General features: G+C 45.2%; 46 protein-coding genes and 4 pseudogenes (2 of these 50 cut by a window edge). 25 read left to right on the top strand and 25 right to left on the bottom strand.

The features are described from left to right. The 6 genes from IPJ71_16320 to IPJ71_16345 all read right to left on the bottom strand — a co-directional run. On the bottom strand, positions 1 to 67 hold the start of the coding sequence (locus IPJ71_16320) for a 23S rRNA (pseudouridine(1915)-N(3))-methyltransferase RlmH (GenBank protein ID MBK7845222.1). It extends 407 nt beyond the left edge of the window; 67 of the gene's 474 nt are visible here — the first part of the coding sequence; its start codon is at positions 65 to 67; the stop codon falls past the left edge of the window. Next, a complete protein-coding gene (nadD, locus tag IPJ71_16325) occupies positions 64 to 1,122 on the bottom strand; it encodes a nicotinate (nicotinamide) nucleotide adenylyltransferase (GenBank protein ID MBK7845223.1) in 1,059 nt (352 codons plus the stop codon). The genes IPJ71_16320 and nadD overlap by 4 nt, the downstream gene beginning before the upstream one ends. Beyond that, entirely contained in the window at positions 1,112 to 2,146 is a 1,035-nt protein-coding gene (gene obgE / locus IPJ71_16330; protein MBK7845224.1) for a GTPase ObgE, read from the bottom strand. Before obgE ends, nadD begins: the two co-directional genes overlap by 11 nt. A 116-nt stretch (positions 2,147 to 2,262) precedes the next feature. Further along, positions 2,263 to 2,523, bottom strand: a complete 261-nt coding sequence (rpmA, locus tag IPJ71_16335) for a 50S ribosomal protein L27 (GenBank protein MBK7845225.1) — start codon at positions 2,521 to 2,523, stop codon at positions 2,263 to 2,265. 71 nt (positions 2,524 to 2,594) lie between these two features. After that, positions 2,595 to 3,209, bottom strand: coding sequence for a 50S ribosomal protein L21 (gene rplU, locus IPJ71_16340; protein ID MBK7845226.1), 615 nt, complete (start codon positions 3,207 to 3,209; stop codon positions 2,595 to 2,597). Between the two features lie 153 nt (positions 3,210 to 3,362). Further along, positions 3,363 to 4,886, bottom strand: a complete 1,524-nt coding sequence (locus tag IPJ71_16345; protein MBK7845227.1) for an Rne/Rng family ribonuclease — start codon at positions 4,884 to 4,886, stop codon at positions 3,363 to 3,365. 224 nt (positions 4,887 to 5,110) lie between these two features. Between IPJ71_16345 and IPJ71_16350 the strand changes: the two genes are divergently transcribed. Further along, the gene (locus tag IPJ71_16350; GenBank protein ID MBK7845228.1) at positions 5,111 to 6,514 is read left to right on the top strand and encodes a type IV pilus twitching motility protein PilT; all 1,404 of its coding nucleotides are present in this window, start codon (positions 5,111 to 5,113) and stop codon (positions 6,512 to 6,514) included. Here IPJ71_16350 and IPJ71_16355 read toward each other — a convergent pair. Then, the gene (locus IPJ71_16355) at positions 6,511 to 6,927 is read right to left on the bottom strand and encodes a hypothetical protein (GenBank protein ID MBK7845229.1); all 417 of its coding nucleotides are present in this window, start codon (positions 6,925 to 6,927) and stop codon (positions 6,511 to 6,513) included. The genes IPJ71_16350 and IPJ71_16355 overlap by 4 nt on opposite strands. After that, positions 6,912 to 7,214 carry an acylphosphatase gene (locus IPJ71_16360; protein ID MBK7845230.1) on the bottom strand — a complete coding sequence of 101 codons (303 nt, stop codon included), beginning with the start codon at positions 7,212 to 7,214 and terminating at the stop codon, positions 6,912 to 6,914. The genes IPJ71_16355 and IPJ71_16360 overlap by 16 nt, the downstream gene beginning before the upstream one ends. A 92-nt stretch (positions 7,215 to 7,306) precedes the next feature. Between IPJ71_16360 and deoC the strand changes: the two genes are divergently transcribed. The 5 genes and pseudogenes from deoC to IPJ71_16385 all read left to right on the top strand — a co-directional run bounded on the left by deoC (position 7,307) and on the right by IPJ71_16385 (position 12,857). Continuing rightward, positions 7,307 to 7,984, top strand: coding sequence for a deoxyribose-phosphate aldolase (gene deoC / locus IPJ71_16365; GenBank protein MBK7845231.1), 678 nt, complete (start codon positions 7,307 to 7,309; stop codon positions 7,982 to 7,984). Further along, positions 7,985 to 9,291: pseudogene (locus tag IPJ71_16370) on the top strand (thymidine phosphorylase). An 11-nt stretch (positions 9,292 to 9,302) separates the two neighbouring features. After that, positions 9,303 to 10,127: a purine-nucleoside phosphorylase gene (locus IPJ71_16375; protein MBK7845232.1), complete on the top strand. Its 825-nt coding sequence runs from the start codon at positions 9,303 to 9,305 to the stop codon at positions 10,125 to 10,127. Beyond that, entirely contained in the window at positions 10,127 to 11,452 is a 1,326-nt protein-coding gene (locus tag IPJ71_16380) for an amidohydrolase family protein (GenBank protein MBK7845233.1), read from the top strand. Before IPJ71_16375 ends, IPJ71_16380 begins: the two co-directional genes overlap by 1 nt. Positions 11,453 to 11,606: 154 nt before the next feature. Next, on the top strand, positions 11,607 to 12,857 hold the full coding sequence (locus IPJ71_16385) for a S8 family serine peptidase (protein MBK7845234.1): 1,251 nt from the start codon (positions 11,607 to 11,609) through the stop codon (positions 12,855 to 12,857). A 129-nt stretch (positions 12,858 to 12,986) separates the two neighbouring features. Here IPJ71_16385 and IPJ71_16390 read toward each other — a convergent pair whose 3' ends face one another. After that, positions 12,987 to 13,799: a TIGR02147 family protein gene (locus IPJ71_16390; GenBank protein ID MBK7845235.1), complete on the bottom strand. Its 813-nt coding sequence runs from the start codon at positions 13,797 to 13,799 to the stop codon at positions 12,987 to 12,989. Positions 13,800 to 13,925: 126 nt separating this feature from the next. Here IPJ71_16390 and IPJ71_16395 point away from each other — a divergent pair, with 126 nt between their 5' ends. The 7 genes and pseudogenes from IPJ71_16395 to IPJ71_16425 all read left to right on the top strand — a co-directional run bounded on the left by IPJ71_16395 (position 13,926) and on the right by IPJ71_16425 (position 22,637). Beyond that, positions 13,926 to 14,321, top strand: a complete 396-nt coding sequence (locus IPJ71_16395; protein ID MBK7845236.1) for a hypothetical protein — start codon at positions 13,926 to 13,928, stop codon at positions 14,319 to 14,321. A 34-nt stretch (positions 14,322 to 14,355) separates the two neighbouring features. Continuing rightward, entirely contained in the window at positions 14,356 to 15,741 is a 1,386-nt protein-coding gene (locus IPJ71_16400; protein MBK7845237.1) for a hypothetical protein, read from the top strand. Between the two features lie 364 nt (positions 15,742 to 16,105). Beyond that, on the top strand, positions 16,106 to 17,395 hold the full coding sequence (gene asnS / locus IPJ71_16405; protein MBK7845238.1) for an asparagine--tRNA ligase: 1,290 nt from the start codon (positions 16,106 to 16,108) through the stop codon (positions 17,393 to 17,395). A 9-nt stretch (positions 17,396 to 17,404) separates the two neighbouring features. Further along, positions 17,405 to 18,979 carry a methylmalonyl-CoA carboxyltransferase gene (locus IPJ71_16410; GenBank protein ID MBK7845239.1) on the top strand — a complete coding sequence of 525 codons (1,575 nt, stop codon included), beginning with the start codon at positions 17,405 to 17,407 and terminating at the stop codon, positions 18,977 to 18,979. Between the two features lie 11 nt (positions 18,980 to 18,990). After that, positions 18,991 to 20,494: pseudogene (accC, locus tag IPJ71_16415) on the top strand (acetyl-CoA carboxylase biotin carboxylase subunit). Positions 20,495 to 20,496: 2 nt separating this feature from the next. Beyond that, on the top strand, positions 20,497 to 21,021 hold the full coding sequence (locus IPJ71_16420; protein MBK7845240.1) for an acetyl-CoA carboxylase biotin carboxyl carrier protein subunit: 525 nt from the start codon (positions 20,497 to 20,499) through the stop codon (positions 21,019 to 21,021). Beyond that, positions 21,018 to 22,637, top strand: a complete 1,620-nt coding sequence (locus IPJ71_16425; protein ID MBK7845241.1) for a methylmalonyl-CoA mutase — start codon at positions 21,018 to 21,020, stop codon at positions 22,635 to 22,637. The genes IPJ71_16420 and IPJ71_16425 overlap by 4 nt, the downstream gene beginning before the upstream one ends. Before the next feature lie 9 nt (positions 22,638 to 22,646). Here the strand turns inward: IPJ71_16425 and tatC are convergent, their stop codons facing one another. The 4 genes from tatC to IPJ71_16445 all read right to left on the bottom strand — a co-directional run bounded on the left by tatC (position 22,647) and on the right by IPJ71_16445 (position 27,252). Then, a complete protein-coding gene (gene tatC, locus IPJ71_16430) occupies positions 22,647 to 23,405 on the bottom strand; it encodes a twin-arginine translocase subunit TatC (protein ID MBK7845242.1) in 759 nt (252 codons plus the stop codon). Beyond that, positions 23,398 to 23,748 carry a twin-arginine translocase TatA/TatE family subunit gene (locus IPJ71_16435; protein MBK7845243.1) on the bottom strand — a complete coding sequence of 117 codons (351 nt, stop codon included), beginning with the start codon at positions 23,746 to 23,748 and terminating at the stop codon, positions 23,398 to 23,400. The genes tatC and IPJ71_16435 overlap by 8 nt, the downstream gene beginning before the upstream one ends. A gap of 44 nt (positions 23,749 to 23,792) precedes the next feature. After that, entirely contained in the window at positions 23,793 to 24,422 is a 630-nt protein-coding gene (locus tag IPJ71_16440) for a hypothetical protein (GenBank protein MBK7845244.1), read from the bottom strand. A gap of 229 nt (positions 24,423 to 24,651) precedes the next feature. Further along, positions 24,652 to 27,252 carry an insulinase family protein gene (locus tag IPJ71_16445; protein ID MBK7845245.1) on the bottom strand — a complete coding sequence of 867 codons (2,601 nt, stop codon included), beginning with the start codon at positions 27,250 to 27,252 and terminating at the stop codon, positions 24,652 to 24,654. Positions 27,253 to 27,268: 16 nt separating this feature from the next. Between IPJ71_16445 and hemW the strand changes: the two genes are divergently transcribed. The 8 genes and pseudogenes from hemW to IPJ71_16485 all read left to right on the top strand — a co-directional run bounded on the left by hemW (position 27,269) and on the right by IPJ71_16485 (position 39,425). After that, complete coding sequence (gene hemW / locus IPJ71_16450; GenBank protein MBK7845246.1) at positions 27,269 to 28,450, top strand: radical SAM family heme chaperone HemW; 1,182 nt, start codon at positions 27,269 to 27,271, stop codon at positions 28,448 to 28,450. A gap of 81 nt (positions 28,451 to 28,531) precedes the next feature. Next, positions 28,532 to 29,107: a nucleotide exchange factor GrpE gene (locus tag IPJ71_16455; protein MBK7845247.1), complete on the top strand. Its 576-nt coding sequence runs from the start codon at positions 28,532 to 28,534 to the stop codon at positions 29,105 to 29,107. A gap of 22 nt (positions 29,108 to 29,129) precedes the next feature. After that, the gene (locus tag IPJ71_16460; GenBank protein ID MBK7845248.1) at positions 29,130 to 30,146 is read left to right on the top strand and encodes a DnaJ domain-containing protein; all 1,017 of its coding nucleotides are present in this window, start codon (positions 29,130 to 29,132) and stop codon (positions 30,144 to 30,146) included. Beyond that, on the top strand, positions 30,143 to 32,143 hold the full coding sequence (locus IPJ71_16465) for a penicillin-binding protein activator (protein ID MBK7845249.1): 2,001 nt from the start codon (positions 30,143 to 30,145) through the stop codon (positions 32,141 to 32,143). The genes IPJ71_16460 and IPJ71_16465 overlap by 4 nt, the downstream gene beginning before the upstream one ends. A 297-nt stretch (positions 32,144 to 32,440) precedes the next feature. Next, on the top strand, positions 32,441 to 34,852 hold the full coding sequence (lon, locus tag IPJ71_16470) for an endopeptidase La (GenBank protein MBK7845250.1): 2,412 nt from the start codon (positions 32,441 to 32,443) through the stop codon (positions 34,850 to 34,852). A gap of 235 nt (positions 34,853 to 35,087) precedes the next feature. Beyond that, positions 35,088 to 36,585: pseudogene (locus IPJ71_16475) on the top strand (MBOAT family protein). Between the two features lie 25 nt (positions 36,586 to 36,610). Then, positions 36,611 to 37,717 (top strand): hypothetical protein, encoded by a 1,107-nt coding sequence (locus tag IPJ71_16480; GenBank protein MBK7845251.1) that lies wholly within the window; start codon positions 36,611 to 36,613, stop codon positions 37,715 to 37,717. A gap of 211 nt (positions 37,718 to 37,928) precedes the next feature. Then, entirely contained in the window at positions 37,929 to 39,425 is a 1,497-nt protein-coding gene (locus tag IPJ71_16485) for a hypothetical protein (protein MBK7845252.1), read from the top strand. A gap of 24 nt (positions 39,426 to 39,449) precedes the next feature. Here the strand turns inward: IPJ71_16485 and IPJ71_16490 are convergent, their stop codons facing one another. Further along, positions 39,450 to 39,851, bottom strand: a complete 402-nt coding sequence (locus IPJ71_16490) for a hypothetical protein (GenBank protein MBK7845253.1) — start codon at positions 39,849 to 39,851, stop codon at positions 39,450 to 39,452. A gap of 461 nt (positions 39,852 to 40,312) precedes the next feature. Between IPJ71_16490 and IPJ71_16495 the strand changes: the two genes are divergently transcribed. Beyond that, positions 40,313 to 41,530: a patatin-like phospholipase family protein gene (locus tag IPJ71_16495; GenBank protein ID MBK7845254.1), complete on the top strand. Its 1,218-nt coding sequence runs from the start codon at positions 40,313 to 40,315 to the stop codon at positions 41,528 to 41,530. A gap of 249 nt (positions 41,531 to 41,779) precedes the next feature. On the opposite strand, the gene IPJ71_16500 is transcribed toward IPJ71_16495, so the two are convergent. The 7 genes and pseudogenes from IPJ71_16500 to IPJ71_16530 all read right to left on the bottom strand — a co-directional run bounded on the left by IPJ71_16500 (position 41,780) and on the right by IPJ71_16530 (position 49,176). Then, positions 41,780 to 43,255: an NADH-quinone oxidoreductase subunit N gene (locus tag IPJ71_16500; GenBank protein MBK7845255.1), complete on the bottom strand. Its 1,476-nt coding sequence runs from the start codon at positions 43,253 to 43,255 to the stop codon at positions 41,780 to 41,782. A 16-nt stretch (positions 43,256 to 43,271) separates the two neighbouring features. Next, positions 43,272 to 44,840 (bottom strand): NADH-quinone oxidoreductase subunit M, encoded by a 1,569-nt coding sequence (locus tag IPJ71_16505; GenBank protein ID MBK7845256.1) that lies wholly within the window; start codon positions 44,838 to 44,840, stop codon positions 43,272 to 43,274. A gap of 8 nt (positions 44,841 to 44,848) precedes the next feature. Then, positions 44,849 to 46,780 carry an NADH-quinone oxidoreductase subunit L gene (gene nuoL / locus IPJ71_16510; GenBank protein ID MBK7845257.1) on the bottom strand — a complete coding sequence of 644 codons (1,932 nt, stop codon included), beginning with the start codon at positions 46,778 to 46,780 and terminating at the stop codon, positions 44,849 to 44,851. Positions 46,781 to 46,790: 10 nt separating this feature from the next. After that, positions 46,791 to 47,117 carry an NADH-quinone oxidoreductase subunit NuoK gene (gene nuoK / locus IPJ71_16515; GenBank protein ID MBK7845258.1) on the bottom strand — a complete coding sequence of 109 codons (327 nt, stop codon included), beginning with the start codon at positions 47,115 to 47,117 and terminating at the stop codon, positions 46,791 to 46,793. After that, a pseudogene (locus IPJ71_16520) lies at positions 47,104 to 47,639 on the bottom strand (NADH-quinone oxidoreductase subunit J). Before IPJ71_16520 ends, nuoK begins: the two are co-directional and overlap by 14 nt. Before the next feature lie 2 nt (positions 47,640 to 47,641). Continuing rightward, a complete protein-coding gene (locus IPJ71_16525) occupies positions 47,642 to 48,808 on the bottom strand; it encodes an NADH-quinone oxidoreductase subunit H (GenBank protein ID MBK7845259.1) in 1,167 nt (388 codons plus the stop codon). Beyond that, positions 48,805 to 49,176 (bottom strand): NADH-quinone oxidoreductase subunit A, encoded by a 372-nt coding sequence (locus tag IPJ71_16530; GenBank protein MBK7845260.1) that lies wholly within the window; start codon positions 49,174 to 49,176, stop codon positions 48,805 to 48,807. Before IPJ71_16530 ends, IPJ71_16525 begins: the two co-directional genes overlap by 4 nt. A gap of 205 nt (positions 49,177 to 49,381) precedes the next feature. Between IPJ71_16530 and IPJ71_16535 the strand changes: the two genes are divergently transcribed. Continuing rightward, positions 49,382 to 50,977, top strand: coding sequence for a hypothetical protein (locus IPJ71_16535; protein MBK7845261.1), 1,596 nt, complete (start codon positions 49,382 to 49,384; stop codon positions 50,975 to 50,977). Further along, positions 50,893 to 52,977, top strand: a complete 2,085-nt coding sequence (mfd, locus tag IPJ71_16540; protein ID MBK7845262.1) for a transcription-repair coupling factor — start codon at positions 50,893 to 50,895, stop codon at positions 52,975 to 52,977. The genes IPJ71_16535 and mfd overlap by 85 nt, the downstream gene beginning before the upstream one ends. A 14-nt stretch (positions 52,978 to 52,991) precedes the next feature. On the opposite strand, the gene IPJ71_16545 is transcribed toward mfd, so the two are convergent. Next, positions 52,992 to 53,852, bottom strand: coding sequence for a hypothetical protein (locus IPJ71_16545; GenBank protein ID MBK7845263.1), 861 nt, complete (start codon positions 53,850 to 53,852; stop codon positions 52,992 to 52,994). A gap of 49 nt (positions 53,853 to 53,901) precedes the next feature. On the opposite strand from IPJ71_16545, the gene nagZ reads away from it, so the two are divergent. Then, on the top strand, positions 53,902 to 55,611 hold the full coding sequence (nagZ, locus tag IPJ71_16550) for a beta-N-acetylhexosaminidase (protein MBK7845264.1): 1,710 nt from the start codon (positions 53,902 to 53,904) through the stop codon (positions 55,609 to 55,611). Positions 55,612 to 55,618: 7 nt separating this feature from the next. Here the strand turns inward: nagZ and atpC are convergent, their stop codons facing one another. The 3 genes in view from atpC to atpG are tightly spaced (at most 39 nt apart) and all read right to left on the bottom strand, a layout consistent with a single transcriptional unit that may run on beyond the window. Further along, complete coding sequence (gene atpC, locus IPJ71_16555; protein MBK7845265.1) at positions 55,619 to 56,023, bottom strand: ATP synthase F1 subunit epsilon; 405 nt, start codon at positions 56,021 to 56,023, stop codon at positions 55,619 to 55,621. Between the two features lie 39 nt (positions 56,024 to 56,062). Then, entirely contained in the window at positions 56,063 to 57,463 is a 1,401-nt protein-coding gene (gene atpD, locus IPJ71_16560; protein MBK7845266.1) for a F0F1 ATP synthase subunit beta, read from the bottom strand. Between the two features lie 14 nt (positions 57,464 to 57,477). Continuing rightward, positions 57,478 to 57,671, bottom strand: partial view of an ATP synthase F1 subunit gamma gene (atpG, locus tag IPJ71_16565; GenBank protein ID MBK7845267.1) — the final stretch only. The gene runs 688 nt beyond the window's last position; 194 of the gene's 882 nt are visible here — the last part of the coding sequence; its start codon lies beyond the right edge, outside the window — the gene reads right to left on this strand; it ends in the stop codon at positions 57,478 to 57,480.

The following is a 57,671-nucleotide window of genomic DNA, read 5'->3' on the forward strand; positions in this document are numbered from 1 at the left end:
AGAGGTCCAAAGCCTCATCAAACCAGAGGTCACGACTTGTTTGAACATGGAGAAATAGACCCTTCATGCCGAAGGAGTATCTCCTTTCGCCTTGCGAAATTTAATATGAGGATCTAAAAAATCTAAGGACTTTTTATCTCGCCAAAGGTCCTCAATACGATATTCGCCTCTAACAAAATCATAAAAGATATGAACGATGAGAGCACCATAATCCAAAATCACCCATCGCCCCTCAGATCTTCCCTCAATATTCTGTGGCCAAATGCCAAATTTCTCGCGAACCTTTTTAGACAAATAATCCGCTATGGCCACTGTTTGACGGGTGTTGCTGCCTGAGGCGACAACCACAAAATCAGCTAAGTGATGGTGGGAACCAAGATCAAATCCCACAACGTTGACAGCATTTTTCTCATTTAAAATCCTACCGACTTCTAAAGTAAAACTTCGATAGTCGCTGATACGGCTATGAAGATCCTTGTACCAACCTCTATCGATAATAAGATTCTCTACTTGCTCAGGTACCAATCCCACCAAAGGTTCTTTTGCTCGGAGACGCCGACGAATCTCGCTTCCCGAAACATCAACGTCCTTAATTTCATGAAACTCAATACTCCGACCAGAGGTTAAGGTGGCTATCTTGCCATCGAAGCTCTTTACTTTGCTGCGTAAACCGGGCGGAAAATCCTCTCTCAACTTTGGGAATTCATACCCCGGACGATTCGCCACGACCACATTCACCTGTTCCAAAATTTCTTCAAAATTACGCCAATGATCAAATTTCTCAAATTGATCAGAACCAATGATCAAAAAAAGATTTGTTCCGGGATTCTCTGACAAAATATCTTGAATTGTATCCACTGTATAACTGAGGCCGCCGCGACGAATCTCGCGATCATCTAATACCAAGAATGGAGAGTACGGCTTGATGGCCAAACCAACCATTTCCAATCGATCCTCAGCATTAGGCCCCTCAATTGGGTTTCGATCAGGACTCTGATAAGAAGGAATGATACGTATTTCATCCAGGCCCAGTTCTTCAACAAGGGTCACAGCACAATTAAGATGTCCCATATGAAATGGATTAAACGTTCCTCCAAAAACTCCAACGGATTTACTGTTCATGTGATCTCTCCTTAAAAACCCAGCTACCGGCCGCATAAACCAACTCTTTTAAGTTGTGTCGAGTCGCTGCTGAAATGACCATCGGATTAACCCCGAGGCCTTTAAATCTAACCTGAAGCTCATTCAATTGCTCCTGGGTGACGACGTCCGATTTATTCAAGGCTAAAATCTGAGGTCGTGAAGAGAGCGGAATGAATCCATCTTCTTTCTCATGAAGTTTGTCATATTCTCTCAGTTCATTATTGATATCTAAAAAATCTTGGATCGGATCGCGCTGACTCATTTCACTTATATCAACAAGATGAATGAACACCTGCGTGCGCTGAATGTGTCGCAAGAACTGAGTTCCCAGACCATGCCCAAGGTGGGCCCCTACGACCAATCCAGGAATATCGGCCGCGACATAACTTCTGTCTTCCCCATATCTGACAACCCCTAGGTTCGGAGAAAGAGTCGTGAATGGGTATTCAGCAATCTTTGGCTTCGCTGCAGAAATAGCAGAGATCAGTGTTGATTTACCAGCATTTGGGAATCCGATAATTCCAACATCTGCAAGAAGCTTTAGTTCTAGTTTAATCAGTTTCTGAGCACCTGGAAGTCCCTTTTGTGCAACTGAAGGGGCCTGATTGACGGAGCTCTTATAGAAAGTGTTGCCCTTTCCACCTAACCCGCCCTCTAGGATAACAAACTCATCAAGAGTGCCAAGATCAGCCAATATCTTGCCCTCTTCGTCCTTTACAATAGTCCCTTTTGGAACGTTGACGATCAGATCTGTACCGCGTTTTCCACTCATATTTTGACGGAGACCCGGCTCACCGTTGGCCGCTTGCAAAAGTTTACGATGATGAAGGTCAAGGAGGCTATTCAAGTGCTGATTGACTCGAATAATGACATTTCCGCCATCTCCCCCATCTCCGCCGTCTGGGCCTCCTCTGGGAATCATGGATTCCTTACGAAAGCTCACACAACCGGGCCCTCCTTTGCCAGAGGCCACGACGATCAATACTTCATCTATAAATTTCATAAAAGCCTATCGGCAAAAAAGGACCCGAACCCCACAACCTATTCTGGAGCTAGTGAAGGAGTTCTCTTAGGAATTAAGGTTACTTATTCGATCCAGACTGACTCCAAAACGGCTAGCTATGCCGCTTTGGGGTACACACTCACTTTACTGCGGGTCTTGGAAAGACGTTCAAATTTCACCAAGCCCTCAATCAAAGCAAAAATTGTAAAATCACGACCCATTTTAACATTGTTGCCAAGAAAAAACTGAGTTCCACGCTGGCGCAATATAATCGTACCTGGACGAACAAATTCACCGCCAAATCGTTTCACTCCCAATCTCTTACTGTGCGATTCTCGACCGTTTCTAGTACTACCCGCCGCCTTCTTCGATGCCATTGAGCAAACCTCGGTTAAAATATAATCAACATAATCAAAAAAACTCTCTCTTCAACTGGACAAAGTCCCCTCTAGGACTTTTTCTTCACCTGCTTCTTTTTCGCACCCACTTTCGTGGCCGCTTTTTTTGCGACTTTGCCCTTTTTTACGATCTTTTTCGCCTTGCCAGCTGCCTTTTTGCGAACCTTCTTTTTCGTCACGGCAGCAGACGACGCCAACTCCACCTTCTTCGTTGCAGCCTTAGCCTGTTTTCCCTTTGGACCGCTTTCTTTTCTAGCCTGACGCAATTCCTGAGATTTAGCCAATTGCGCAGCTTTTTTTGCGGGATCATGGACCTGAGCTGATTTATCACCTACCACACCATCTGTTTGACCTTCGGGCGTTGTAATAGATTTGACAAAAAGCTCAGTGTACAGCTGACGATGCCCACGCATACGGCGATAGCCCTGGCGGCGCTTCTTTTTGAAGACAATTACCTTTGGTGCCTTTTCTTGACGGGTGACTACTACTGTCACAAATGCGCCCTTAACTATGGGCTCGCCAACATAGGTCTTCTCCCCACCGACAACCAAAACCTCACTCAGATCAAATTCAGAACCTAATTCTCTCTCAAGTTTTTCAACACGAAGCGTGTCTCCTGCTTGAACTTTATACTGCTTGCCGCCCGTGCGAATAATCGCGTACATGATAAAATACCTCCGAAGCCAAAGTCATGAGTCTGGAGTATCTGCCACGCTGCAAAAGATCTGTCAATTAATTCAATTATTAAACCGCAGTTAGACCCGCTCATTAAGCCCTGGGTCAATCATCTCGACAAGTCCACCGGGGCAAGCCAGATTCTAGTATGAAGAAATTTCGAACTGTTCAATATGGTAACTTGGCTCGACCTTAAAAACAACGGAGTGCCCAAGTCTTTTCTCCATAAATTCAAGTGTTTCCTGATCCTCACCGTAGGCCCAGTCCGCAATTTCGCCATGACAGTGAACCACGGTTGCTGTTCGCGAACCTCCACGTAGCGACTCACGTTCCAATGCCGTGAATATCTCGTTAGTTACTGTATCCCTCTTCTTAATGTACCCGTTGCCTTCACAATAAGGGCAAGATTGGCAGAGCGTGGATACCAAGGAAGGTCTAATCCGCTTCCGAGTCATCTCGACAAGGCCTAGCTCTGACATAGATGAAATCGTCGTTCGGGCGCGATCTTTCTTCAGCTCCCCTTCAAAAAACTGCACCAGTTTTTCTCGATGAGCCATTCTCTCCATATCAATAAAATCAACAATGATAATTCCCCCACAATTACGAATCCGAAGTTGATGAGCAATTTCCTTTGCAGCCTCCATGTTGGTCTTTAAGATCGTGTCTTCCAAGTCCTTTTTCCCGACATAGCGACCTGTATTGACGTCGATTACAACCAGGGCTTCCGCCTCATCTATAACAATGTAGCCGCCAGATTTGAGCCAAATTTTTCTTCCTAAAGAACGGGAAATCTCCAAATCGATTTCATAAAAATCGAAAAGGGGCTCCTTGGTTTGATAATGGACGATCTTGTCCTTGTAGTTTGGCATGAATTGGCTAACGAAGGCCTCAACTCTTTTGTAGGCCTGAATATCATCGACAATAACTTTACTGACTTTCTCATTGAGCATGTCGCGAAGAGCTCGCAGTTCAACGTCCATTTCCGAATGGATAAGCCCCGGTAATTTCGCGCCCTGATAGGACTTCTCGATCCCCTTCCAGATTCGGTCGAGGTATTCTATGTCCGCCAGCAAACTCTGCTCGCTAGCCCCCTCTCCCGCAGTCCTTATAATTACCCCCCCTTGAGGACTGATTCCCTCCACCAAACGTCGCAGTCGCTCCCTCTCACCGGGGTCCTCAATTCGACGAGAAATACCTAAGTGAATGATGGTTGGCATGTACACCAAGTGGCGTCCTGGAAGCGAAATATGAGTGGTAATCCTGGCGCCTTTGGTGCCAAGTGGATCTTTTGCGACCTGCACTAATATTGATTCTCCTTCCTTTAGAAGATCCCCAATATTGACGCTATGTCTTTTTTCCTCAGTATCAGAATCTGCCAGGTCTCTCGATGCCTTTTCAGGCCCCTCTTGAACAGTGGAGTCTTCAAATAAAGCTGCCTGATCAATCTGAACGTCTCCAACATAGAGAAATGCGGCCCTATCAAGACCAATATCTACGAACGCCGCCTGCATTCCCGGCAGAACTCTCATCACTCGACCTAAATAGATAGATCCTACTAAGGTTGGCGATGTTCGCCGTTCTACATATAAATCGACGAGCTCACGATTTTCGACGTAGGCCACTCGAGTTTGGTTTGGCCTCACGTTGATCAAAATCTCCGCACTCACAACAAATCACCTTCCACGGCCAGGATTCTCAAATCGAGAATGACTCCATACTTGCAAACGCTCAAGGGCTAGACTCTCATCGTTCTGATTCAGTGCTCTGGCAAGCCCCATAAATCAAATTTATGCAGTGAGTAATCAGAAAGATCCCAATTCCCTTAAAATATCTTAGGTTTCTTCCGATTTGTACATCGAGAGAATGCAACAGCTAAAGACAAAAGGATGTCATGGCCGCACAGATAGACAAGCTTTTTCAGGTAATGGTCGCACAAAATGCATCCGACATGCATCTTTCCTCAGGAGCCCCTCCCATTCTCCGTATTCACGGAGAAATGGTCCGCCTCGAACACCCCAGTTTAACAAACGAAAATGTGCAATCTCTCATCTTCGAAATTCTCAATGACAAACAAAAGCGGTTGTTTGTAGAGAACTGGGAACTGGATTGCAGTTACCAAATCGCCGGACTTGGACGATTTCGGGTCAATGTTTTTATGCAACGAAAAGGAATGGGAGGCGTCTTCCGCGTTATTCCAGAGGAGATCAAAACTGTCCATGAACTTGGACTTCCGCCAGATTTATTAAACCTCGTCGAGGTCCCTCGCGGACTGGTGCTAGTAACTGGCCCGACAGGATCAGGCAAGTCGACGACCTTGGCCGCCCTGCTTCATACAATCAACTGCGAACGGAAAGAGCATATAATAACCATTGAAGACCCTATCGAGTTTGTACATGAAAACCGGATGTGCCTCATCAACCAACGTGAAGTATCAAGTCATACCAAATCATTTGCTAACGCATTGAAGGCCTCCCTGCGCGAAGATCCAGACATTATTCTCGTGGGTGAGATGCGGGATCTGGAGACGATCCACTTGGCTATGACTGCCGCTGAGACGGGTCACTTGGTGTTTGGCACCCTGCACACAAATAATGCCGCAAAGACAGTTGATCGCATCATCGATGTGTTTCCTGAAGCCCAACAAGCACAAGTCAGGGTCATGTTGGCAGAGAGTTTGCGAGGAGTCATCGCCCAAACGCTCTTTCCTCGCGCTGATAAGCCTGGCCGAGTGGCAGCAATTGAAATATTGGTTAACACACATGCCGTGGCCAATCTTATTCGTGAGGGCAAAACTTTCCAAATTCCCTCTGCAATGCAGACGGGAGCTACGCATGGGATGCTCACATTCGAATCCTCTATACGAGCGCTCATCCGCGATGGCAAGGTGGCAAAGGATGAGGGGGAAAGCTTCCTTGGGGTCTCGAAACATCGCAAAGAGGAAGAAGCTGAATCTTCAACAGGACACCCCCCTGCAAAAGGAGGCAGCCCAGCCAGACCATCTGCAGCTCCTCCCCCTCAGAAAAATCCGGCGCAAGCGCAAAAGTCACCTGCCTCCTCAATGGGAGGAGCCGCGCAGAGACCTTCGAACCAGCAGACGGGGGTTGTTACTCCAGGCCCGCGACCTATTGCAACGAACGCTCCCTCTGGTGCGGGAAACCTGAGATCGCCGAATCAGTCTCCTCCGATGGGAGGAGGAATAAAAATCACAAGTACCAGCGACAACATCGCGTCTGTATCTTCAGGGACGGCCAAGCTTCTTGAAAGCTTTGGTATTAATAAAAAGAAAATTGGCTAGAACTCCCACTCAAATTGCAGTTGAAAGGCGGGTCGATCAACTTTCATCGCGAGAGTAGAACCTCTTATCCGCTCCTCTTCAATGGAGGGAACTAGACCCTCAAAGTAGGTCTTTGGCCTGGTTGCGGCCAGATATGTTGTGTAGATGGTTCCGCTGATAATCCCGACCGCCAAACCCATACCAATATTTGGCAGCTTATCTTGAGGTCGACCATAAAAGCTCAAAGTACTCAATCCTAAAATAGCCCCAGCTAAACCCGCAAAAATGATTGTTGCCATTTGCTTCCGAGGTCCGAGTGATGGCTGCTGACTTTGAGTCCCGCCCGAACCTCCGTATTGTGCATTGGCACTAGCTGGGTAAAAAGTAAGAGATAAAATCACTGCGGTAATTGTCGCAACTAATCGAATTGGCACGGAACATCCCCATCAAGTTCAATTGTGAAATCACTCAATTTGCCCTGAAAACTCACCTCTTCGAAAGTGAGGTTTTCTACTCGCGAAGTCAAAGGTCCCTTTCGCAATTTTGCTGTGAGTGCTTCTATTGCATTTTCAGACCCTCGCACAAGCGCCTCCACTCGTCCGTCAAGCAAATTCCTCACCCATCCATCAAGCTTTAATTCTTTTGCCTCGCGTAGCACAAAAAATCTAAATCCGACTCCCTGGACAAGTCCTTCAATTAAAAAGTGTCTGCAAACCGACATCAATATAGACTAAGATCGCAAATGACATTTGCAAAGGTTTTTTAAAATTACATGTCTACCGAGGGGATTTTGTGGTGGGTTTTCCTGAAGGCTTGACGCCAAGCAGCTCTCTGGCTTCATCTATCGATCACACTTTGTTGCGCGCTGATGCAACAGAAGATGAGATCAAAAAACTTTGCGAAGAAGCGATTGAAAACAAATTTTTCTCTGTTTGCATCAATCCTTACTGGATCTCGCTATGCAAAGAGATTCTGTCTCCTTCACCCGTCATTGTCTGCTCAGTTGTTGGCTTTCCGCTCGGGGCCACAGCTACACTTGTCAAAAAGACCGAGGCCGATTGGTGCGTTAAACAGGGCGCCAGTGAAATCGATATGGTGATGGCCATTGGTGCACTGAAATCCAAACGGTTTCAGGAGGTTGAGAGCGATATTCGGGAAGTCGTTAAGGTCGCTGCTCCCGCTCGCGTAAAAGTTATTTTGGAAACAGCTCTGCTCAATCATGATGAGAAGCGCCTTGCCTGTCAAATTGCAGTTCAAGCAGGGGCTCACTTCGTGAAAACATCGACCGGATTTGCGAAGGCTGGAGCAAACCCAGCTGATATTGTTCTTATGCGCGAATGTGTGGGAGATTTATTGGGAGTTAAGGCAAGCGGGGGAATTCGCACCCGGCTTGATGCGGAGGCTCTTCTCAGGGCGGGTGCCTCCCGCCTGGGAACCAGCGCAGGCCCGGCAATCATAGGCGGACAGATTCAGGCCTCAGAGGTTTATTGAGTGGAAAACTACATCCCTGCAGAACTCATTAAGAAGAAGCGGCGCGAATTAAATCACAGCCGTGAAGAACTGGCTTACATCGTAAATGAATTTACCGCTCAACGCCTCCCTGACTACCAAATGTCGGCCTGGCTGATGGCTGTTTGTTTTCAGGGGATGAGCGAGAAGGAGACATCCGACTTTACAGCTCTTATGCGTGACTCAGGACAGGTTCTGAATTTCAAAAACACTCATCCACTCGTCATTGATAAACACAGCACGGGTGGAGTCGGTGACAAGACTTCTTTGATCGTCGGCCCCATCGCCGCAGCTGCGGGTGTACCAGTAGCCATGGTGGCCGGAAGAGGGCTCGGTCACACTGGCGGCACGCTCGACAAGCTGGAAAGCATCCCAGGCCTTTCGGTCCAAATGTCGTTAGGTGATTTTCAGCGCAATGTTGTTGAGAACGGGATTGCGATTATTGGGCAAACTGATGAACTGTGCCCAGCTGACAAATTTATCTATGCCTTGCGTGACGTCACAGGAACGGTGGACTCCTTGCCTCTCATTTGCAGCAGCATTATGTCAAAAAACTCGCGGAAGGTCTAGGCGGCCTTGTTCTCGACGTGAAGTTTGGCAGCGGCGCTTTTATGAAGACCTTTGAGCAGGCCCTTGTTCTGGCTAAATCCTTACAGAGTATTGGAAAAAACAATGGACTGCCAGTCACCGCTCTTCTCACCAACATGGATCAGCCTTTGGGTCAGTTCGTCGGCAATGCAATAGAGGTCGGGGAATGCCTCCAAATCCTCAAGGGCGAATCATCACCTTCCTTTGCTGATACTCGCGAGCTTTCAATAGACCTCGCGTCTCACATGATTTGTTTGGGTAAGAAAACCTCTTCGGTCGCGGAGGGACGAGCACTTGCAACAAAACTCTTACAAACAGGTCAGGCTTACGAGGTTTTCTCCGCGCTCTGCAAACGCCAGGGCGCCAGTGGCCTAGATAATTTGCCACGAGCAAAGAAAATTCTTGATTTGCATAGCGAAGCTGAAGGCTACATTGTCGGCTTCGACACAGAAATGATTGGAGTCGCGTCAATCATTTTGGGAGCGGGCCGAATATCAGCAAAAGACCAAATCGATCCCGCCTGTGGCATTGAATGCCTTGTCAAAATTGGTTCTCGGGTGAGCAAGGGTGACCTTCAATTTAGAATACACGGAAACGACTCTCATAGGATAAATGAAGCCATGAATAGAATTCGGACAGCGATTCGATATTCTTCAGCTCCTCCAGCCCCAACTCCACTTGTAGCAAAAATTTTATTTTAAGGAGTTCATTGATGACATCAGGAGAACTAGACAGAATAAAAGAAGCGGCCTCCTTTATTCGCTCTAAAACGGACTTTTTGCCAAAAATTGGGATCACACTTGGGTCTGGTCTCTCTTCTTTTGCTGAGCAAGTAAACGAAAAGGTCGAATTTTCGTTCAGTGAAATTCCCCACTTTCTCCCCCCGACCGTAGATGGTCACCCGGGCAAGCTTGTTCTTGGTAGGATCGGCATGAGTACTGTCGCCGTATTTCAAGGTCGTATTCACTTTTACGAAGGTCATTCTCCATCTGAAGTCGTCTTCCCAACTCGAGTCTTGAAAGCAATTGGAGTGGAGACCCTGATACTGACCAATGCCGCCGGTGGTCTCAATCCAAAAATGAGTCCAGGGGATTTTATGGTGATAACTGACCACATCAATCTCATGGGATATAATCCTTTACTTGGTCCCAATCTCAATTCTCTAGGCCCGCGATTTCCTGACATGACAAATGTCTATCATCCCGACTTGAGAAAACGTCTTTGCAAACTTTTGAAAGAAGAAAATATTCCTTATCACGAGGGAGTGTATATCGGGCTCAGTGGTCCCAGCTACGAAACTCCCGCCGAGATTCGCTTTTTGTCTGGTATTGGCGGCAGTGCAGTCGGCATGAGTACCGTGCCCGAAGCCATTGCCGCCAGGCACATGGGCATGAAAATCTTGGGAATCAGCTGCATCACCAATTTGGGATCAGGAATTTCATCTACTCCTCTCTCCCACAAAGAAGTCACTGAAACGGGCAAAAGAGTCGAAAAGATTTTTGGCCGATTTCTTAAAAAATTCGTGGAGAATTTTTAATGCAGAAAGAGAACTCTCAGCTTATTCAAGGTGGACTCCTCGTTACGATGAACAAAAAGAGAGAGGTCTTAGCGGGAGACCTCAGAATAAACAAAGGCCGAATCAAAGAGATAGCTCCCCATCTCTCTCCCCTGCCTGGCGAAGTCATCACCGCCGCACGAGGTAATTTTGTCATTCCGGGACTCATTCAAACTCACACTCATGCCTGTCAAGCGCTGTTCCGAGGTCTTGCTGACGACCTCTCCTTGCTCGACTGGTTGAAAAAGAAAATCTGGCCCCTTGAATCTGCCCATAACCATTCCTCCATGACTGCCTCAGCACAAATTGCAATGCTTGAAATGCAGCGACTCGGGACTTCATCAATTCTCGATATGGGTTCGAGCCGTCACACCTCCGCAATTTTTGAAGTCGCTGATCAAATAAAAATGCGATACTGGGGCGGAAACTGTTGGGCCGACCTAAAATCTAGTTCTGGTCCGATTTACTTAGATACAAAGAGTTGCAAACAGGAATCTCTTCACTTAATTGAAGACTGGCACCATCGTTCTCCTTTACTAGAATACGTGATTAGCCCACGCTTTGGTCTTTCGTGTTCAGAAAGAATCCTCGATTGGGCCGCTGAAATGCAACGGCAAGGAAATTTTCTCATCCATACGCATGCCTGTGAAAATCGTAAAGAAGTTGAACTCATCAAGGAGCGCACTGGCTACTCAAATGTGGAATATCTCTTCAAGCTTGGACTTCTCAATGATCGATCCATTCTCGTACATGGGGTCCACCTAACAAGCGGAGAGGTCCGCAGAATGGTGAAGACAAAAACAAAACTCGTTCATTGCCCTAGCTCTAACCTCAAATTGGCTAGTGGGATCGCTCCTATCGAAGATTACCGCTCGAAAGGACTTGTTGTTGGGCTCGGGTCGGATGGAGCTCCATGCAACAACCTCATGGATCCCTTTATGGAGATGCGTCTTGCGGCTCTCCTACAAAAACCTCATTTTGGGCCTACGGCATTGCCCGCCCAAGCAGTTCTGGAAATGGCAACTCTTGCGGGAGCACAAATTCTCGGTCGGGAAAATGAGCTTGGATCACTTGAGATCGGAAAACTCGCTGATGTTGTTATTGTCGATCGGAATCATCCGAGCACCTGCACTGTTGATAATCCCTACTCGGCACTGGTTTATTCCTGTTCGGGAAGAGACGTTCAGCATCTCTGGATAAATGGAAACCAGATGGTTAAAGATTTTCAATCCACAATTCTCGATCAAGAAGAAGTGACTAAGAAAGCCAAACTAGAACTCAAAGCGCTTCTTCGACGAATTGACTGATCCCTCCTTCAATTTCGCTCAACCTAAGTCCAATTTGGTAGAAAATCTCAATTCTGGCGGATTCCCAGTCTCCCAGACTAACGAAATCAACGGGATCGATCCATAATTCAAATGAAGCCTGGTCATAATTTCCAAGGAAGGAAAACCAAGCATCATGAATGTCATCCTAGTGAATCTCACATTCGCCATGCTCTTTTTCCTTCTCATTTCCTGTGACAAGCCTCGATCCGAGGAAACTGTGTTTCCTAAACCAGCTGAGGAATGCAAACCTTCAGCAATAAAAGATCAGTACTTGGTCAGGTGGTCAAATGGTCAAATCACCAAAGAGGGGGGAGCAAGCCGAGATTCATTTATTCAAACTTTTCTCCTACCCAACATGAATAGAATTGATTTTGTAGAAAACGATCAGAGAATCCATTTGGATGACACTTTAGATAGTCTGGCGAGGCCCCTTGACGAAAATTCTGATTACCCGGACAACTGGGGAATTGAACGAATTGGTGCAGCACAATCCTGGGCAGCGGGTATTCGTGGCCAGGGAATTACCGTCGCCGTTATAGACTCAGGAGTTGACGTTGAACATCCAAGTCTCAAAAATCAAATCTATGCTAACCCCGGAGAATCGGGCCTTGATAGTTTAGGACGTGACAAAAGCAACAATGGCCTTGATGACGACGCCAACGGCCTCGTCGATGATATCAATGGCTATGATTTCGCTTTCAATTCAGAAATACTAAGCGATCATTCTTTTCATGGAACTCACGTTGCTGGCATTATTGCCGCTGAACACAACGATGTCTCTTATCAAAAGGGACACGTCCAGGGGGTTGCTCCGAGCGCTAAAATTCTCCCACTCGCCTTCATCGACTCTTCCGGCGGAGGCTCACTCAGTGACGCCATTCGAGCCATCGACTACGCCGTTCTGATGGGTGCAAAAATAATCAACGCCAGTTGGGGTGGAGCACCTTGTTCAAAGATCCTCGGCGCAAAAATATCGTCCTTGAACGAGCTTAACGTCCTCTTTTTATCCGCAGCCGGAAATCGGGGAGTCAACATCGATGAACAACCCGAATATCCAGCCTCGTATAATCTCCCATCTCAAATTACGGTGGGAGCAGTTGGCCCTCTAAATCTGATGGCCGATTTCTCGAACTATGGAGACAGAAATGTTCACCTCTTTGCCCCCGGCCTTAGAATTGTGAGCACCGTCCCCGGTGGCGGCTGGCGATCGGCCACTGGAACTAGTATGGCCACTCCCTTTGCCTCCGGCGTTGCCGCCCTTCTCTGGAGCTCAAGACCAGAAGCCACTGCGAGCGAGATCCGCGCGGCCCTGCTGGAATCAGTTGATAGGGACTCCTCTTACAGAAATTCCTCCCAAGGACGACTCTTCCTAAAGCAGAGATAATGGGGATGATCTGAATTTCTTATTTATACTTAAAAAGAGATTCTGGGATCGACTTGTCCCAAGTAAGCACCGGGAATGCCTTCCGTCGTCGAAAATTTTCAATGCCTATAATCCAAAAATGCCGTAAACCTAATATTCAAACCAGTCGATGTTCAAGCACCGGACCACTTCTGAAGGCGATTCGACTACAATTTTATTTGTCGCCTGTATGAAGTCGAGAATCAATTGCCTCAACCGGTCAGCGTCTGCGGCTGACAGCGACATTGGCCCCGTGTAGTACAAATGTTGTGGATCGCGAGCATCCATCTTCTGCATGCTGCGAAGACGCCAATTCTGATGATGTTTGATGACCAGAGGATGATCGGCACCGAGATGAGTGGCTTTGGCAAGCACCTCGTAACGTCCTTCCTTCAGTTTTATGAGACCTCGATCGGTCAAGAACTGGAGACTCAAACGCACTTGATTTATCGGAATCTGTAGCTGCATGGCGATGCTTTCTGCAGACTGAAAGGATGCCGTCGCGACCAAATTGCGAACGCCAGTATAAAGCCAGGTCGAATAATAGGTGGCCTTGTCTTCGGCACTGAGCTCTTTATCCCGCGCCACACGTTCGATCACTTTTTGAGCTTCGTTTTTCAACTCTTTCGCCTGGACTAGCAACTTATCCTGGAGTCGCTTCGAGCCAGCACGTTCCAGTTCGACTAACAGAAAAAAATAGCGTTCTTCTTTGTGACTGAAACCAAAGAAGGATGAAAGGTCTGCAGCCATTTCTAGACTGATATGCTTCTCCCCGCTAAACACTTGGCTGACCATGGTAGTGCTAACGTTCAGATGCTCAGCCATGCGCCGGAAGATTCCATAGCCTTTCTTCGGCTGGGTACCTACCCATCCGCGGACGAATTTCTTATATGATAAATAATTGTAAATAATCACTATTTTCATATTATAAACCATTTGGCTAATAAAATCGAAAACAATTAACTAAACACATCTATCGTCTACATGCGCAATGCATTAAATTACTGCAAGTGATGCGAATAAACGCATCCGAACTAAGGAGAATACGTTATGACAAAGCAAATTTTGGCCCTGGCACTTTTGATGGTCGGAAGCATCGCCCAGGCCGATAGTCTGGTGGACGATCTCAACGCCCAGTATGGCGAAGAGAACATCGCTGTGCTGGAACTTGGAGGGAGGGCTGTGGTGTGCGGTTATTCCGACGTTAACTCAGACGTCAATCAAGCACATTATGCCGACAATGTTTGCCGTTACTTTGGCTACGCTGAAGCAGTTGGACATAGATGCGGATGGGAAGCCGGTCGCGACACAAATTTCCCCCCGATAATATTAAGCGTCGATCCTGTATTTGGACGACCGATCGCCATTCCTTTTCGAGAAGAACCTGGCCGAAACTTGGGCTTCTACAGCACAGTTATTTGCTTACTTAAACCGCTGAAGCGCTAAATTGGCATAAGTGATGCAGAGCTCAAGGATCGGCATGAAATCAATAACCGCGGCGAAAATTTTCTTGTGGCTTGAGCTCATTTTGGCGATGGCACTTTCTACAGCAGGATGTGGACAAAATTCGGCATCTGGCCGTAAGTTTGACACTCCTGCTTCAGGCACAAAAAGTCCGGAAGCCGAAGCGCAAGCCCAAGGCACGGTCGATGGCGGCGGCGGAGCTGGCTTCAAGGGCAAACCCCTGGAGTCGTACCGCCGCAGCATCGAAGACCTGAGTCTATTCCCCGAATTCAAAGTCGTGGATGAAGTGCTGAAGTCTATCGAACGCGTGAATCCGGACCACGCCAAGATCTTTCGGCATATTGTCAGAGATAGAATGTGGCTGTTCTTGAACGAACCTGTTCCTAAGATCTCCGAATCCCGACAGGGCACACCCTACACCATTGACCAGTGGGCTGTGCAGAACAGTAAGGAAATCTGGATTTCCGATCAGTATCGCGGTGAGGATGCGGCAAAAGCGAAGATTCTGCTACATGAAATTCTGGTGGGACTCAAGATCATGCGTTTCCTTTCCTACAATGAATACTGTTATCAGTGGACGAGTGATCGTGCACTCTGCGATGCCGGCGGAAATAAAGTTTTAATACCTGACTACAAACTGACGGATTTGGACCACGCCGATGTACGTAACATGGACGAGTGGCTATGGCAGCATCACGCCACAATGAGTGCGGATGATTTCGGATATCAAATGCATGTCAAACAGTTTCAAGGGCCGAATTACAGTTGGAAGCCATTGTCTTCGTTTCTGTTAGAAGATCGTGTATTAAATCCAGTGATCGACCGTCTAAACGAAAGAACCCACGAACTGTTTACCGACTGGGGAGCAGATTTCGTGGCTAGAAAAAAATGCGTAATTCAATTCGCTCCCGATTTTCCGAATCGTCGGATGCACGTGAGCGTTGAAGTGAGGGAGCTGAAGTCGGGCAAAGTCACTGGCATCGTCAAATACGACCTGGAGTATGATCGACAGAAAGAACAGCACGCCTCACTGCGCGCGGGCGATCACGGACGCTCCCTGGGATGGTTCGCGACTGACGGCCATAAAATGAAGCGTGTGGGCGATAAAGTAACCAAGGTTTCAATCGAGTTGGTCAACGAGTCTGTCGTCGAATTCTATGGCGGGGAATCGCAGGTCGTAGAGGTTAAAGATGGAGTGCCCTCATCAGTCGGAGACAACCGAGGACCCAAAGGTACCTTCTGCGATGAAAGTCCGATTCAACTCCCTACCCAAATGTGGATATGGCTCGAGATGCGCGACAGCGATCGCGAACTGCTTGAACGTCGCCGATACAACGGAAAAACCTTGAGGGAGCTAGAGGACACTATCAGCCAGAGTCCCGAGTACAGATTGAACCCGTAAACTATGAACCAGTGACTCCCTTGAGCGATAGGCTAACCTTCCGCCCACTTGCATTTGCCAGGTGCTCTAGCCGCGCTGAAGAGGACTATAAAACTTCCTTTGTTTCTGTTGTTTCTGCCGTACCTCTAGATACCGACTTAAATTGTGACCCAACTTGGAATGAAAAGAAGGACACATTGAACTTGATCCAAAACAGCCTGATGTTACAGAATCAAAACCTATGCCCCCTTAAGGCCACATAACGCATCGCATTTAATGCGAAGCAAGGTGAAGCTCAGATTTTTGAGTGAACTTCTCAGAATGGGCATGATAGGAATCAAGCTTTGTTAATAAAACCCATTATTTATATGAGCAAATTTACACTATGAAGGTCTACATTTCTGATCTGAAAGATCACCTTGGTAAAGAGGTTGAGCTGAGAGGCTGGGTTTTCAATTCTCGCTCGTCTGGAAAAATAAAATTTTTGCTCCTTCGTGATGGCACAGGACTTTGCCAATGTGTTTACTTCAAAGGAGAGTGCGAAGAGGCCGCCTTTGAAAAGTTCTCGCAGCTGACTCAAGAATCCTGTGTCAGCATCAAGGGCATTGTTCGAGAAGAAAAGCGCAGTCCGGGAGGATTTGAGCTCGGGGCAAAAGATCTCACCATTATTTCTTTGGCGGCAGAATATCCCATCTCTCCAAAAGAACATGGTGTTGATTTTCTCATGGGCAATCGCCATCTTTGGCTTCGCTCTAGAAAGCAACATGCGGCTTTGCGCGTTCGCGCAGAGATCATCAGTGCTATCCGCGATTTCTTTGACGGTCGTGGATTTACCTTAACCGACGCTCCTATCTTTACCCCAAGCGCATGCGAGGGAACCTCAACTTTGTTTGAGACTCAATATTTTGACGAAAAGGCCTACTTGTCACAAAGCGGACAGCTCTACATGGAAGCAACCGCTGCTGCCTTTGGCAAAGTTTATTGTTTTGGTCCTACCTTTAGAGCTGAGAAATCCAAAACGCGTCGTCATTTGATCGAATTTTGGATGGTGGAGCCAGAGGTTGCCTTTAATGATCTTTATGACAACATGGAACTGGCTGAACAGTTTGTGGAATATATCGTACAAAGAACATTAAAGAACAAAAGTGAAGAGTTGGCCGTACTTGAAAGAGACACGACAGGTCTTCAGAAGATTCAGCTGCCATTTCCAAGACTTCATTATAAAGAAGCGGCCGAGATAATTTTGAAGGAAAATCCTGAGTTCGTTTTAGGCAATGACTTTGGAGGAACTGACGAGACCATTATCAGTTCGAAATTTAGCAAACCGGTCTTCGTTCACCATTACCCTTCGGCTATCAAGGCCTTTTACATGAAGGAGGATCCTGAAGAAAAGGGATCTAGCATGAGTTGCGATCTTTTGGCGACCGATGGCTACGGAGAAATTATTGGTGGAGGTCAGAGAGAAGAAAACATTGATATTCTCTTTGCCAAAATCAAGGAGCATCAACTCAACGAGAAAAACTTTGAATGGTACTTGGATTTAAGGCGATACGGAAGTTTCCCACACTCTGGATTTGGATTGGGAGTAGAAAGAACGGTTGCCTGGATCTGCGGCCTTAATCATGTGCGTGAGACAATTCCTTTTCCGAGGATGTATGGACGGTTTTATCCGTAGGGAGAATAAATGGAGCAATTGAATACCGAGTCACCATCGGCCACTTATCGTTTGAAACAGCTTGAAACTCGCAACGAAGAGGCTTTGCAAGGCGGAGGCGACGATCGTGTCGTTAAACATAAGGAGGGTGGTCGCCTCACTGCCCGTGAACGTCTGGACATTTTGCTAGATCCTGGAAGTTTTGTCGAAATTGACCGTTTTGTAACTCATCGTTGTATCAATTTTGGTATGAGCACAAAGAAGGCTCCAGGCGATGGGGTGATCACTGGCTACGGAAGAATCAACGGAAAAATTGTCTATGTCTACAGCCAGGATTTTACCGTTTTTGGTGGGAGCATGTCTCGGACTCAAGCCAACAAGATTTGTAAAATTATGGACCTTGCTCTAAAAAATGGATCTCCCATGATTGGTCTGAACGATTCCGGTGGGGCAAGGATTCAAGAGGGAGTTGAAGCTCTAGCTGGCTACGCTGATATCTTCCTTCGCAACGTCACCACCTCGGGCGTAGTCCCGCAGATCAGTGCAATCATGGGACCTTGCGCGGGCGGAGCCGTTTACAGTCCGAGCCTGACTGACTTCATTTTTATGGTAAAGAATTCAAGTTACATGTTCGTAACTGGCCCGGAGGTAATTAAAGCTGTCACCCACGAGGACGTGACCAAAGAAGCTCTGGGCGGAGCCGTCACTCATAGCCAAAAATCCGGAGTCGCTCATTTCGCAACTGAAGACGACAAGAATTGTCTTTTGATGATTCGGGAATTGCTGAACTTCCTTCCATCCAACAATTTGGACGACACACCCATTTTGCCTACGAAGGATCGGCCCGATCGCATCGAAGAGTCCCTTAATTCTCTTATCCCGGACAGCTCCCGAAAACCCTACGATATGTTATTGCTTATTCACAAGGTCGTCGACGAGAGCTATTTCTTAGAGGTTCAACAACATTACGCACAAAATGTTATTATCGGTTTTGGACGTTTTAACGGCCGCTCAGTTGGCATTGTTGCAAACCAACCTAAAATTTTAGCTGGCTGTTTGAATATTCAGGCGAGCATTAAGGCTGCTCGCTTTGTGCGTTTTTGCGATGCCTTTAATATTCCTATCTTGACCTTCGTTGACGTGCCGGGATTCTTGCCGGGAACAGATCAGGAATGGAATGGAATCATCACCCATGGAGCTAAGCTGCTCTATGCCTATGCCGAAGCCACAGTGCCAAAAATTACAATTATCACGCGCAAAGCCTATGGCGGAGCATACGACGTGATGTCTTCCAAACATCTTCGTGGCGATGTGAATTTCGCCTACCCAACCGCTGAGATTGCGGTCATGGGCGCTGATGGAGCTGTTAACATTATCTTCCGCCAAGCTATCAAAGAAGCCAGTGATCCCGAAAAAGAGCGTCGTCGCTTAACCGAAGAATATGAAACTGCTTTTGCAAACCCCTATGTTGCAGCGGAATTAGGATATATTGATGAAGTGATTGAGCCTGCCATGACTCGAAAGCGAATTATCGATTCTCTTGAAATGTTGAAGAACAAGCGAGACACAAATCCCCCTAAAAAGCATGGCAATATCCCTCTATGAGGAAACCAACTATGTTATTTAAAAGAGTACTTATTGCAAATAGAGGCGAAATTGCTATCAGAATTATTAGGTGCTGTCGAGAGCTTGGAATTGATACTCTCGCCGTGTACAGCGAGGCAGATCGAAACAGCGCCCACGTATTGCTCGCGGACCGCGCTATTTTAATTGGTCCGGGCCCTAGCAAGGACTCGTACCTCCGAAGTGACAAAATCATAGCTGTCGCAAAGGAGTTTGGGGCGGATGCCATTCATCCCGGCTATGGATTCCTTAGTGAGAATGCCGAGTTTGCTCGTCTCGTTGAAAAGGCGGGAATTACGTTTATCGGGCCAACCCCTGAAAATATCGAAGCCATGGGAGACAAGCTTGCCTCTCGGGAACTGATGAAGGCAGCTGGGGTCCCAACTGTCCCCGGATCAGCTGGCGCGATTGACAACGAAAAGCAAGCTCTCTTGGAAGCCGAAAAAATAGGCTATCCCGTCATGATAAAAGCTTCGGCCGGAGGCGGTGGGAAGGGAATCCGAGTGGCCCACCATCCAGATGAGTTGCCCGCGGCCTTTCGCACCTGTCAGTCCGAAGGAAAAAATTATTTCAAAGATGATCGAGTCTTCATCGAGCGCTTCATTCAAAATCCAAAGCACATTGAAATTCAGGTCTTCGGAGATAAATTCGGGAACGCCGTCCACATGTTCGAACGAGAGTGTTCCGTACAAAGACGAAACCAAAAAATTATCGAGGAGAGTCCCAGCATCGCCGTGCCTCATGAAATTCGAGAAAAAATGGGTGCGGTGGCTGTTCGAGCAGCCAAGTCGATTAACTACGTCGGGGCCGGTACAATAGAATTCATTTTTGACAATAACACCAAAGAATTTTTTTTCATGGAGATGAACACGCGCTTGCAAGTTGAACATCCCATTACAGAAATGGTAACTGGAATTGATTTGGTCCAGGAACAGCTTCTGGTTGCTGCCGGCCAAAAATTGTCCTTCCGTCAGGAAGAAATCAAACAGAACGGACATTCGATTGAACTCCGGATATGCGCTGAGGATCCAATTTCTTTTGCCCCTTGCCCGGGAACGATTCGTAAGTGTCGAATTCCTCAGGGGCCCTTTGTTCGAGTAGATGGTTATGCCTACCCAGGGTATGAGATTCCCATTTACTACGATTCCATGATCGCAAAGTTGGTTGTTTGGGGACCCAATAGACAAACTTGCATTCGCCGCTTAAAACGAGCCCTTGCAGAATTCATGTTAACTGGCGTGAAAACAAACATTGTCCTTCACAAGAATATTCTCGAGCACCCCACATTCTTAGATGGGAGTTACACAACTCAGTTCCTGGATAACCAAATGAAGGGTCGCGAACAAAAGCAGCTATTTATGTTTGTTGATGAGCATGTTTTTTTTGATTTCGGCAGCTATCACTGCTTATATCGATAGCAAATCGCGCAATATCGGTGAATTTAATTTAGCCAGCCGCTGGAAAGAACTGGGACGTTCCAAAAGCATGAGGATTTAGATATGTACTTCGAAGCAGAAAGCAATGGAATAAAATACGAGGTCACCGTCACCGAAAGTCGTCATTGCTGGCAAGTTTCTGTCCGTGAAGGAACCTCTGACTGGATAAATCACAAAATCCCCAAAGTGGACTACCAATTTGCGGAGGACACTATCAGTTTATTGTTTAACAACAGTTCCTATCTCGTGGATTGCATCGGTCAAGACACTGATTATACAGTGTTCACGCGCGGGACCTTTCGAAATATTAAAATTTACAACGAAGAAAAGCTGCTTCATGAAAGCCTCAAGGCAGGAGGATCTTTTGGTGGGGGGGTTACTCTCGACTCAGGAATGCCAGGAAAAATTGTCAAAATTTTGGTAGCGGAAGGATCCATTGTTCCGGCGGGTACTCCCCTGCTGATCATGGAAGCAATGAAAATGGAAAATGAAATGCGAGCTCCTCGTGAAGTTCAAATCAAGTCCATTGAGGTAAAGGAAGGCGAAAACGTCGACAACGGAACCGTACTGATTCGTTTTGAGTCATGAGCGAACTCAATAAAGCTGATAAGGGCAAATCGACATTTTTCAATTCCAGTCGAATAGAACTGAAGCCCTGTTACAATCAGAGCGACCTCGCACCGCTAGATAAGAATGAATCTGATTGTTCTCTTCCAGGCGAATATCCCTTTCCTCGCGGAATTCAACCTAGCATGTATCGAGGCCGCCTCTGGACCATGCGCCAGTACGCAGGCTTCGGTTCTGCCCAAGAAAGTAATCGACTTTACAAGTCTCTGCTCGCTAAAGGAACTACCGGACTCAGCATTGCCTTCGATCTCCCAACACAAATGGGTTACGATTCAAATCATCCCATGGCAAGCGGCGAAGTTGGAAAAGTAGGCGTGGCCATTTCGACCATTGAGGACATGAATATACTTCTTGAAGGAATTCCCCTCGAAGAAATCTCATCTTCTATGACTATCAATTCAACTGCCGGAATTCTACTTGCTTTCTACATTGCGATAGCCAAACAAAGAGGCTTTTCTTTAAACAAACTCCGTGGCACGATACAGAACGACATACTCAAAGAGTACATAGCACGTGGTACCTACATCTATCCTCCTCAGCCATCCATGCGAATTATTACAGATATATTTGATTATTGTGGGCGGGAAGTTCCGGAATGGAACACAATAAGCATATCGGGATACCATATTCGCGAGGCCGGGGCCACAGCGGCCCAAGAGATTGCGTTCACTCTTGCCAATGGAATTACCTACGTTCAGGCAGCCTTGTCTCAGGGGCTCTCTGTAGATGATTTTGCTGGACGACTGAGTTTTTTCTTTAATGTGCAAAATAACTTTTTTGAGGAAATTGCGAAATTTCGGGCGGCTCGGAGATTGTGGGCAAAGATCATGAAAGAGCGATTTGGAGCTAAAGATCCACGTTCGATGAAGCTCCGATTTCACAGCCAAACAGCAGGAGTCACTTTGACTGCCCAGCAGCCAGAGAACAATATAGTTCGAGTTACACTCCAGGCTCTGGCGGCTGTTTTGGGTGGAACTCAAAGCCTACACACAAACAGCATGGATGAGGCATTGGGTCTGCCCACTGAAAGCGCAGTCACTATTGCCCTTCGTACCCAACAAATTATCGCACATGAATCCGGAGTCACTGATGTAGCGGATCCCGTGGGTGGATCCTTTTACATTGAATCACTCACCAATCAATTGGAAACCTTGGCAATGGGATATATCGATCGCATCGAAGCATTGGGAGGTGTGATAGCCTGCATAGAGTCCGGTTGGATTCAAAATGAAATTCAAAATGCTGCCTACAAGTTCCAACTCGATGTTGAGAGTGGAAATCAAAAAATTGTGGGAGTTAACTGCTTTGAGACGTCGGAGCAATCAAAAATTGAAACTCTGAGAATTTCAGATGAGATCTCCAAGGACCAGATCTCCAGGCTCAATATTTTTCTTAAAAAAAGAAATGCCTCACTTGTGAAGACATCGCTGGAGAGAATTCAACTTGCGGCTCAAGACAGTCGCCAGAACCTCATGCCCCTATTTGTGGAGGCAGTTGAAAACAAAGTAACTCTGGGAGAAATTTCTGACACCCTCAGAAAAGTATTCGGCCAATACAAGGAGACTTTGACCCTATAGATTCTGAACTCATGATTTTGTAATCGGATCGCTGTATGGAACTTTTTCAAATATCTTTACCAAAAATATAGACATCTCATAAAGAAGGATAAGAGGCACAAGCATCATTATCATACTTAAGGCATCTGGAGGGGTAAATACTGCCGAGGCGACAGCCAATATCACATAAGAATATCTCCTGTACTTATTTAAAAATGAAGAAGAAACAAGGCCCATAATTCCCAATATTGTCAATATGAGCGGCATTTCGAAAGCAAGACCAAAAACCAAAGTCGTCGTCACAAAAAAAGAAAGGTACTCTCCAATAGTTATCATGGGAGTGTCCGTATTGCCCCCAAAGGTCATCAGAAATTTAAACGCCATCGGAAGAACAATGAAATACACAAAACACATCCCGAGCATAAATAAACCCGTACCAAAGCAAACAAAGGCGATAGCGTATTTCTTTTCCTTTTCATAGAGCCCGGGAGCCACAAATTTCCACACATGGTAAAGCCAGAACGGCGAAGATACCAAAGTTCCCGCCAAAACAGCCACCTTCAAATGAGCCAAAAATTTGTCCATTGGGGCCGTGAAAACCAAACCGCCAGCTGTGCTTTTTAAATAAGGAGAAATTGGCCCTCTTGCGATATCAAATAAAAAATCACTAAAGCCCCAACACACAAGAAATCCGAGAAAAATCCCTAAGATTGACCACATCAACCTTATTCGCAATTCCGACAGATGCTCCACAAGAGTTTGATTCGGCTCGCCGCTAAAATTATTCATATTTCGGTTTGTTCGCTTCAATTGGTTTGGAATCTTCTGAACTGGTCTCTGGCTCAACCTTCAAGCTGTCAAAACTGCCGTCACCTCCAGGAGGTGCCATATCCTCCTTATCTAATTTATCTATTGATAGCTGCTGGCGTACCTGGTCCTCAGTTTTATGCACAAAACGATCCGCCTGATGCTTGATATCAGTGAAAGAGGAGGTTAATTCTCCCGTCGCCCTCTTAAATTCATTGAGCAAACGGCCAACAACCCGAGCTAACTCGGGCAGCTGCTTGGGGCCAATAAATATGAGTGCTAGAACAGAGAGTAGAACCATCTCTGAAAAACCTAAATTGAACATACAGGATGCTACCATAGAGAAATTTGAAGGTCCATTGACGATTTCTACTGCTTAACTACTTTTTTTGCGTACGTCGTTGGCGTGAAAAGCCCTCGATCCAACAGCTGATCCTCGGCTTGTCTTGAGCCAGTCAGAACATAACGATCATAAAGACGGAGTAGATCCTCTTGATTCACAAAAAAAGCCTTTTGGCTTACACAGGTCAGCACGTCCACAAAATCCAAAAACCTCAGAGAAAAATCATTGAAAACTCCCGCCTTCAATGTCCGACCTGAAAGGGAGGCCAAGTGTCTGTATGCAGATCCACCAATTCCGGCATAATAATCAACGTCCACAATCTTTCGCTTTAGCGAATCCCCAAAAAAACCACTTATGTACAGGCTCGAATCAGCAAGCCTTTTAAACATTTCAAAGCTGACTGGAGGCTGTGCGCCGATGGCTTTCAAATATAGTTCCGCCAAGGTCTCTTGGCTTTTCTTGCCATCCTCTTTAGACAAATAAAAGAGATTTCCCGTATGTAAATAGAATTCGAGTAAATCGATGATATAGGTTTTTACATCTGCGGAAGCTTCCAATTTGCATTCACGAAATGCATCAATTACCGACTCAGAAAAATACTCCCTAGAACTTGCGACTAGATCTGGACTTGCTTGCTTTTTCTTAGTCTGATCCATCCTTCTTTCCTTAATGAAAGAGACTCCATCAACAACCGATATTCACCTATAGAATATCGGAACAAAGACTCCTTGATTTTATCAAAAAATGGGCTGATTTTTGCCAGAACCTGGACACATTTGAGGAACGGACGGTTCGAGCGACTCAAAATGGATCATTTTTTCAAATATCGATAAGTATCCATTATAGACTTCATAACTGCCGAATATTGGTCTGGCTGGCCTTGGCCTACCAGGGTCGGTCTCTCCCAATTGCTGTGATGACTGAAGGCTGTGAAAAGAGGGATTGGGCAAGGTCTTGAATATCCTTCCCAGTGACAACCTCAAGCTTCTCTGCGTAGCGAAATGCTTCACGATAATCAAGACCATAGACCTCGTCAAAAAGAATCGCCGCTGTAATGGCCGAATTTTTCTGAAGATCAATATCATGGCGACCGATCAAATAGCTTCGCGCGCGAATAATTTCTGCCTCAGGAACCAATTGATCGCACAGTTTATCAAATTCTGTTTGCATCATCTGAATCGCCTTTGCGCCCTTTTCTGGAGAGCACCCAATATATGCGCCGAAATAGCCGGCATCTATTCCTTCCATTCGCAAAGGAGCCACCGAATAAGCAAGGGACGCCTTGTCTCTCAGTTCAAGAAATAAACGCCCACCCTGACCAGCTAAAATTGACTGCAAAACTTGCAGTGTGTAACGCCTCTTGTCCGTAAAGGTAATTCCAGGATACCCAACAACGATGTGGGTTTGTTCTTTATCGCTTGGAAGGTAAGATCTGATGGGAACGCTTGGCCTTTTGAACTCAAACATTTCCCGCTTGATTTCTCCCTCTGGCAATTTTTCTAAGAAATCCGTTAGGCTCACTCTGAGTTTTCCTTCGTCCAAATGCCCCGATGCCACCGCCGTAAAATTTTTTCTTGATACCATCATTTTATAATGTGAAATCAAATCCTCTCGAGTGATAGATTTGATGCTAGATTCTTCACCTAGGGGATCACGACCATAAGGATGTTTGCCAAACATATTAGCCATGAAATCGTGGATGGCCACCTGTGCCGGATTGTCATTTCGATTCTTCAGCTGCTCCAGAACAACAATTTTCTCTCGCTCTATTATTTCTTCGCTAAACAAGGGTTCCAATAGGACTTTCCCAAAAATGTCCAAGCTCTTTGACCAAAAAGCCGACATGGCAGTGAGATTAATCCCAGCTGTGTTGCGTCCTCCAAACGAAGACAGCCCGGCGGCCATGCTTTCCATGGTTTTATACATTTCAGATTCCGATAGACTTTCTGTGGTCGTCGCCCAAGTCCGCGCCAACAGTTCCGTAAGACCGCACTTATTGGGACTTTCGAGACGCAGTCCTCCTCGAAAAGCACATCTCAAATTTACAACAGGGGTCTCATGAGAGGTTCGAACAATAAAAACTCCTCCCTTAAGAAGATGTCTCTTTGGAAGATTCTCACTCGAAGCCTTATTGCCGGCCATTTTCCATTTTAGTTTGGGATCATTTTTTTGTGCCTTTTTTGACCTAGCTTTCCTTTTTGCAGGTACGGAAAAGGATTTTGCCCAATTTTTTAGTATCTCCTCAGCCGTCTTTTCTCCGCGGGAGGTCGTCAATATCATGCTGAGGGTTTTGGGATGAATATATTTTCTTGCTACTCGAAGAATGTCCTCTGAAGTCAAAGAATAGACCGATTTAATAAATTCACTAAAATACCGGTAGTCTCCAAAAAGATGTTCATAGGAGCCAAATTTCCTTGCCATTCCATCAACCGTTTCTAAGGCATAAAACTCCTCACTCGCTAAATTGACAACGGCCTTCTTTATTTCTTCCTCTTCAGGTGCTTGAGAAAGAATGGCGTCAAGTTCATCACGAATTCCGTTCAAGGCCACTTCCAAATTCTCCCGTGTCGTGGAGAGTGAAACAGCAAAAAATCCAGGATCAATAGGAGAGAAGTTACTCGCGCCAATATAGTTTACAATTGGACGATCAAGCCTGAGTCGCTTTGTTAATCTGGAGCTGTCTCCTTGACCAAGTATGAGGGCTAGCACCTCAAGAGCTGGTGTATCCTTATGACGAATGGGAGGTGTCTTCCAGGCTAAAGTTAAAAGCGTTTCTTCAAAAGACACCTTTTCCATCTTAATTCTTGGCGATTTCTGGACGAATTCCTTGGCACGCTTCACTTTTCTCAGTTTAAAAGGCCGCAAGGCTCCGAACAGTCTCTCCACCTTCTTCTTCATCTCATTATGTTGGAAATCACCCACAACCAATAAGGTCATATTTTTAGGAACATAACGACTCTGGTAGTACTCAATGATTTTTTTTCTTGAAATGGATCGTATCACCTTTTCAAAGCCAATAACTGGGATTCCATAGGGATGCTTCTTATAACATGTTGAAAACAAAAGTTGACTGGAGCGGCGATGAGGATCGTCCTGGCCACGCTTGATTTCCTCAATTACAACTTCTCGTTCATTGTTAATTTCCTGCTCATCAAAGAGAGGAAATCCCATCATTTCGACGATGGCATCTAAAGCCGTGTCGGAAAAATGTTTAGAAATCGTTATATAAAATACTGTTTGATCAAAAGAAGTATACGCGTTGAGCTCGCCACCGGCCCCTTCAACGGTCGAAGCAATTTGCCCAACCCCATATTTCCTGGTTCCTTTAAAAAGGAGATGTTCAATGAAATGACTGATTCCCTCTTCTCCTTTGCGTTCGTCTGCGCTCCCCGTTTTCACCCACATCTGAACTGAGATGACAGGTGATTTGTTGCTCTCTACGAAGAGAACTTTCAAACCGTTTTTTAATTGAAATTTCTTAGACATCGTTTAATACCTGCCTATGGACTTTGGTGTTTATGTCCACATTCCTTATTGTTTACAGCGTTGTCGTTACTGCGACTTCACCACTTTTGAATTCAGTGAGATCATGCCTCCCGAAAAATACCTGCAAATTCTTCTCCGTGAAATTCAGCAACGATCCTCCCTGTTTGAACCGACTAAATTGGCAAGCCTTTACTTTGGAGGAGGAACTCCAAGCCTTATCCCCGCTTCTTCCATTCTATCCATTATTAGTGAGCTTGCCAATTGCGGCTTTGAGATTGATTCGGATTCAGAAGTGACTATTGAAATCAACCCCGCCACAATTAACGAGGAAAAGCTAGACTTCTATATCAAATCTGGCATCAATCGGTTCAGCGTTGGTGCTCAAACCTTTAATGATGAACTTCTCAAACTTTGCGGAAGACGCCATCTCGCTGAAGACACTCGTCACACGCTAAGACTATTGAGGGAGAGAGGCCTCAATTATTCCTTTGACCTTCTGTTTGCCCTACCCAGCCAAACCTTGGACCAGCTCGAGCTAGATTTAGATGAAGTCGAACTGTTTGACCCACCGCATTTGAGCGCCTATTGTTTGACAGTTCCAAGTGGCCATCCCATGGAAAAAAACCGGCCGCCGGAGGGAACTCAAATTGACATGTTTGAAGCTATCGAGGTCCGACTCAGAACCATGGGGATAAGCAAATATGAAATTTCAAATTTTTCAAAGCCAAAAATGGAGTCTCGCCACAACCTACTCTACTGGAAGAACGGAACCTATTGGGGTTTAGGCCTCAGCGCCCATTCCTATGATCCTCGAATGCAGCAGGGAGTGCGATTTTGGAACTCAAGTAGTCTAAATACTTACGAAAGCCAAATAAATGGGCTTCAAGGAGACGAGAGGCATCTTGGATTTCCCTCAAGCCAGATTGAGTATTTGAAGGTCCATGAAGCTTTGACCGATTTCTGTCATACTTCGCTTCGAATAAGGGAAGGACTCTCCCTTATTCGTCTCTTCTCTGAATTTGGCCCGTCCGTAGCAGAAATTGTTGTCCCTAAATTGATAAATCTTGAGCAAACAGGCCTCCTTGCTAGAAATGAACGGGCTTGGACCTTAACCTCCAAAGGAGAGCGACTGAGCAATCGAATATTTCTGGAGCTGACTTTTGAAAGGCAAGATTTCGCCACAGAAAGTACCAACTAACTCGATTTGACGCATTGACAAACGGTGTTTTGCCTCCATACTTTGGCCTATAATAACGATACTATTTCTTTGGAGGATCTCTTGTCGGGTGATGGTAGAAATCGGAGCAATGGAGACAGACCAGACCACAACGAAATTATAAGCGAACAGGGGGAGATCTCAATTGAAAATTCTCAAGATTATTCCTCCACTCAGCTCAGCGAGGAATTGGAAAAATGCAAAAGCGATTTCCTTTACTTAAAGGCAGAGTTCGATAACTATAAAAAGCATATGATTCGTGAGAGATCTGATTTGGTTAAGTACGGATCAGAAAGGCTTATTCTGTCTTTGCTGGATGTGTTGGACGTGCTGGACAGAGCGCTTGAGATGAACGTCAGTCCTGATACGATCGAGGCCTTTGTGAACGGAGTCCGACTGACAGCAGAGGAGTTGCGAGGAGTTTTGGCTCGTTTTGGAGTTCTGGGGACAGACCCGATAGGTGAGCAATTTGACCCTTCATTGCATGAGGCATTGAGCAGTGAGGAAACAAATCAGACCCCTGCCGGGCATATCAGCAGAGTATTTAGACGAGCTTATAAACTTCATGACCGCGTGATTCGACCCGCCCAGGTTGTGGTGGCCAGAGAACCTCAATCTGGAAACAGTGATCGGCAATGATACAGCAGTAGAGAGGTTGATTTTGTCCAAACGTGATTACTACTCAGCGCTAGGAATTTCTCGCTCAGCCACGGTGGAAGACATTAAGAAATCCTACCGCAAATTGGCATTAAAGTATCATCCGGACAAGAATCCTGGCAATCATCAGGCAGAAGAGCGCTTCAAGGAAATCAGCGAAGCCTATGAAGTTCTCAGGGACCCAAAAAAGCGACAGATGTACGACCAATTTGGCCAAGCGGGAGCACAGGCTGGAGGTTTTGGCGGCGGTAGGAATCCCTTTGGAGGAGGGACTGCTGGCGGACCTGGCTTTGGCGATTTTGGAGGATTTGGAGGCGGTGACGTCGGCTCGGCCAATGACATATTTAATGAATTTTTCGGCGAGGTCTTTGGTGGTGGGCGGCGCGGTCGAGGGGGCCCAAGACCAGACGCCCAGGGATTTGATCGTCAACAAGGTGCTGACCTTCGATATACGCTGTCAATTAGTTTTGAAGAGGCTGCCAAGGGTTGCGAAAAAATGATCTCTTTCGTTCGGAGAAGAGGCAATAAGGAGGAAACCGCGAAACTTTCTATCACGGTCCCCTCTGGGGTTCGTAACGGACAACGCCTAAAGTTACGTGGAGAAGGTGATTCAACACAAAAGGGCGGAGCTCCGGGAGACCTTTTTGTCATAGTGACTTTGCAAGACCATCCGCTTTTCAAGAGGGATGGAAACGACGTGACCTTGGACCTGCCCATTTCTTTTGTAGACGCTATTTTGGGCACGGAGATTGAAATCCCAACTCTATTGGGAAAGGCCAGCCTAAAGATTCCATCTGGAACTCATACCGGTCAGGTCTTCAGACTTAAAAATAAGGGTTTTCCTGCAATTGGCGAACATGCGGCTGGGGATATGCTCATCCGCATTGTTATCGATATTCCTCAGGAGATAAGCGAATCAGAAAGAGCGGCTATTTCTAAATTATCACATCTTACTCAGAAATCTCCGATGGTGGCAGAATTTATGACCAACGCTCAACAAGTTATAAAAAGCCGAAAATGAAATCAAAAGTTTTTTGTTTCTTTTCAAATTCTCTCGTTTGTCTGATTCTTCTGAGTTTGGGTTCTTGTGTCAGTACGCCAAAAAAAAAGGAGCCTACTGCGGCGGCTCGGCCGGTTCTGGATATACTAAACAAAGTACAAATTGATATGGCCGCGGGTTCTTATGAGAGAGCCTTAACCAAACTCAAGGGAATCGTTCAAAAGCACCCCGAATCTGACCTCGCTGACGACGCCTATATTCTTATGGGTCAGATTTACATGGATCGTCGTGACTATCGAAGCGCCTATGAATCCTACATCTCCGTCGTGAATAGCACAGTATTTAGCCCGCGGGAAACAGATGCTCTGTTGGGAGCCGCTCGTGCCTTAGCAAAACTTGGCAGTTATGATGAGGTCCTTAGCCTCACCAATAAATGTCTTGCCATGCAGGGACTCTCGGATTCTGCTCGGCTGGACATTTATCGATTGAGGTTTCAAGTATTGAGCGAGGTTGGAGATCGAATCGATGCATTGAGAACATTGATTTTTCTCGCTGAAAACGATACTGACCTCAAGCTAAGGGAAGTACACAAAAATCGGGCCTTGGACTTTGTTGAATCTCACTTGAGTGATCCTGATTTGGAAATTGTGGCAAAGGACAAGAGTTTTGGCTTCGTCCGCAGTATTGCTGTTTTGAGAATGGGTACTTTGCTTTTTGAACAAAGAGATTTTTCAAGATCTTACGATTTTCTCATAGAGGCAGTGGAACTCGCTCCAGAAAGCGATATTTCAGAAAAGGCGTCAAATCTCCTCAAACAAATTGAAGCCCGACGGAAAGTTGATCCTTTCACGGTGGGGACGGTCTTGCCACTTTCGGGCAAAGCCTCAACCTACGCTTACAAAACATTAAGGGGCATTCAACTCGGATTGGGAATTTATGGACCCAATCCTTCAAAGATCAGATTGGCGGTCCTCGATAGCGAGGGAAATCCTGATATTGCGAGAAGATCTGTCGAAAGACTCGTGACCGAAGACCATGTCATCGCATTGATTGGAAGCCTTCTCAGTAAAACATCAGTCGCCGTGGCTTCGAAAGCTGATGAGTTGGGTGTACCAAGCATTGCTCTCTCTCAAAAATCTGGGATTACGGAAATTGGACCTACCGTTTTCAGAAATGCACTCACCAGCGAAATGCAAGTTCGCCAGTTGGTGAATGTCGCTATGAATGATTTGGGAATATCCCGTTTTGCAATCATGTATCCCAATGATGCATACGGGGTCGAATATGCCAATTTATTCTGGGACGAAGTCTTAGCGAGGGGCGGGTCCATTTCGGGCGCCCAGACTTACGAACCTAATCAAACGGACTTTAGCGGACCCGTACAGCGCTTAGTGGGTACCTTTTATATTGAGGATCGTTTAGAGGAATATAAGCACAGATTAAAAGAATGGCATAAAAAAAATGGTTCTGTTGGCGGACGTACCTCTCCTCCAGAAGAAGTTCTGCAACCATTGATAGATTTCGAGGCTTTATTTATTCCAGACGGCGTTCGATCCGTCAGTCAGATTGCACCAATGCTCGCGTATCAGGAAGTAAAGGGGGTAAAATTACTTGGAACCAATCTTTGGAATACACCCGAACTGGCTGAAAAAGGTGAGAAATTCGCTGAGGGGTCTATTTTTGTTGATGGCCTTCTGGCGCATGATCCACATTTTAAGGAATCCCATTTTTTTAGGGATTTCGTTTCAACGTTTCACGATGAGCCCGGACTATTTGAAGTTCAGGGTTACGATGCAGGTCTAGTTCTTAGAGAGCTTATTGAAGACGGAGAACGCAGTCGTATTGGGCTTACCGAACATTTGGCCCAATTAAAGGCCTTCAGGGGAGTTCTGGGGACCCTCTACACCAACAAGTCTCGGGAAGTCGAACGCCCGACCTTTCCTCTCTTTATTGATAAGGGAGTGATCAACGGGTGGAAGAATACTTCGGCCATTCAGTCAGAAAAGCGAACAAAGTAGTCCGTCAGTCAGATGGAGAGACTGATTACTTCTTCTCGAAATGGAAAATTGAGACCTAAGTCCAAATTTATTTTATTTGAAACAGAAGTATTTTTTATAGATAAGAATTAACAACATTTGAGTGCACCTGTACAAAGGTATCATGGATCTCACTTTTACCCGCAAAATACCTTGGGCAATTTGTTAAAATTCATGATTTCCGGACCATTTCTCCCCTTTTGCTATTAAAGGGATCCTCTATCGCTCCGAGAAGAAAGAGGGAGATTTAATTGATTTCCCGCCAATTGCGGAGGCTATATGAATTTTGACGATAAGGTCATCGACATACCAAAAACCCTGCCAATGTTACCTGTGCGTGACATTGTCGTTTTCCCTTATATGATACTCCCACTGTATGTTGGAAGAGAGTCCTCTATAAGAGCTGTAGAGGAATCTCTGGCTAAAAATCGTCTTATTTTTTTGGCATCCCAAAAGGAAATAACAGAAGAAAACCCCACCGAAAATACAATCTATCGAGTGGGCACGATTGCTATGATCATGAGGATGCGAAAACTATCGGACGGCCGAGTTAAGATCCTGATCCAGGGAGTGTCCAAGGGCCGTATTGTTCAATACAGCAAAACTAAACCTAGTTTTGAGGTTGAAGTCGAGAAGATCGAAGATCCGCAACAGGCAGGCCCTGCGATTGAATATGAGGCCATGATTCGCAATTCGAAGGAGCATCTTGAAAAAATCATTGCCCTAGGAAGAATGCTGTCTCCTGACATTCTGTTGGTGTTGGACGATGTCACTGACCCAGGTCGCTTGGCTGATCTCATTGCTTCAAATTTAGGCCTCAAAGTCTCAGACGCGCAGAGCGTTCTTGAAACAGGCGATCCGAAGATACGTTTGAAACTCGTAAATGAAATTTTGGCGAGCGAATTAGAGGTCCTGCAAATGCAAGCTCGCATCCGTAATACCGCCAAAGACGAGATGTCGAAAAGTCAACGCGAATACTTTTTGCGAGAGCAGATGAGAGCGATTAAAAATGAACTTGGCGATACCGATTCAAAAACTGAAGAGATCGACGAACTCAGAGAAAGAGTTGGAAATGCAGGCATGCCGGAAGAGGTTCTGAACGAGGCCCTGAAACAGCTCGGGCGCCTGGAACGCATGCATCCAGACGCGAGCGAGGCCTCGATGGTGAGAACTTACCTCGACTGGATGGTGGACTTGCCTTGGAATAAGACCACTGTGGACAATTTGGACATTGAGAGAGCTCAAAAAATTCTCAACGATGACCACTATGATCTACATAAGGTTAAAGATCGAATTCTGGAATTTCTTTCTGTTAGAAAGCTCAAAGTTAAAGATCTGAAGGGACCTATCTTGTGCTTTGCGGGCCCCCCCGGTGTTGGCAAGACCTCTCTTGGCAAATCCATCGCGAGGTCCATGGGCAGGGAGTATTTCCGTCTGTCTCTTGGTGGCGTTAAAGACGAGGCTGAGATACGCGGACATCGACGCACTTATGTAGGTGCAATGCCAGGAAAAATTGTGCAAGCACTCAAACAGGTAAAAACAAACAATCCTGTTATCGTACTCGATGAGATCGATAAACTTGGGTCGGACTTTCGAGGAGACCCAAGCTCTGCAATGCTGGAGGTTCTTGATCCGGAACAGAATGCCTCCTTTCGGGACAATTACCTCAATGTTGACTTCGATCTGAGCAACGTACTCTTTATTGCCACGGCAAACGTCTTAGAGAACGTGCCTCCAGCACTCCGGGATAGAATGGAAATCATTCACATCTCTGGGTACACTGAAAATGACAAGGTACTCATCGCAAAGAAGCATCTTGTGGATCGCCAAATAGAACAAAATGGAATCACCAAAAATGACCTCGAGTTTCTTGACGATGGGATCAAATATCTTATTTCGCACTATACCCGTGAGGCGGGACTACGAAATCTAGAGCGCGAGATTGGGTCGATTTGCCGAAAAGTCGCCAAACTTGTTGTGACCGGACATAAGGAAAAAGTCATCGTAGATGCGGAGAGAGTCTCAGATCTTCTGGGTCCGCCTAAATTTATCAGAGATGAAAAGATGAAGGAGCATCAGATCGGAATTTGCACGGGACTGGCTTGGACCCAAGCGGGGGGTGAGATCCTTTATGTTGAAGCTCTTAAAATGAAGGGAAAAGGCGCGCTTGTCCTAACAGGTCAGCTCGGAGACGTAATGAAGGAATCTGCCTCTGCAGCTATGTCCTATGCAAAATCTCATTCAGCTGAACTAGGAATTGACGAAGATTGGTTTGACAAAAATGATGCCCACGTTCACCTTCCAGCCGGCGCAATTCCCAAAGATGGCCCTTCGGCAGGGGTCACATTGGCCACTTGCCTGACGAGCTTAATGACTGAGACACCTGTACGAAGCGACATTGCGATGACTGGCGAAATTACTCTTTCGGGTCGAGTTTTACCAGTCGGCGGAATCAAAGAAAAGGCTCTCGCGGCTTTAAGCCACGGAATCACCAAGGTTATTTTGCCGTTGGCTAACAAAAAAGATCTGTCAGATATTCCCTCGGAATTTAGAGAGAAGATGAATTTCATTTTCGTAGAAAATCTGGATGAAGTCTTTGCTTTAGCTTTTGATAGAAAGCCAAAGAAAAAGAAAGACATCATAAAGAGCACGAAAAAGCAGAAATTAGGTGCCAACCCCTCCGCTGCCTGATTCGCGGAGAGGGGCCTTTGTTAGTTTATCGCATTAAGCTCGGCACCCTCAACTTTCAGCTAGGTTTGAAATTTCTTTATAATTTACTATCCTGTAACAATTCTCAGTTTTAGAATCTACTCTTCGGATATGAAGGGTGGATGATGAAAAAAATAGATGTCTTATGCAGAAAATAAAATTGGCTCTGCCATATCATCCTTACTTTGAACTCCCATTGTGCGGATCGTTTTAACTTATGCTTTTCAATTCCTTGGAATTTCTGCTTTTTTTCCCGCTCGTTACTGCATTGTACTTTATTGCAGCACCTAGCTCAGAAACAGGACCAGGACAGAGGTGGGTGATCTTACTTTTTGCAAGTTGCATATTTTATATGTGGCTGATTCCTGAGTACATTCTTGTTTTGGCTTTAACGATAGCTGTTGATTATACGGCCGGGATTTTGATTGAGAACTGCAAGGTAAAAGCAAGAAGAAACTATTTGATAGTGAGTGTACTAACGACTTGTGCGATTCTTTTCTTTTTCAAGTATTTCAATTTCTTTAATGCCAATTTTCATTTTGTCGCAAAGAGTTTGGGTTTCAACTACTCAATGGACGTGCTTAATGTTATTCTTCCTGTCGGACTTTCATTTCACACATTTCAAAGCTTGAGCTATGTCATAGAAGTCTATAGGGGAAACCAAAAAGCAGAAAGGCACTTTGGCATTTTCTCTCTATGTCATGTTTTACCCACAACTGGTTGCCGGTCCCATTGAGCGCCCCCAGCATCTTTTGCACCAATTCAGAGAGCATTACACATTTGAGTATAATCGAGCAACAGAGGGCTTAAGATTGATGGCATGGGGAATGTTCAAGAAGATCGTCATTGCTGATCGTTTGGCACTAGTCGTAAATAGTGTATACAATTTCCCAGAAGATCATGACGGAGTTTCCTTTTCAATTGCGACAGTCTTCTTTGCGATTCAAGTTTATTGTGATTTTTCCGGTTATTCAGATATAGCTGTCGGCAGCGCTAAAGTAATGGGCTTTAAACTCACAAATAATTTTGAGAGACCTTTCTTCTCTAAGACAATGTCTGAACTTTGGAAAAGGTGGCATATTTCCTTAACTAGCTGGTGTAGAGATTATTTGTACCTCTCAATGGGAGGAAATAAGTGTTCCAATCTTCGGGGACAATTTAACTTGTTCGCAACATTTCTCATAACAGGACTTTGGCATGGGGCCAATTGGACATATGTCGCATGGGGCGGTTTGAATGGTCTCCTTATTATTTTTGCTTCCTGGACAAGGCAGCTGCGAACTCAATTGTTCGAGGGGAAATTTATGGAGAGCTCCCCCAGGATATTTAAATTTTATCAGGTCACTGTGACTTTCGCTCTCTTTTGCTTGGGTGTAATTTTTTTTAGGTCCTCCACCCTTTCGCAAGCTATAGATATTATTGCCCGCCTCCACCAAGGCTGGTGGCGAATCCTTTATCTTTTGATCCAAAATGAGTGGCATTTCGATGATAGATATCTTCTGCGCCTCGATGAGAGTCTCCAATCATTGATGGTTTCTGTCCTTCTTATTTTATTTTTATTTTGGATCGATTTTCTGCAACGTGCAAAGGGAATTGAAACCATTCTCACCGGCACTCACTGGATAGTTCGCTGGTCTAGTTACTTTTTTATAATTTTTTCTTTAATTTTTTTGGGAGTTTATGGTGAAAATCAGTTCATCTATTTCCAATTCTGAAGTCAAGGACATTCGGCGGCTTATTTTGAAGGCGCTCATTTTTTTACCAATTCTATTCATCATCGTCGCTATTAATTATTTTATTGATCCGGCGAATACCTGGAAAACTGGAGTAGTTGACTGTATGGCCACGGCTCTCTCCTCTGGCATAAATGTAACACTTAATGAAAACATAAACCATCGATTGCTACAAAAGGAAATAATTCAAAGAACCAAAACATGCCCACGCCATCTTGTTCTAGGAAATTCGCGTTTAATGACAATCAGGAAGGATACTTTTGATGGAACAACTGTTAATAATTCCGTCGTTTTCGCGATTCTTGAAGATTACCTTGGATTATTTTTTGAATACAAAAAGCTAAATTGCCTTCCGAAAAGCATTATAATTGGTACGGATCCGGTCCAATTTTCTCTTACTAAATACGAACGCCGTTGGGAGGAAAATCTAAAAAGTAGTGTCGAACAGATGTTAAGAATTATTGTAAATGATAAAATATCAAAGCCACTCTTAGCACCTTCATTTATGATACCAGAAAAGGTTACGAATCTGCTTTCTCTCAGCTACTTCCAAGAAAGCACAACCAACTTTGTCGATCGATTTAAACATAGATGGAATTCATCAGACGAACGGTGCAATATAACAATGGAAACGAGGACTAACAAAGGCCCCTACATCTTGGAAAATGGAGAATTTCTATTAATTAAAGATGCGAAACCGGCAACCACAGCCAAGGGGAATGAGCTGGCTATCACATATGGAAACTCACACCCCAAATTTTTAAAATTTGCAAAAGTATCGAAAAATAGAATACTTTTATTAACCTCATTTATTGAATTTCTCCTTTCAAAAGGAATCAAGGTGATTCTCTACATACCTCCATTTCATCCTTACTCTTATCAGAGGTTGGTCGCTAGAGATGATACTAAATATCTATTTGAAGTGGAAATGGCACTTAGAAGTCTTGGCGAGCAAGTCCATATCCCCGTGGTCGGCTCAACTAATCCAAGCGACTATGGACTTGATGAGACCTACTTCACCGATGCGGTCCATTCCAAAGATGAGAGCGTGCCGAAAATAATTTTTAAGAAGCATGAACAGGAACTGTTAAGAAATGGCATCTTTTTAAAATAAATCACATATGTTCACGTGGTCTGCGGGCTCAGATGGAACAAACCCTAGCGTAGCCCTCTCGTTTCATTATGAATGATCCAAAACGATAAAGTCTCGGCCCAATCGAGTTTCGCTGATTGGGAATGACTTTCCGTTAAACTCAAAACGCTTGGGCAGAGATTATGTTAACATAAGAATGCGGGAGAGAGGCTGTACGTTGGAGGGGGTTCAAGTGAAATCGAGATGGAGCTTACGACCTACGAGAGTGCTGTTGTTTGCATTGCTTTTCTTGGAGCTTTTTGGCTGCAAAGTTAGCAACGTGATACAAGGAAATATGGGAGGGTCGGATACAAGCAAGATTTCGGTAAGCTTAGATGGCGGAAGTTCTTCGGTCACCATCGCAGAGGGGTCAAATACGAATTTCGTTTTAATATTGTCTTCAGCCCTCACTGTAGAGGCTTCACTTGAATGGACAATATTGGATGCAAATGGGGCAGCAGCAAGTCTTGAGTTCCCCACCTCTTCAGGCACGCTTGTCTTTCCCGCAAATCAACTTGCCGGCTACTTTAGCATTCAAGGCTCCAATGATAGCCTACAAAAAGGAACCCGTCAGTTCTCGCTTCATTTTTCAAATCCATCTACACCTCGCTTAGATATCGGATCAGTCGTGATTGCACTTTCTGTAACTGATGACGATTTTGTTCTAAGCTCAACAAAACTGGCGTCTAATTCGAGTAATTCATACGTTGATATTGACGTTGATTGGGATCTTAACTACGCCTATCTTGGCTCACGTTTTCCAGGAACCTGCTTTGAGGTTGTGGACTTTGCTAATATTTTCAGCCCAACAGTTGTGAAAACTGTTGGGTCGGCCACCACTCCTTCTTCGACGGGAAATACCTGTTTGGGTGTGAAACTATTCGCTTCCAATAGGCGATTGGTTGTGACAAGCAATGCAAGTGGGCGCGTTGAGATATGGAACTTAGGAACGAATCCATCTGTGTTGAATTTCACAAGAACTATTGACTCAGCTGTTTCATCAGCTCGGCACGTTGCTGGCGTGAATGAGTCGGGAGGAATTAACAATACGGATATTTCAGTTATTAGAACCGCCGGCGTCGTAAAATTGAATTACAATGAAGGCGCGGTGAGTTTTCTTTCAACATGGAATACGACATTGGCTGGATCTCGAAATGGTGGGGTGGTCGTAGATGGAAACTTTGTATTGAGTGGTGGCTGGGCCAACGCGGATCCCATACTCTCTCATGATTATTCAAATGGTAGTTTATTGAATACATATTCGATGGATAATGGCGGCAGTAGTGGGTTTTGGTCAGGCGCGATTTCACCAGATCAAACAAAAGTATTCGTTGGCGGTTGGGTCTCAGGTTTTTTTAAGTATTCCGCTCTGCCCACTCCCGATCTCTCTGTGACAAAGCGAATCGATAATCCTAGCGGGTATCGATCGACGACCTATGGTCAACTTGACGGCAAAGATTACTTTGTGGGTGTTTCTTCGGACTACTATGTTGATGTTTACGACGTCACAGATATTGACAATCCCCAGCTCGCCTATCGCACATTGGTACCGGACGTAGAAGGCGAACTCTATGGCGTTAGGGTCAGTCAGAATTTAAGGAGATTGATCATTGTAACAAATAAGGGTGATTTTGTTATGGCTGATTGGGATAAAATGCTACCTGCACTTGCCCAACACCCTCAGTTCTAGTTCAATTTTTAGAAAGATCTGCTCTCATTTATCGAGGGAAAAGGCCCAATCAATGGTTGCCTCTGAACGATCGATCTTTTTGCTTTTCTCGGACTTTAAGGAAAGAGCCGCATTACTTTCTTCAAGCACCCGAACCAAGGTTTTCAGATCAGTTACCTCTTCTTTGAGTAAGATAATTTGCTCTTCCTTCTCTTGAAGGATAATAGCGTATGCCTTTTTTATTTCCTGAAGGACAGAATGTACAGTGCGGGCAATTTGATCAGACTCTACCCCTTGATTCAGTGGCAGATCCTGAATCAAGGGGCGGCCCTTTATCTCTGATATTGGCTCCGGCCCGATTGGATCTCTAAGGACGGATGGGGAGCGCTGGGTATCATCACCCTGGGATGAAATTGGTGCATCATTAAGGGAATGTCCTTCAGCCAATATTTTCCATTCTCCAAATTATACTCTGCGGCATCTTCTTTTATTCTCCGCCTCAGAGTTGAGACGCTGACTTTATATTTGCTTGAGTAGTCGTTTAAACTGATCCATTCGGGCCCGATCAAAGGACACCCCCTTCTGACTACTCAAAATTATCATCATTTTGTTGCGTTGACACCTTGTTTGAATACTCATCTCAATGTCTGGCCCTTTGTCCATTCACAGTTTTAATGTGTATTTCTGGTTACAGATCATTCTATTTGGATAGCCATTTTATATATGACTAATCAGGATATCCAAATTTGTGAGAATTTGCTCACTTATTATGACTATCCTCTGGATATCAGGGAGATGAGTATTCATTCCTCTGGCTTACCCTTACTTGAGGAGGCTTGCTCAGTCCAACTTCCCATCAAATTGAGAATTCATTTCCTTTGTTAAAAAAATTTAATAAGATCAGCCTCATGCGCTTAAGCGAAAAAAAGCATCCTTCATTGGTACTGAGTGGAGGCGGGATCAAAGCCGCCGCTTTTCATATTGGTGTGTGTTTAGCATTGCAAGAGAAGGGCTTTAGCTTTGAGGGTGGATTTCACAGCTCTGAAGAGGCTAAGAATCAATCTGACCCGCCAGTTCCTCTTAGATTCCAAACCTATGTAGGATCCAGTGCGGGATCGGTAATCAGTACTCTGTTGGCAGCTGGCTATGATGTAGATGCGATAATCCACGCCTTTACTCAGGGCTCCGGACTAACTTCAGCGATTTGGAAGGCCAAAAGCACGGGCTCTTACTTAAGACCTCTCACTTACCGAGATATTTTTGCTTTGAATATCAAAACACCTCGAGCCACCCGTATTCTCCCAAGTTTGTTTCGAAAAAAGCCTGTTATTTCAGGTGGTATTGAGGTCCTACTCAAAAGAGGCGTTAAAGTTAACGGGATTTTTACGACCGGTAACATAGAAAAATATCTTCGGGAAGATGTGTTGCTCTCCAATGATTTCCACTCCCTTCGCCCGAGCCTCTTCATTATTGCGACCCAACTCAATCATTCAAGGAAGGTTGTGTTCGGGGCCTACGAAAAGACCGTTAAGGAAAAGACGATTAAGTATGCTTCTTACTCGAACATCAGTGAGGCCGTCGCAGCCTCCGCCAGCCTACCTCCATTTTTTGCTCCTTTTGGGATTACAAATTCAGAGGGAAAGGAAATTTATTTCTTTGACGGAGAGATTAGAGATACCTTGAGCACTCATGTCGCAGCTGATCATGGATCAGACCTTGTTATTTCTTCGTATTCAATTCAACCCTACCATTTCAATGAAGAGATTGGTTCACTTCACGAATACGGAATGCCCATTATTGCCAATCAAGCTCTCTACCAGGTGGTCCAGCAGAAGATTGCAAAGCATATCGAACATCAGCAGGAAATCCGTGGTTTGATAAATGCTGTAAATGGTTATTTAAAACAGGCCAATATACCCCCTGAACACCGCGAAAAATTAATGGACATCCTGATTTCTCGCACAAACTACAAACCAAACGTTGATTATATATACATTCACCCCAGTCCCCAAGACTACGAAATGTTCTTTTTTGACCACTTCAGTTTGAATCCCAAAATCCTATCCAAAATTGTGAAAATTGGATTCAAGGCAGCGATGGCAACTCTCAGACAGTACAACATTTGAAGCAAAGGAACGAGTTGAGTTGAATCTTTCGGCCGGTCTCCGCTGCCAAAAAAACCCTTAGATCAAACTACTAAAAAAAAGAGCCAATATGACGACTCCCAAAAAAAAGACTCCAGACTGTTTCACGTAGACACCCCCAATTTTTTTGACCTAGGCTAAACCTACCTCAAATGAATATGATTTACGAATCGAATACTTTTGTAACTATGATAACTGCCTGTTATAGACAGACGAAAGTGCAAGGAATTTTTAGAATAACCCGGCAACAGCCTTGCGAATTTCTTCATAAAAGGGATTCGAAAAAATCCCTAGGACTAGGGTGGCCAGAGCGCATGCTCCCACAAGCCAGCGGCTCAATATCCTTGAATGATCAACCTCGATACCTCCGCCTTCTGACATATACATGCAAACCACTGGGCGCAAGTAATAGTAGACACTGATTGCGGAACTCACAACTCCCCAGAATGATACCCAAAAAAAGCCCTGCTTGATTGCTGCTGAAAAAATATAAAATTTCCCAAAAAATCCCAAGCTTGGCGGAAGACCTGCCAAACTCAACATAAAAACCGTTAAGCAAGCAGCCAAAATGGGGCTGCGAGCCCCCAGTCCCTTAAGATCATCCGCAACCACTTCTGAATTTTCATTCTTTTCTAATAGACTCAATATCCCAAAAGATCCCAAGGTCATAATCATGTAACCAAATACATAAAACATCACGCTGGAAGCGCCAAGATAACCCAATTCGCCAATGCCTGCAGCCAACACTCCGACCAAGATATACCCCGAATGGGCAATACTGGAATAGGCAAGCATCCTCTTCAGATTCTTTTGCAGGATCGCCGTGATATTTCCAACGATCATTGTAAGCACTGCTAACCATTGAATACCCACGATGAGATCTTCTGTTCTCTCTCCGTTAAGAATTTGAGTCCCAACAAAACGTAACAGTGCGGCAAATACGGCAATCTTCACCCCGGCGGCCATAAAACCCGTAACAGGTGTCGCCGACCCCTGATAGACATCAGGAGTCCAAAAATGAAACGGGACTATCGCAACTTTAAAAGCAAGTCCGACAAGCACCATCACAGTTCCAAATAAAAAAAGTCGGTTTGTACCAATCAGGTCCGCGCCGATCTCAGATAGATCAAGTAAATACGTCCCACCGGACGTCCCATAAATAAAGACACAGCCATAAAGAAATATCGCTGAAGCAAAACTTCCTAACACGAAATATTTAAATGCGGCCTCTTTAGAAAGTCGCTCCTCTAAGCTCAATGCGATAGCCAAATACAAGCACAAGGACATGACCTCGATTCCGATAAACAACATAATTAAGTCGTTGGACCACGCGACAAGCAACATCCCCATAGCAGCATTCAAAATTAGAAACACCAACTCCTCAAATTGCCGCGTTGATGTAGCTAAATTATCTTTGGCAAAAATCAAACTTATTGCGGTTGCAATAACAACCAAAATGGCAGACCAACTACCAATTCCATCAAAAACCAGTGCCTTGGAAAAGGCCGTTTGGTTAATTCCATAATTTGAAATTGTTAATCCACCTGCAACTGTTAGCCCAATCACCCCGTACAATACTGACGACATCGATTTTGGTGTTCGCCCTCTGCCAAAAGCCTTAACGCTCAAAGGAATGAGGCTCGCAATAAAAAGTGCAATCGCTGGGCTAACCAGTAATAAATCAACCAACTGAAAATTTACCGACATGAAAAGACTCCCAAGTCTATTTACTTAATCCGTTCGTTAAATGACGCGTAACAGATTCCCGCAAGCTCTCCTTATCTGAAATACTCAGCTCATAACTCGTACGATTGGCTACGACATGATCAACACTCGCCTTCGACCACCGAAGAAAATCTCCGGGGAACAACCCCATCCAAAAAATCAAAATAACTAGAGGCGCCATCACCAAGATCTCTCGAGAATTGAGGTCCAATCCATGCTTTTCATGTTCAACTACCAATGTTCCCTTTTCTCCATAAAAGATGCGCTTAAACATCCAGAGCATATATGCAGCGCCAAGCACAACTCCCGCCACGGCAAAATATGCATAGGGCCGTGCTCCCAGAAAAGCCCCCATCAAAATGTAGAATTCTCCCACAAACCCGTTTGTCATCGGCACTGCAATGCTCGAGAGAGTCACTATGAAAAAAATAATGGTAAAAATTGGTGCGGCCGAAGCCAATCCCCCATACTTCGTGATCTCACGACTATGAGTCCTCTCATAAATCATTCCTACAAGCAAAAACAAGGCCCCCGTGCTAATTCCATGATTGAGCATCTGATACACGCCACCGTTAACCCCGTAAATATTAAAAGAAAAAAGTCCCAAAACTATGTATCCCATGTGAGAAACGGATGAATAGGCGACCAATTTTTTCACATCGGGCTGAACCATTGCCACCAGGGCACCATATATAATTCCAACAACGCCAATTAACAGAAAAATCCAGGAGTAGTACTCGGAAGCTTGAGGAAACATGGGAATCGAGAAACGCAAAAGACCATAAGTTCCCATTTTTAACATCACACCGGCTAAAATTACGGAACCCGGAGTCGGGGCCTCCACGTGCGCATCAGGTAACCAGGTATGGAAAGGAAAGAGAGGAACCTTAATCGCAAATGCCAGAGAAAATGCCAAAAAAAGTAAGGTCTGTGTTGATAAAATCTCCCCGGCCACGAACGGTATCTTCAATTTATAAAAATCAACAAGACTCGCCGAAATTACCCCCAGTTGATCCTGGGCATAAAACATCATGGCTATGATCCCAAGAAGCATGAATAGAGACCCTACCATCGTGTAAATAAAAAACTTAAGGGTCGCGTAAATGCGTCTCTGCCCTCCCCAAATGCCTATCATAAAATACATTGGCACGAGAGAAAGCTCAAAAAAAGTGTAAAACAGGATCGCATCCATCGCGACAAAGGTTCCTAACATCGTTGTCTCAAGTAACAACATCGCCACCAAAAAACCACGAATCTTCTTCTCTATTGCCGTCCAGCTACCCAAAATCGTCAACGGGGTCAGAAATGTTGTGAGCATAAAAAGCCAAAAGGAAATTCCATCCAAACCAACGAAATAGGAGACTCCTACAGAGGGAATCCAGCGATACTGCTCAATCAATTGTAAACCAGATTGAGAGGGATCAAATTTAAAAAACAGAATGAGACTTAGAACAAATTCAACCGTCGCAAAACTCAGAGCCAAAGGCCTCAATATCTTTTCATTTGGAGTAAACCAAAGTACGCCAGCCATTAACAGAGGAAAGAAAATCAAAGTCGTCAAAAACATGAATCACCTCAAAGGGAATAAATCATCAAAGAGATCAGTCCTATCGCAATAAAAAGGGCATATTGTTGGAGGTTCCCACTTTGAAGGGAGCGAATCCCCCTTCCTGCGCTATTTATAAAATCAGAAACCCAATAGGTTACTTGATCAATAAATCTGACATCAATGTAAACCCAAAGACCCTTGCTCAAATTCACGAGCGGATTGACGAGTTTGCCAAAGTAAATTTCGTCGATCCAGTACTTACCTTCGACAATTCTATAAACAGGGCCAATTTTTCTCGTGATTCTAGCAGTCCGATCAGGATTCAATATATAAGTATCATATGAGAACCACGCCGCCAAACCAGCAATGCCCACCGAAACTCCCATTAAAGACCACTCTAAGATTGCACTTCCGTGGGCTTCGCCAGGTAGCTTAGCTAGAACAGGCTCGAGCCATTCTGAAAGCAAATGACCCGGATGCCCTGGCAAAATAGCGGATATTACGTGAGGTATTCCTATCCATCCACCGAAGACTGAAAAAAGAGCCAGGACAATCAATGGCAATGTCATCGAAGGAGGAGATTCGTGGGGATGACTTTCAGACGAAAATCGAGGTTTTCCCCAAAAAACAAATGCCATTAATCTCGTCATGTAAAATGCAGTCGCGGCCGCAGTCAAGGCCCCCACAATCCAGAACAGAGGACCTACTTTTGGGAGGTTGAATGCATGCCAAAGGATCTCATCCTTGCTAAAAAAGCCCGCAAAGGGAGGAAGCCCTATAATTGCGACCCACCCGATCATAAAGGTCCAATATGTGATCGGCATGTATCGCTTAAGTCCACCCATTTTCCGAACGTCCTGCTCGTGGTGCATAGCATGTATGACACTCCCCGAACCTAAAAACATCAAAGCTTTAAAAAAAGCATGGGTCATCAAATGAAACATGGCAGGCATGAAGGCACCGACACCCACGGCCAAAACCATGTACCCCAACTGAGAAACAGTCGAATAAGCCAAAATCTTCTTGATATCCCATTGAGTCATACCAATTGTCGCAGCCAACAATGCTGTCATGGCGCCAACTATAGCCACAACCATCATGGCTTGAGGAGCCAGGACAAACACCGCACTTAACCTCACCATCATGTACACACCGGCAGTTACCATTGTGGCAGCATGAATCAATGCTGAAACAGGCGTGGGACCGGCCATAGCATCAGGAAGCCAAACATAAAGCGGTATTTGAGCCGACTTCCCTGTGGCACCAATGAAAAGAAACAAACAAGCAAGGGTAATGGGCCCAGACCAGCCAGTTTCAGCAGTTGCCGGCAATAGGTGATTCAACTGAGAAAATTCAACTGAGCCAAACGTCGCAAAGAGAAGAAATATTCCCAGTAAAAATCCGGCGTCTCCAATTCGGTTTGTAATAAAGGCCTTCATCCCGGCCGCTGATTTCTCTTTGTCTGTAAACCAAAAGCCAATCAGAAGATACGAACAGAGGCCAACTCCTTCCCATCCAACGAACATCACCATCAAGTTATCGCCCAGTACCAAAAGCAACATATTAAAAAGAAACAAGTTAAGATAAGCGAAGTACCTGGATGGCCTATCATCTTCAGACATATAACCCACGCTAAATATATGAATTAGCGAGCCAACCCCAGTGATAACCAAAATCATGATCGCACTGATCTGATCGATTAAAAAAGCCGCATTGACTTTGAATTCGCCAACGGCCATCCATTCAAAAAAATGGACCCTCAAAAATCGCCCTTCCCCAGCTGGCATTTGCATCAGCAAGGAAACGAGCAAGGCCGAACTAAGAAAAGAAATGATTGCTGCTCCGCTCGCAATAGAGCCCGCCAACACACAGTTTTGATTTCGAAATCTTAAGCCATTAAACAAAAAACCAATCAGGGGCGCTGCTAACAGTATTGCAAACAATATCTGAATCACCATTTTTTCGGCCTTAACCTTTCAATTGTTCAAACGACTTAATGTCCACTTTTTTGAATTGCTTAAAAACCGTCACCGCAAGTGCCAAGCCGACTCCCGCCTCTGCTGCGGCCACTGTCATAACAAAAAAAACCATCAATTGACCGTGAATATCACCCATATGGTGGCCAAAAGCCACAAAAGCAATATTCACGCCGTTCAACATCAATTCCACTCCCATCAATATAACGATAACGTTTCTTCTCATCAAAACGGCAATCACACCCATGGTGAAGACCAAGCCAGACAATGCGAGATAGTGATTTAATCCAACATATTTAAATGCCTCAAGTGCGTGCATGAGTGCCCCCCTTGCTGCGTGACACTGCCACTACTCCCACAGCAATCAGAAGCAGCAGCACTCCAAGAATCTCAAATTCTAACAGATACTCCGAAAATAGTATTTGGGTCAGTTGTTTCATTTCTAATGAATAACCCGATGCCGTCGCCGAAGAAGAACTCGATGGAACTTTCATCATCTCTGTAGAGCGCTCTGCCGCCCCAAATACCAAACCCAATATGGCTCCGGCGCTTGTGAGTTTCAAAAACCCAGAGAAGATTCCACGCGAGAAGGCCATCACCTCCCTTTTTAGATCAAATAACATCAGCACCATCACAAAAGGACCATCACCGCTCCGGCGTACACAATCAATTGAACACCAGCAATGAAATAGGCCTCCAAAAGATAAAAGATTCCAGAAATAGCAACCATCGCCATAACGAGAAACAGTGAAGAGTAGATCGGATTGGCCACGACCACCATCAGAAATGCACTCAACACAATGATCCCAGACAATACATAAAACAGTATGCTGTTCTCCATATTTACACCCACTTCGTTCGCAAAACTAATACGACCACAGCCGTCACAATCGTGTTGGCTAAAGCCCACGGAAGCATTGTTTTCCATCCTAAATCCATTAATTGATCGTATCTAAATCTCGGCAATGACCACCGAACCCAAATGAAAACCCAGAGAAAAAACAAAACTTTAACAAGAAACACCACATGAAGAACAAGTGCCGTTAACAAACTGGACAAGGTAACTGAAGATCCAAATCCAATCAGCAAATCTTGAATCTGCTTCGGCTCTACCAAGGGAATATTATAGCCACCTAAAAAAAATGTCACCATGAGCGCTGATGCAACCAACATGTGACCATATTCACCAATATAAAACATGAGCATCTTCAGCCCCCCATACTCAGTATGGTAACCGGCAACCAATTCAGATTCCGCTTCGGGAAGATCAAATGGAAGTCGGTTCGTTTCAGCGAACATGGCCGCAAAAAAAATGAGAGCTCCCAAGGGCTGAAAAAATATCCCCCAATTGGGCAGATAGGAAAAAACAATAGGCTCTCCAAACGCAGAAAAGGTCAAGGGCCCTTGCTGGGCGAGAACAATTTCAGAAAAGGAAAAAGTATTGTAGATTAAAAGACTTCCCACTAGGGACAATCCAAGCGCCAGCTCATAACTAATCACTTGAGCCGTAGCACGAAGAGCCCCAAAAAGAGAATATTTGCTGTTCGAACTCCAACCCGCCAAAAGCAAAGAATAACTACCCAAAGAAGAAATCCCAAGTACAAAAACAATGCCTATTCCGATTTCAAATCCCTGAGACACGAAGTTATAGGGCCCCCAGGTTTTGCCGAAAGACTCAAAAGCTTCAATTTGAAAAGGCGCTGAAAGAGGAATCGAACTGAAGGCCAGAGCTCCAGGGATCAACGCCAAAATGGGGGCAGCGTAAAACAACCAGGGGCTTGTTTTATCTGGAACGAATTCCTCCTTAAAGAGAAACTTCACAGCGTCAGCAAGGAGCTGCGTTAATCCCAGCGGTCCGACTCGATTGGGTCCAAATCGATTTTGGATAAAGGCAGATCCACGCCGCTCTATCCACACCAACACCGGCACAAGCTGAACCATCATAAGAAAGATAAAAAGTAATTTGATAATGTTAACAGAGATCTCAAATAAATCATGACCCATACTTATTCCCACTCCAAAGCCTTAGATCTAATCTCCCAAACCAGGCCGAAAATGAAAATGGCTAAAAATATCGCCATCGCAATAAAAATGTAATTCCCATGTCCAGAGGAAATAAAATCACCATAGGCTACGGCCCACGGATACATAAAAATAATCTCAATATCGAATAAAATGAACAAAATCGCCGTAAGATAATATTTGACTGGAATTTTTGTATCTTCCCTTATATCCCCTTCTAAACCACACTCGTAAGGTCGCCTCTTCATTGTAGATTGAATAGAACGGGGTCCGAGAAGAGAGGAGACCATGACCAAGGCAGCACCAAAAAGTGCAACAAAAACACCTAAAAATAAAACCGAAACCAAAGGTGACATTTAATTTCTCCGAGTCAATGAAGTGACAAAAGAGGATGTGTCTTTATATATACAGACTGCGCCAAAAGAGTCCAAGAAAATTGAATGGAATCAAGAAGATATCGTTTGTAGGAAAAATCCTCAAAACCCGCTGCTCAAGAGACGATGGAGCATGGCGCAATAGTGGAGTATAGCCTTAGGGAGCGATCAAACCACAGAAGGAAATATGGATATTAAAGGAACTGCAAGGGATTCAATGTTCAGCAATCCGAGCTCCCTAGAGCTAAAACTCATAAAACTAATTTCTGAGCGACTTTTGAGGTTACCAGATAACAAAGTAAGGGTGATAGGCACGTCTTCCTATTCACTCGCGTCGGCTCTCGCAACAAGTGACACCCCTTGGGACCAACAAAGAGCTCGCCTCTTGCTCGTTCCATCGGACGCTGAGCTTCGGCCGCTCACCGAATGCCTCAATTTCTTTGCCCCGGACCGTAAGATCATGGAGCTGCCCAGCTTTGATGTGAACCCCTATTCGGGCTTATATCCCAATCCGCGACTTGCCGCGGCTAGAGTGCGCTGGCTTTATGAAGCCCAGAACGCAAAACCTGGACAGGTATTCATTGCCTCTATGGCTGGCCTCCTGCAAAAGACGATTCCTTTCTCCCTCCTTGCTCGGGCAAGCCTCAGAATTTCCAAGGGTCAAACCTTGAATAGCAACTTTTTCAAGACATTGGAGAGCTTGGGATACCATGCCTGCAGCATTGTTGATGAGGTTGGTGGCTACTCCAGACGTGGGGGGATCGTGGATCTCTATTCCCCATCATCTGATCAACCCTTTCGGATCGAGTTGTTTGCTGATGAAATTGAGTCAATCCGGAATTTTGACCCGGAATCCCAAAGAAGTCAGAGCGATGAGATCAGCGAAATCATTGTTTTACCCCCTCACGAAATTATTTACTCAGAGGATGATCTTCAGCAAACAATCGGTCGTTTCCGAAATATGACGGACGGACGCAAGCTTGATTCGGCCGATCTTGATGCGATCTTGTATTCGCTCAGCCAACAGCAGTACTTTCCCGGAATTGAGTTTCTTCTTTCTCAATTTTACCCTCTTGCCGAGACCCCCCTTGACCATTTTTGTTCTCCCCTTACAATTATATCGCTTGATCCGCTGGAGATTTCTCGGTCCCAAGATATATATTGGGAATCACTAAAAGACGGATTTAAAAACTCCCCTGACATGGCATTGCGTCCAAGCCCTGAAGATCTCTACTCGAGGTTGGAAGCCTTGAATTGGCCTGAGTCCAGATTTGAGATTGAATTCTCTCGAATCAACTTTGAGAATGACGACCAAAATCAACCTCAAGGCAGTTTAGCCCAAGATATTATTGAATACCCTGCTCCAGACATGGCTGAGTTTCGACAGCAGGCCGTTGCGCTGATCAGCAAGCCGAATGAACAAATCTCATACGTCAAAGATAAATTGTCTCATTTGAGAGATGAGGGATTTGCGGTATTCATCTGTACTCATTCTCATTCAAACGCAAGTCGCCTGAATGTTTTCCTGGAAAAGTGTGGTTTTGATTCTCAAACTATTGAAGAACGCAAGGTTTTTTGGGATGATCTTCGTTCAGAACAGAATCAAAATCGACGCTTCATTCATCTTCTTGTAGGCCCATGTCCTAAGACGATTAAGTCCAATCCGGACAAACTCATTTTTTTGAAAGACTCTGATTTTTGGGGGTCCAAACTTGGAAAGAGGGAATATCGAAAGGAAGGTACCTCACCCAGCGGGCCAATGCCATCACGTTTGGGGACATAAAGCCAGGCGACTTCATTGTTCACAAACTCCATGGAGTTGGAGTTTACGAGGGTTTGAAAACCATGCCCATCCAGGGAGTTCAAAACGAGATGATTCACCTTCGATATAAGGACAAGGATAGTCTCTATTTACCTATCTATCGAATTGGACAAATCCAAAAGTATTCGGGGCCAACCAATCCTCTTTTTATCGATAAATTGGGTGGGACTGGCTGGGAAAAAACCAAAACAAAAGTCCGACACCATTTGCGTGATATTGCCCTTGAGCTTCTCCAACTATACGCAAAACGCGCGCAAATCAAAAGGCCTCCTTTTGCGTCTCCTGACAATGATTACTTTGCTTTCCAGAATGCGTTTCCTTATGAAGAAACGGAGGATCAATTGACTGCCATTCGAGAAATCGAAGGGGATCTCTATAAGGATCAGCCAATGGATCGGTTGATTTGTGGGGATGTCGGGTTTGGCAAGACCGAGTTGGCAATGAGGGCCGCATTTTTAGCTGTTTCCAGTCACAAACAAGTTGCCATAGTTGCTCCCACGACGGTTCTCACCTTTCAGCACACTCAAACTTTTCGAAGTCGCTTTCGGAATTGGCCAATCAATATCAAACCTCTCAATCGCTTTGTTTCTAACAAAGAAACAAAGGAAACATTGACTGATCTGGCATCAGGTAAAATCGATATCATCATCGGCACTCATCGACTCCTAAGTAAGGATGTCAAATTTCGAGAACTCGGCCTGATTATTTTGGATGAAGAACAAAAATTTGGGGTTAGGCACAAAGAGGCACTTCGCAAAATGAAGGCAAGTGTCGATACGCTGGCCCTCTCTGCCACTCCAATCCCTCGAACTTTGAATATGAGCCTGATGGGAATACGGGACTTGAGTTTGCTCAGCACCCCACCGCTTGATCGCTTGCCGACGCGCACATTTGTCTGCAAGTTTGACAAAGAAACCATTCGCAAGGCGATTCTCGCGGAAGTCAGTCGTGGTGGACAAATATTCTTTATTCACAATCGGATCCAAAGCATCTATGGCCTCTCCGACGAGCTTCGACAAATAGTGCCCGAGGTTCGTATGGCCGTCGCGCATGGCCAGATGGACGAAGATAATTTGGAGAAGACCATGGTTCGCTTTTTTAATCACGAGATTGATATGCTACTTTGCACGACGATCATTGAATCCGGAATGGACATTCCACGTGCGAACACAATGTTTATTGATCGAGCGGATCAATTTGGATTGAGTCAGCTTTATCAATTGCGGGGAAGAGTGGGACGAAGCAAAGAACGGGCCTATTGCTACCTCCTCATCCCGCCTCAGCGTCGACTTGATCCCGAGGCACAGGAACGATTGCGTGTGCTCCAAGAAAATACCTCCCTTGGCAGTGGAATAAAAATCGCGCACTACGACCTTGAACTTCGCGGCGCCGGTGATTTATTGGGGGAAGACCAGTCCGGACACATAAATGCTGTCGGATATGAATTTTATATGGAACTCATGGAGGATGCCATCAGGGCTGCCAAAGGAGAACCCGAAAAGGCAGACGAGATCGATCCTGAAATAAATCTGAGAATACCCGCTTTTATTCCGGACAAGTATATACCCGACATTCGGGTTCGCCTTTATTACTACAAGGCCCTAACCGATATTTCCAGCCCCGAAGACTTGGAAAGACTGGAAGATGAACTCCGCGATCAATTTGGCAAGCCACCAGACGAAGTTCTTAATTTGCTTGGAGTCATGCTGATTCGCAAAATGTGTTGTGATCTGGGAATTCGCGATATTTCGGCTGGGCCAAAAAGACTTTCTCTTTCGTTTACTGACAATACACCATTACCTGTTGCCCGAGTTTTAGAATTAACCACGAGAGAAAATAGGAAGTTCAGTCTTACGCCAGATAGCCGATTGGTTATTAGAATGAATAATATTTCCTGGCCTGCGATTTGTGATGAACTCAATTTGCTCAGTGGGATGTGTCCTAAAAGAATCGTTCATTGAGTTGACCATTTGTCTCAGTATTCTGCTCGAATACCAGCCGTGGGGAAAAAATCTGTTTCGAAATCTGGATCCTTGGTTGCAGATGACGAAAGAAATTTTCGACCCTCTAGAAAGAGAAACGTGTTTTCAACCCCCGATTCCAAATAGAAATCAAGGGCTGCCTTAGGATCACACCAATTCAATTGAAAGAGAACTCCAATTCCTGCATAAAAGGCTGCTTGAGTAAAGCCGTTGAAGGAACTACTTGCCACTGATTCCGAATAATGAATCGTGTAGAGACCACCAGAGAGATACGGGACAAGGTATGGCTCAGACGACAGACCATCAATGGCGAAAACTCCGCCCAATCGAATGGGGTAGATTTTGAGAGTCGAAGGCAGCTCCTCGACGTCAGACTCATTCTGATAGGCTCCAAGGCCGAGTTCTACGCCCAGTGATCCAAAATGAAAATTTCGCTTCCAAGAGAATGTCATTTCAATGAGCGGCAAATCGTCGCTTGAATAGATTGTGTCAAAGTTCTCCGAATAGAAATTTGGTTCATAATAATTTGGAACGAATTGGCTATAGGAAAGGCTAAATGTCTTTCCCCACTCACGACGTCGCTCTAGATAGGGACGCAGCACAGCGCCTTCACCTCGGGTAGCTGAAATGAGCTGATTATGAGGCTCAACGATGATGAATCCGTCATTCAGATTTTCCTCTGAACTTGGGCGGCGATTCTTGGCGATTCTGGAGGATTTTGAAGAGTTAGAACCAGGAGGGCTTTGGTCCATACCCATCGCATTTTCGTCAAATTCTGTCGAGAGAACACCGAGAAGTATTGCAATAAGAACTATGCGAATTGGTTGATCAATGCACTCCATCGTTAGAATCATAACTGAAAAGACCCTCTTTCTCCTGGGACAAATCTACCGAAGGTATTCTGTGCGTACAATCACATCTTTGGTCCTGTTTATTCTCACGCCAAATCATCCAAGCAATGCCCAGATAGTACCCCTTCCTAAGGACCAAGAGACAGAAACCGAAGCACAGGACAGATTGGCTTCCATGACGATAAGGGACAAAGTGGGCCAACTCTTTGTTTTTGGCTTCAGAGGAACTGATATGGATACTGCACTTCAAAAGCGATTTGATCGCCTTCGGCCAGGAGGAGTTATTATCTTTGGTAGAAATATCAAGTCCGCCACGCAAATTTCAATGCTGAATAGAGATCTACAAAAAATATCTCAAAAACACTTGGATCTCCCCCTATTTATCATGGTTGATCAGGAAGGGGGCAAGGTTGCGAGAATCAAAATCAATCCATCAGCCCCAAGCGCCCTGGCTTTAGGAATGTCTCAAAATACAAAATTGACTCGAGAGGTGGGAGAGCTTACGGGAAGACTTCTTTCACTTTTGGGTTTCAACATGAATTTGGCACCCGTTCTTGATCTCTCAAATCCATTCAAGAAATCATTTATCAGCAATCGATCCTTCGGAGAGAATCCAGACAAAATTAAATTTATGGGTGAGGCATTTTCTACGGGCCTCATGTCTTCTGGTGTGATCCCCACTGCCAAACACTTTCCTGGTCATGGAAATATTGTTTCCGATAGCCACAAGTTGCTTCCAGTCAAATACGACACTCTAGAGGAACTCGAAAGATCCTCTTTAATTCCCTTCAAATGGTTCGGCAATTTTCAATATCCTAGCGCCATTATGGTCGCTCATGTTGCATTTCCCAAGATTGATCCATCGGGGCTTCCAGCTACATTTTCAAGAATTCTTCTTCATGATCTATTAAGAACAAAACTCAAATATCCTGGATTGATCATAACTGATGATGTAGAAATGGTTGGAGCTGGTATCGGAGGAAACGTCGGGGAACGAGCTGTTCGTGCCTTGGAGGCAGGATGCGATCTTGTGATGGTAGCTTGGACAGCCGCTCAGCAGGAGGCCGCATTCGAGGCTGTTTTTCAAGCTGTTGAATCAGGCCGTCTCTCTGTTTCACAAATTGACGAGAAGATGAGACGAATCCTTAGTTTCAAAATTGCAGTTAAGTCATATCTTGCTAAAGTGAGATCCAGCGAGTTGCCACTTTCTGAAACATTGGCTTCAGTGATTTTTGACATTAAGAAAATCTCTGAGGAAATCGCAAGAGAAAACTTCAATGAAGGTCTCCGCAGCTCTCCTCAGTTGATTGGTTCGGGTGTCGAAATTCAGAAAGCAATCATCTTCACGGCCGATGCCAAATTTTTCTACAAATTTCGAGAAACCTGGGGTCGGGGAGCATCCATTAAACTCATGTCACCAGACCAAGATCCCAAAATTTCGGAGATACTGAAAAATCACCCTCATGCGCTTGGTATATTCTATGTCACCGGAATTGGAAGCGCGCGAATACTAAATAACCTGGATTCACCAACAAAAGCACGCCTTGTCGTAATCAACACAACCCACCCAGGAAATATTTCAAATGGTGAAGATTACCAAGGCGTTATCAACATTAACGCCGCGAACTTCAACGTAGGTACTTGGCTGGCAGAATCTCTAAAAAACCCAGTTGCAAATATTGAGACTCAAAGAGAGCCCTCAACCAAAGACCTGGAATCCAGACAGAATCAACTCAAATCAAATTCAACCCCAATCAATTAAAGTACAACTATTTGTCTTCCAACTGAAGGCGGGTTCGCGCTCGTTTGATTTTCCGCTGAAATTTAATGATCTCATTTTCGGTGAGGCGACCTGATTTGATTTTACTTTCCGATGCCTTCAAGCTGAGGCGCACTCGATCAAAATCAACCTCTTCTTTGGCTTCGGCCGTCTCAGCCAAAATATTAATGCCCTGAGGATTCACTTCACAATATCCCCAACTGATCGCCGCAGATTCAAATGTCTTAGAATCCTTGAGACGATACCGAAGAAGTCCAATTCCCAAGGTAGACATGAGCGGTGCATGCCCAGGAAGTATATTCAACTCACCTCTAAAGGCGGGAACGATAATTTCCTCAATCTCGACATCGGTGAGTAACTTCTTCTCCGGAGTTACCAGAGTGAGAGTAAACATATGAGCTACCTCCAAAACAATCTCCGCCCATCTCTAGACTTAGAGGCGTTTCGCTTTTTCCTTTACATCTTCAATCGTTCCAACCATATAGAAGGCCTGCTCGGGCAGGCTATCATGAACACCATCCAAAATCTCACGAAAGCCTCGTACGGTATCCTTGACGTCAACGTACTTTCCCTTCATGCCTGTAAACTGCTCTGCAACAAAAAATGGCTGACTCAGGAAACGCTGTGCCTTACGCGCGCGAGTCACAACCATTTTGTCGTCCTCTGACAGCTCGTCCATACCAAGAATTGCGATAATATCCTGAAGTTCACGGTACCGCTGCAAAAGAGCCTGAACATCTCGAGCTGTACGATAATGCTCCTCTCCAACCACATCGGCAGACAACACTCGGGACGTTGACGACAATGGATGTACCGCCGGATAAATACCGAGAGCCGCAATGTCTCGATCCAGATTTGTCGTTGCATCCAAATGCGTAAACGTTGTCGCTGGTGCAGGATCTGTATAATCATCTGCAGGTACGTACACCGCTTGGACTGACGTGATGGACCCCTTTTTTGTTGATGTGATTCTCTCCTGAAGAGCGCCCATCTCTGTTCCAAGAGTTGGTTGATATCCCACAGCAGAGGGAATCCAACCAAGCAAGGCCGAAACTTCAGCGCCAGCTTGAGTGAATCGGAAAATGTTATCCACGAAGAGTAAAACGTCCTGTCCTTCAACATCACGAAAATATTCAGCCTGAGTTAAGCCAGTCAGTGCCACTCTGGCCCGTGCTCCAGGTGGCTCATTCATCTGTCCGAACACCAGAGATGTCTTGGCAATAACACCAGACTCAGTCATTTCTCGATAAAGATCATTTCCTTCACGGGTTCGCTCACCAACCCCGGCAAATACAGAATATCCTCCGTGTTCTGTGGCAATGTTACGAATCAATTCTTGAATTAGAACAGTCTTTCCCACGCCCGCTCCGCCAAAAAGTCCAATCTTCCCACCCTTTACATAAGGAGCAAGAAGATCAATGACCTTAATCCCCGTCATGAGAATTTCCTGGGCCGTTGCCTGGTCTTCAAACTTTGGCGATGGACGATGAATTGGCCAAAATTCCTTTGCCTCGATCTTGCCGCGCTCATCAACTGGTTCGCCAATTACGTTCATAATTCGACCCAAGACCGCATTTCCTACGGGAGTTGTAATGGCCTGGCCTGTATTTTCAACATGGGTTCCCCGAACAAGCCCTTCAGATGAGTCCATCGCTATTGTTCGAACAACTCGATTGCCCAAATGCTGTGCAACCTCAAGAACAAGGTTTCCTGAACGATCATCAATCGATTTATTAGTTGCCTTGAGAGCTGTATAAATTGCGGGCAGCTCGCCTTCTTGAAACTCAACGTCTACCACAGGACCCAATACTTGTAGTACTTTTCCATTAGCCATTCTAAACTCCCTTTCTATTCCTTCAATGCCTCGGCCCCACTGCAGATCTCAATTAGTTCCCTTGTGATGGAGGCCTGGCGAAGCTTGTTATAAGTTAGTGTCAAAGAAGAAATCATGTCTCTCGCATTGTTGGTTGCATTTTCCATCGCCGTCATTCGAGCGGCGTGTTCGGCCGCAATACTCTCAGACATACAACGATAGACCTGCA

This window comes from Bdellovibrionales bacterium, from assembly GCA_016714165.1.
In the GTDB taxonomy this organism is placed as follows: Bacteria; Bdellovibrionota; Bdellovibrionia; order Bdellovibrionales; family UBA1609; genus JADJVA01.

Bases quoted from the DNA above. Each gene is read 5' to 3' on its own strand.
- nuoL (MBK7845257.1), bottom strand. From the start codon at position 46,780: ATGGTGATTCAGATATTGTTTGCAATACTGTTAGCAGCGCCCCTGATT.
- IPJ71_16375 (MBK7845232.1), top strand. From the start codon at position 9,303: ATGACATCAGGAGAACTAGACAGAATAAAAGAAGCGGCCTCCTTTATT.
- IPJ71_16360 (MBK7845230.1), bottom strand. From the start codon at position 7,214: ATGTCGGTTTGCAGACACTTTTTAATTGAAGGACTTGTCCAGGGAGTC.
- IPJ71_16440 (MBK7845244.1), bottom strand. From the start codon at position 24,422: ATGGATCAGACTAAGAAAAAGCAAGCAAGTCCAGATCTAGTCGCAAGT.
- IPJ71_16390 (MBK7845235.1), bottom strand. From the start codon at position 13,799: ATGAAAATAGTGATTATTTACAATTATTTATCATATAAGAAATTCGTC.
- IPJ71_16505 (MBK7845256.1), bottom strand. From the start codon at position 44,840: ATGTTTTTGACGACTTTGATTTTCTTTCCTCTGTTAATGGCTGGCGTA.
- atpC (MBK7845265.1), bottom strand. From the start codon at position 56,023: ATGTTTACTCTCACTCTGGTAACTCCGGAGAAGAAGTTACTCACCGAT.
- IPJ71_16395 (MBK7845236.1), top strand. From the start codon at position 13,926: ATGACAAAGCAAATTTTGGCCCTGGCACTTTTGATGGTCGGAAGCATC.
- IPJ71_16495 (MBK7845254.1), top strand. From the start codon at position 40,313: ATGCGCTTAAGCGAAAAAAAGCATCCTTCATTGGTACTGAGTGGAGGC.
- IPJ71_16500 (MBK7845255.1), bottom strand. From the start codon at position 43,255: ATGTCGGTAAATTTTCAGTTGGTTGATTTATTACTGGTTAGCCCAGCG.
- IPJ71_16465 (MBK7845249.1), top strand. From the start codon at position 30,143: ATGAAATCAAAAGTTTTTTGTTTCTTTTCAAATTCTCTCGTTTGTCTG.
- IPJ71_16380 (MBK7845233.1), top strand. From the start codon at position 10,127: ATGCAGAAAGAGAACTCTCAGCTTATTCAAGGTGGACTCCTCGTTACG.
- IPJ71_16400 (MBK7845237.1), top strand. From the start codon at position 14,356: ATGAAATCAATAACCGCGGCGAAAATTTTCTTGTGGCTTGAGCTCATT.
- asnS (MBK7845238.1), top strand. From the start codon at position 16,106: ATGAAGGTCTACATTTCTGATCTGAAAGATCACCTTGGTAAAGAGGTT.
- lon (MBK7845250.1), top strand. From the start codon at position 32,441: ATGAATTTTGACGATAAGGTCATCGACATACCAAAAACCCTGCCAATG.
- atpD (MBK7845266.1), bottom strand. From the start codon at position 57,463: ATGGCTAATGGAAAAGTACTACAAGTATTGGGTCCTGTGGTAGACGTT.
- nadD (MBK7845223.1), bottom strand. From the start codon at position 1,122: ATGAACAGTAAATCCGTTGGAGTTTTTGGAGGAACGTTTAATCCATTT.
- IPJ71_16420 (MBK7845240.1), top strand. From the start codon at position 20,497: ATGTACTTCGAAGCAGAAAGCAATGGAATAAAATACGAGGTCACCGTC.
- IPJ71_16350 (MBK7845228.1), top strand. From the start codon at position 5,111: ATGGCCGCACAGATAGACAAGCTTTTTCAGGTAATGGTCGCACAAAAT.
- rpmA (MBK7845225.1), bottom strand. From the start codon at position 2,523: ATGGCATCGAAGAAGGCGGCGGGTAGTACTAGAAACGGTCGAGAATCG.
- IPJ71_16445 (MBK7845245.1), bottom strand. From the start codon at position 27,252: ATGTCTAAGAAATTTCAATTAAAAAACGGTTTGAAAGTTCTCTTCGTA.
- IPJ71_16535 (MBK7845261.1), top strand. From the start codon at position 49,382: ATGGATATTAAAGGAACTGCAAGGGATTCAATGTTCAGCAATCCGAGC.
- IPJ71_16425 (MBK7845241.1), top strand. From the start codon at position 21,018: ATGAGCGAACTCAATAAAGCTGATAAGGGCAAATCGACATTTTTCAAT.
- IPJ71_16530 (MBK7845260.1), bottom strand. From the start codon at position 49,176: ATGTCACCTTTGGTTTCGGTTTTATTTTTAGGTGTTTTTGTTGCACTT.
- tatC (MBK7845242.1), bottom strand. From the start codon at position 23,405: ATGAATAATTTTAGCGGCGAGCCGAATCAAACTCTTGTGGAGCATCTG.
- IPJ71_16435 (MBK7845243.1), bottom strand. From the start codon at position 23,748: ATGTTCAATTTAGGTTTTTCAGAGATGGTTCTACTCTCTGTTCTAGCA.
- nuoK (MBK7845258.1), bottom strand. From the start codon at position 47,117: ATGCACGCACTTGAGGCATTTAAATATGTTGGATTAAATCACTATCTC.
- hemW (MBK7845246.1), top strand. From the start codon at position 27,269: ATGGACTTTGGTGTTTATGTCCACATTCCTTATTGTTTACAGCGTTGT.
- obgE (MBK7845224.1), bottom strand. From the start codon at position 2,146: ATGAAATTTATAGATGAAGTATTGATCGTCGTGGCCTCTGGCAAAGGA.
- IPJ71_16545 (MBK7845263.1), bottom strand. From the start codon at position 53,852: ATGATTCTAACGATGGAGTGCATTGATCAACCAATTCGCATAGTTCTT.
- IPJ71_16385 (MBK7845234.1), top strand. From the start codon at position 11,607: ATGAATGTCATCCTAGTGAATCTCACATTCGCCATGCTCTTTTTCCTT.
- rplU (MBK7845226.1), bottom strand. From the start codon at position 3,209: ATGTACGCGATTATTCGCACGGGCGGCAAGCAGTATAAAGTTCAAGCA.
- IPJ71_16410 (MBK7845239.1), top strand. From the start codon at position 17,405: ATGGAGCAATTGAATACCGAGTCACCATCGGCCACTTATCGTTTGAAA.